Genomic DNA, 57,671 nt, shown 5'->3' on the forward strand with positions numbered 1-57,671 from the left:
CAGTTTGCAGCAGGATGCGATCCTCGGCGGCTATCTGCTCGGCGCGGCGGATGAAAATACCACCCGGCCGATCAAGCACGTGAGCTTCGGCACTGCCGGCGACCAATCCCAAAATGTGATCATGCAGAAGCTGCCGATAGCTCGAATGGTCCTCGTTCCAGATGATCAAATCGACAATAAGCCCTTTCAAGCGCCAGTAGGCATGCGCCTGTACCAACTGCCGCACCAGATCAATGTTGGCTACATCGCTGATCTGGAGCAGCACAATCGGCAGATCACCCGAAATGGCATACCCCCATAGCCCTGATTGATTGCGCTGATTCTTGCTCAATATGGCGCCATCGGCGCGAAGATAAGCATTGGCATAGAGCACCGAACCTGCCAGGCGGCCAAATAATTGAGCATCGGTCTCGGTCGCGTTGAGCTGCCGTAATACAACCAGGCTGTGGGTCCATGCGAGATCAAAGACACGGTCCGACAAACGCGGATCCTGATACTTGTCCACCAGATTCATGACGGCATGCCGAGAGTCGCCCGCTCCGGTAACGATATCGATCGTCACGGATTCTCCCGGTTTTATGGTGATGCGCCGCCGGATGGCTACGATCGGGTCCAGAACCGAGCCGGCGCTCCCGGAAAGCGGCCCCGTTTTTGTCATCGCCTGCGGATTGGATACATTATTCCCGCGTCCAATGAACGCCATCCGGTCCGTCTCATAGGAAACTGCCTCGCTACCGATTCCATGTAGCGTCATTAGATGAAACATCCAGGGTACCGGGTCGCTCTGGGAGCGAGGCCGCCGGCTGCAGAGAATCGCATACCGCTCGGGCAGTATTTCCGTCTGTACGAAGAGATTACCAAATGCCGGCGCTTGAGCGTCGGCTGCCGGCGTCGACAACACCACCTCGGCATAGGAAGTGACCTCAATGGTCCGGTGTGTCCAGGCGCGATTGGTGACACGAACCCGGCGCAACTCGATATCATCTTCCGGCGATACCGTAATCTCGGTGTGAGTGTCGAAATCGAGGTCACGGCGGCGGAATTCGACCCGTCCTTCAGAAAAGAGCACGCCATAACGCTTGGCTTCTTTTGATGTGGGCTGGTGCGTATTCGACCAGAACTCCCCGCTCGCCATGTCGCGCAGGTAACAGAAGTTACCCCAGTTGTCGCACGTGCTGTCTTCCCGCCAACGGGTGACAGCCAGATCCTTCCAGCGGCTGCTGCCACCGCCACTGTTGGTGACCATGACATAATACCGGCCATTCGACAGAAGCTGCACTTCTGGAATGGACGTGTTCGCGCTCGAAAATATGCGCATTGGCATGTCCGGAACCTCCTTGGCTACCCGGATATCGGGGAGTTCGGCGGCCTGTGAACGCAAAGCCGCCGCCTTCGGGATCCTTTCCTGCAGCAGCAGCATCGTTGCCTGAAACGATGGCTCGGATTCGAATCGCCGTTGCATGGGGCGATCCAGCAATACATATGCGAGGGAAAGCAGGCTCATGCCTTGGTGATGAGCCATGAACGAGCGCACCACGGCACGTGCTTCGCCGTGTCGCAGTCGTGACGGTGTGTAGTCAACCGCTTCATAAAAGCCGAATTTCCCGACAAGATCTTCGGAAGCAAGCTGCTGAAGATTGCGGCACGCGGTCTCGGGAGCGATCATCAAGGCGAGCATGGAAGCATAGGGTGCAATGACCAAGTCTTCAGCCAGACCCCGTTTGAGTCCCAGTCCGGGGACGCCGAATGCACGATATTGGTAATTGAATTGAACGTCGACAGCATTGTAGCCCGACTCCGAAATACCCCAGGGCACCCCGCGTTCCTCGCCATATGCGATTTGCCGGTCAACTGCCGCTTTGTAAGTCTGGTCGAGAAGCGTGTTGTCGAATGTGGGCATCACCAGTAATGGCATGAGATACTCAAACATCGAACCGCTCCAGGACAACAAAGCGGACTCTCCTCCGACGGTTGTCAGCATGCGGCCCAGAGCGAACCAGCTTTCCTGGGGCAACTCCTCCTGCGCGATCGCAACGAAATTGCACAGTCTGGCCTCCGAGGCGAGCAGGTCGTAATAGCTTGCATCGAGCCGGCGTTCGCCGGCGTTGTATCCAATGGCAAGTTGCCGTTGCGCATGATTGAACAGGAAACCATATTCCATCCGCGACATTTCACCTGTTAACAGCACAAGGTGTTCGAGCGTATCCAATTGGTGGCGCGCACGCTCATTCCCTTGCGCGGCAAGAAACTTCAGTGAAGGAATTTCCGTCGTATGCGCCGTGTCTGGCATGTCGGTCTTCGGAGCGGGCAACACGACTTGCGATATGAGACTGGTAAATTCGGCAAGTATATCTTCGCATTGCCTGTTCAAAATCTGTGCCCATTCATGAGCTTCGCCAGTACCGGCAGCGGATTGCCCTTCGGCAATCTCATGGACCACTGCCCTGGAGCATACAACCAACTGGTCAAGCTCGACTCTTGCACTTGCGATCGTGAGAGGATGAGTGCCGGTCGCGGCCAAGAGTGCCTGTTTGAACTGCGTCAGCGAACTCGCGGGAGCGCCGGCGGCTTTCTCCAGAATCCGGAGCGTATCGTTCAGTCCCAGAAATATCTGTTCGCCAATAATTGGGGCATCCGCAACTTCCAGCAATCCCGCGCGTAATGTCAGCAGATGGCCCGCGAGGTTACCGCTATCCACTGTGGAGATGTAGCGCGTCAACGGCGCCCGTGTTTCCGTGTCGTACCAGTTGTAGAAATGACCGGCGTGCCGTTCCAGCGCTTCCATCGACTGGAGCGTATTTGCCGTACGATCAATGAGCTGCCCTACTCCGATGTAGCCAAAGTCGTGGGCGGCGATATTGGCCAGCAGCGCCAGGCCCATGTTGGTCGGTGATGTACGATGCGCGATCGTCGCGACAGGATGCTCCTGGAAATTATCTGGCGGAAGCCAATGATCCTTTGGGCCAACGAAAGTCTCGAAGAAAAACCATGTCCGGCGTGCAACCTGACGCAAAAAGTGGATTTGCCCGATGGTCAATTCCGCACTTCGCGGGGGAAACGGCTGACTTATCCACCAGGCAATGGCGGGAGAACCTGCCCATAATAATAACACCGGCAATGCGACGATTAACGCAAGCGGTTCCGTCATCGCGATTCCAATCATCCCGGCAATGGCGGTTGCCGGGCCCACCCACATTGTTCGAAAAGACATCCCGAGACCGGCAGATCCCTTGTCAACAATCACCGGATCGGATTCTCGTTCGACTTCGCGGGAGGGATTCCATTCGAGAAGCCGGCGGTGTGTGACCAGAAGCCTTATATGGGTTCGTACAATCGCATCGAGGCTGAAATAGGCTTCATAGGGAAGGCACACCAGTACAAATAATATTTGCCCGAAATGGCGCCCTGCCGCGCGTACAGTGGTAATCATATGCTGTCGCAGCGGCATCTCGGAAGGCTTATGCAGCAGATCCGAAATAATGGTTATCACGGCAGGGATAGCAAGCACGCCTATGACCGCCAGCGTCCAGAACCATGCGTGGGGAAGCACCCCCCATCCCAGCAGGAGGAGCAGTGTCAAGGCCGCCGGAACGAGACTGCGCCGCAGGTTATCCAGCAACTTCCACCGCGACAACGCCGATAATGGATTCGGATGGTGGTCCGCATCCATTCCCGGAACACGCCACAACAGCCAGGTGGCGAGTTGCCAGTCTCCCCGAATCCATCGGTGGCGGCGGCTCACGTCCGCGCTGTAACGCGAAGGAAATCCCTCATACAACAGGGCGTCACTCAACAAACCCGAGCGGGCATAACAACCCTCGAGAAGATCGTGGCTTAGAATCCGGTTCTCGGGAAGACGGTTGCAAAGTGCTTGCTCGAATGCATCCACATCATAGATACCCTTGCCCACGAACGAGCCTTCATAGAATAAATCCTGATAAACATCGGAGACAATTCGCGTATACGGATCTACCCCGGCTTCGCCACCGAAAAGCCATGCATATCGTGACCGGTTTGTACTCGATAGACTCACCGCGACCCGCGGTTGCAGAATTCCATAGCCCTCGGTCACGAGCTTGCAGGTTCCATCCGCGCAAGTTGTGTCAAGCCGTGCGCGATTCAACGGGTGAGCCATTGAGCCGACAAACTGATACGCCGCCTCTCGTGGCAATTGGGTATCGGTATCGAGCGTGATGACATATTTCACTTCAGACAGTTCGGCTATGTTACCGACGACCAGGGAGAATGCGTCGCTTCCCGCACCACGCAACAAGGCATTCAAATTTGCGAGTTTCCCGCGTTTGCGCTCATGACCCATCCAGATCCGTTCCAGCGGATTCCAGCGGCGGGGGCGATGAAACAGAAAAAACGGACCATTAGTGCCGCCGGCCGGCAAGCCGGCTGCGGCAGCCATGTCATCCTCAGCCACACTGGGATATTTTTTATTCAACTCTTCGATACTTGCGCGTGCAAGCTGCAATAAAGATTCGTCTTCAGGCAGCATTTCCCGGTCCGCATCCCGGAAATCAGTCAACAAACCAAAAAAAAGATTATCGTCGCGGTTGGCCAGAAATCTGACTTCAAGCGCTTCCACGAGATTCGGAACGTCGGAATTGTTCGTCAGCAGGGTCGGAACCACTACCAGGGTACGAAACGCCGCGGGTATTCTCGCGGAAAAATCCATACGGGGCAGCGAATGGGGCGCTACCAGTAATTGAGTCGCCCAATTTACCAGCGCTACGGCCAGTTGACTCGCCGCAAGAAGCGACAGTACCCCCACCGCTCCCAGTAGCCATTTGTTTGCGCCGCCGGCATACGCCTCGAGCAAAAGCCCACCCGTTATACTCGCCGTTATCAAGACGATCGCGCCAACATAAAAGAAAAGCGGATGCCGGCGGCCGGCACGCGAGAGTTTTTCCGGGATTGACAAGCGTACCTGTGCCGCCTGTTCGAGATCGGGCAGGCCTATGTCAATCAGGTAGAAACCAACGTGCGACCTGGCATCGCCGTCATTCTTCGCCGCGCCGTTTCGTGCCAACTGGAGCGCATGGCGCGCCACTTCCACTTCCGGAATGGAACTTGCCTTGGCCAGGCGCTCCACGGCATGCCGATAGTGATCACGGGTGGCAAAATCCATTCCGCCATAGACGCCCTTCGGATCTTCTCGCAACGTCTGTTCGACAACACTGATAGCTTCGACAAACTCGCGCCAATCAATAGCGCCCAGCATGCGCAGGCTATTAATGCTGTTGGAGATCGAAACCTGATCAGCCGCCTGTTGCTGATTTCCAATGTGCACCATTTGCTCAATCGTTTGATTCGACTCGGCAAGCCGCTGTTCAATCCAGTTCAGGGGCAGCGCCAGCGCGGGCCCCTGTCCCTGCAACCGCCGCGCCAGTTCCGAAATGAATGGCGTGGTCATTGGCGGATCGGACCGAGCCATATCCGCAATGACGAGAACCAGACTCTTTGGGTCTTTTTCAGCGATCTTAGTGATCTCGTCAGCCCAGACGCCCGCAAGATTCCGGTCGATCCTGCCGGCCGCCACATGAACCCCCACGCGACGCAGATTTTCAAGGAGTGACAGCCGCAGCATGATTGGGATCGCCCATAATTCCCCCAATTGCAGATCGGCAACAGCCTGGTACGCCATGACAAAGCGCCTGAGGCTCTCCGTATCGACCCTGCCATCTCCATGCGAGATCGCCTGCAGAGCAATGTCATATACACGTGGAAGATTGGCCGATGGCCCGCGCGCGACGAGAGGCAATTCACGGCTGTAACTCTTGGGAAGATGACGCTTGGCGATGCGAATCTGCTCTTCTATCAAATAGAAATTGTCGAAAAGCCATTCGCCCGCCGGTGTAAGCGGCTTATCCGCGGTAACCGCTTCGGTCAATACATTACAAATATTGAACAGCGTACTCTCGTTCTCATCCAGACGCGCCAGGAGCTGATCCGTACCACGCGCCGATGATAATTCGTGAGAAGCCGCAAGAATTCCACCATACAACTCCATCTGATCGGCGCTGAATAGCTCGGACCGCAGAGGTAATTCCTCGCCAAGCCGCACGCCTGGTTTTCCGATTTTACGAAACCTGGCGGTAACGGAGAGTAAAAGCTCGGAAACCGTCATGTCTCTATTGATCCACGGATTTAAGAAACTGAAGCAAGGAGGCTGGATGTGGATTGATTTTGAAGGCCAATAGCGATTCTATTAGCTGAAAAAGTGTCAAAATATGGACCGACCAGACGTTTTTGCAGCCGATTTCCTTTAAACTCGACAGGCTGCCAGCTTTCAATTGAATTTCTCCAGGTTGCCGCGATGGCTATGGGTATTTCGTATGTCGCGGCCTTATTTTGATTCAGGGGTTGTAAAATCTTGGCCGGCGTGTGAGGTGTTGTTGACTGGGAGCAGATGAAAAGAAAAATACTATTCTGGAAATAATTACCAAGGCCTCTCTTGCAAGCCGCAAATCTTCCATAGGGGGATTACCGCCTACCTCCATGGACTTTTATTTCGCCTGCATTTCATTCTTTACCGATTTCACGCCGCTGACACATTTTGCGAACGCATCCCCGATACCCAGCCCGTTACAACACGAAAACGATGATAGGGCTTAGCTCATCCATAGTATGTACGCTATCGCACAAAATGGAGACTCGATAGAGATAGTATGCCGGGGAAGTGCTATTATAATTCGCACGGGAGGCGGTCTAGCGGCAGAAATAAGGAATCGGCATATGCGGAATCTCTTGATTCCATTTTGGGCCGCCCCGGCCGCGCTTAACTTTTACAGTCCACTGTAAGCTAGCAAATGCCCAGTTCCTGCCAACATCAGCCCATCCAGAATCAGCTCCTCGCTGCGCTGCGGACGACTCAGCTCGAACGTTTGGCGTCTCATCTGGAGCTGGTTCATATGCCGCTTGGGGACGTTCTGTGTGAATCTGGCGGCCGTCTTCATTATGTGTACTTTCCAACTTCGGCTATCGTCTCCCTGCATTACATCCTGGAAAACGGAGCCTCTTCCGAGATCGCCGGTGTGGGTAACGAGGGTATGCTCGGTGTTTCACTCTTCATGGGAGGTGAAACCACACCTAGTTGGGCCACCGTACAAACGGCCGGGTATGGCTACCGCATGAAAGCCGGGTTAATGCTGCAGGAGTTCAATCAGGCAACGCCTATTCAGCGCTTGCTGCTGCGTTACACCCAGGCGCTGATGACGCAGATCTCCCAGACCGCGGTATGCAATCGCCATCATACGATCGAGCAACAGTTGTGCCGCTGGTTGTTATTAACGCTAGACCGGTTAGGGTGTCAGGATTTGACCATGACGCAGGAATTGATTGCCAGCATGCTCGGGGTGCGGCGCGAGGGAATTACCGAAGCCGCCGGTAAATTGCAAAACGCCGGAATGATTCGCTATCGTCGCGGCCATATCATGGTACTTGACCGAGCTGGACTGGAAAAACACGTTTGTGAGTGCTATCACGTGGTAAAAAAAGAATTTGACCGTCTATTTTGGGATGTGCGGAAATTCTAGCCCGGATATTCCTGCCAGATCGCGGAAATAAAAGCTCATTGCAAGTAATTTTACGCTTTTTGGGCCAAGCCAATGGCTGAGCCTATCGGCGCGAGGCAAGCCACAGAGGTACTTGAACCACCCATCAGCATCTGCGAAAGCTGACGGCAAGAATCGGGCTTGACTCTACTCAATGCCATTATTCATGGCGGTTACGATAATTCTTCGGGCGCCCCGATAAAATATCCGGGCACATCGCGATTTCACTCTTCTTCCTCTCGCCTCTCGCAGCACATCGTCATTGAATTGCTCCATTCGGCTCCTGAACTTCCTCCGGCATCCATTCTGTTTTTTAATGACGTCACTTGCAATCAAACATGGAATGTGTGCGCTGACGTACCGACCATGACGGTCGATAAAAACTAAAATTCGTTCAGGAAACTCGCGGGAAGCGGTTCCGTATGTATGTCAAATGACTCCCCTCGCATTCTTTGAATCATAAATCCCGCTGGCCATGAGAACTCGTTCCAAAAAAATACTGGTTACCTTCGCCGCGATATTCGCAATCATTGTGATAACCATTTCCCTATTCGACTGGAACATGCTGAAGCCATATATCGAACGGCAAGTCACCGAAAAAACTGGCCGTGAATTCATAATTAGGGGCGATCTCGACGTCAATTTGTTCTTCAACCCGAAAATTAGCGTTGAAGGACTCTCGCTTGCCAATGCCGATTGGGGCACTGGGCAGCCAATGCTCGATATTGAGAAACTCTCATTCCGTATTTATCCGTGGAAACTGTTCTGGGGGGAGATCGTTCTGCCGGAATTATCGATATCGCAGCCGAAGATCCTCCTGGAAAAGAGCCTGGATGGAAAGCGCAACTGGGTTCTGAAAGAGGAGGAAAAGGAAACGGAATTGCCAAAAATCGGCAAGCTCATCGTTGATCAAGGTACGCTCATCTTTCGCGATCCGAAGACCGAGACCGACATCACCGCAAGGATAGCGACTGATTCAGCATCAACCGATGCACGGGAAACACCCATCAATATAGTGGCTGAAGGCAAATTCACGAGTTTGAAATTTACCTTCCAAGTCCACGGGGGGGAAGTGATATCGCTCATGGACAAGAGCCGCGCCTATCCTGTCCAGGGAAATGTCCAGATCGGAACCACGCATGCCACGTTTGACGGTACGATTACCGGACTCCAGGCATTGTCAGCAATGGATTTGAAATTGGAAGTGCGTGGTGACGATCTATCAGCGCTTTATCCGATAACGGGAATTGTGATTTTCCCTTCGCCCCCATACCGAATTTCAGGAAGACTTCAGCACCAAAAAACCGAGTGGTCTCTGAATGGGTTCACCGGAGAGGTGGGCACGAGCGATCTGGGCGGGCATATTCTTTTTGATACCGGAGGCAAACGTCCGATGCTGCGTGGAGAAGTCGTATCGCAACTTCTCGACCTGGAAGATCTGGGCGGATTTATCGGAGCAAGAAAAGGTCCTCAACCGCAAGACAGTCCGGCGGAGAAACAGGAGAAAAAAGCCTCGAAGGCAGCCCAGCGCCACCGTATGCTACCCGATCAGGAGTTCAGCGTCGAGCGACTGCGCGCAATGGACGCTGACATTAAGTTCACTGGGCAATCTATTCGCAACAAAGATTTGCCGGTCAAACATCTGACAACACACACCCGGATCGACAATGGCCTAATGAAGCTTGATGCGGATTTCACGGTCGCGGAAGGTAGTATCAATGCTAACGTAACAGTGAATGCCCGCGACGATCCCCCGGTTGCAGAAACCCGAGTCGATGTCAAAAGATTGCAGTTGCCAAAGCTGCTTCCCAAGATGGAACTCATGCATGACAGTCTGGGCCTGATCGGTGGCAGAGCGAGTATTAAGAGCCAGGGAAAATCCGTAGGCGCGCTTTTGGGGTCGGCCGATGGCCGCTTTGGACTGATAATGTCCGGAGGTCAAATCAGCAATATGATGCTGGAAATCGTAGGGCTCGATGGGGCCGAGATTCTTAAATTCCTGGTGATTGGCGATAAGAATGTGAAAGTACGCTGCGCCGTAGCCGATTTCGAAATAAAAAGGGGCGTAATGGAAAGCAAGGCTTTCGTCATTGACACAACAGATACCAATATTCTTGGGGACGGGCAGATAAGCTTAGCCGAGGAAACCATAAAAATGAAACTGTCTCCCGAGCCTAAAGACTTCAGCATTGTAAGCCTCCGTACGCCCGTTCATATTTCCGGCACCTTCAAGGAACCTACCATTTATCCGGATAAAATGCTGGCTATACGTGTCGGTGCAGCGGTATTGCTGGGTGTTTTCGCTACGCCGGTTGCTTCACTGATTCCGTTGATCGAAACAGGCCCCGGCGAGGATCACAATTGCAGGGCATTGATTGCCTCGGTGAAAAAACCGCTTCCCGGGAAGCAAAATGCTCAGGTTGAGAAGAAAAAATAAGTCCGGATAATCCATTAGGACGCGAGATGACGGCGAGACAGCTTTGCCGGTTGGGAGAAGTCGCCGGGCAAACGGCGAAAATGGCCGCAAACTGACCGCAGCGCTCGCATAGGCTTGAAGAGCCGCCTATTGGATGCCTAATGGATTATCTGGGTTAAGCAGGAATCCATTGGCTCGCTGGTATGTGTGCCAGCGAACGGAATGATAGCGGCAATTGATGGAAATTAAGATGGAAATTAATCGTGAGCGGCTTTGCCGCCGCCATGGAAACAGGCGCATGAATATTTGATCATGACTGTATCGAAAATAGATATCAGGAGGCCACATCATGCCAAGAGGCGATAAATCATCCTACACGGATAAGCAGAAACGGCAGGTGAAACATATTGAAGAAGGATATGAGAAACGCGGCGTTTCTAAAGAAGAGGCGGAGCGGCGTGCCTGGGCAACTGAGAACAAAATATCCGGTGGCGGAAAAAAATCCGGCTCAGGCAGGGATTCCAAGAAATCCTGATGTCTCTTATCTAAGATTCCACTCGCCCTTCCGGGCAGGAGAAAGAATTCGCGATAGAAAGTTAGGTGCTTTTTCCATGTGCTATAGACATAAGAAGAGCCCTGGTTAAGGCGCTGTGGGTATGTCGTGGGCAAACAGGTAAACACAAGATGCTGGCCATCCCAGGCAGCTCCCTATATGGGGAAAGTAGCAAAGCCTGATAGTCTGAGGTAAGCTATGCGTTATTCGATAGCAAAAAATATTGACGACTCGATTGTCATTTTTGCTCTGGCTGTAAATCGGGTATAACGAGTACCACTCATATTTTATTTAGACTGAAACCTATCCCGATCTCATCCTCAATCCGCGGACTAAGAAAGCAGGAGCATGAAGTATGTTCAATTTAGGGTCCAAGGAACCTGTAATAGCGAAGGCGAGGACATTAATCGAGCGTCCTCCGGCCGAGATATTCAGGTATTTGGGCGATGGATTCTTTGAAAATTATCCGAAATGGTCCCCTGAGGTCATTGAACTTGAATGCATCACCGATGGCCCGGTGAAACTGGGAACGATAGCAAGGCAAGTACGTATTGACCAGGGGCGCCGCTCGGAAACAAAATTCACCATCAATGTTTATGAACGGGATAAACGCTTGGGCTTTATCGGTGTTTCAGATCCTTTTCTCTGCATCTACGAGTTGCGGGAGATTAATTCCGGCACGGCTGAATTGATCTTTACTTTTGAATTGAGTGAAATCCAGCTATTTATGCGTCCCTTCGAGAAGCTGATCCGCGTGGTGGTTCAGGAAGGCGCCGAACGCACGGTGAGAAACCTGAAACAATTAACCGAAGCCAGCAAGGCGGTTTCACCAAATCCTCCACGTCCCTAAATTATCCAGGAGAAGAAAATGACCTTTGTGGTTGAAAAAGACCCCGGATTGATTCCTCAAATCCTATCCCAAATACTGGATGGCTCCATTAATGGCATCACGCTGGTGGATCCGGATCAGGAAGATATGCCTATCGTTTATGCGAACAGTCAATTCACGGCCATGACAGGATATTCCCAGGAGGAGATTCTCGGACGCAACTGCCGTTTTCTGCAAGGGAATGATCGGGATCAGGAAGCGCGTTTTGCGATAAAGCAGGCGATCGAAAATTGCCAGCCTGTCGAAGTCACGATTCGCAATTATCGAAAGAATGGAGAACTTTTTTTTAACCATCTGGCGCTCACCCCGCTTCTCGATGGAGAGAAAAGACTTATTTATTATCTCGGCATCCAGTATGACGTAAACCGGAACCGTGAAATGATCTCCAAGCTTAGCATGCGACAGGAAGCGGATACTCGGCGATTACTGGCTTCATTATTGCCAAGGCCCTGATACCAGGGTACGTTATCAAAGTATATGCAGACAAAAAATCAGCGTACGGGTCAAACTCGCATGAGTGCCTTCATATGAATGTGTATAGCCGGGTTATTCAACTACATTAAGAGGTTTTTATGGCTCAGGAAACGTCTGCAAACATTCAACAGCCCCGGTCGGACGACCGGCCTTTATGGGATGTCGCGTTCGCGGTTTACGGATATCCGGCGCTACTGATAGCCCACAGGTTGAAGGTCTTTGCATTGCTTGAAGAGGGAGGCCGGACACTTCCCGAGATCTGCGACATGCTGAGCATTCAGCGCCGCCCGGCCGAGGCTATCCTGACGGCAGCCACGGCGTTGGGTTTTCTTTCACTGCAAAACGGCTGTTATTCTCTTACCGCACGCTCGGAAGACTACCTTCTCGAAAGGAGCCCCTACTATTTCGGTTTCTTCTGGGACATGATGATCGATAATTCCCAGGTATTTTCCTATGCAAGCCTGGAACAGGCGGTACTCACAAATTCTCCTCAGGCCTATGGGGGCGGCGATATCTACAAGTCTCATGACGAGCAGGCGGAGCTTGCGCGGAGATTCACCCGTGGGATGCACAGCATCAGCATGACGTTGGCCACTACGTGGCCAAGTACCCTGGAACTTGACCGTCATCGCATGATGCTCGACATTGGCGGGGGTTCAGGCGCTCACTCGATCGGAGCAGCGTTGAAATTGCCGGGTTTACATGCGCTGGTTCTGGACCTGGATCCGATATGTGAGGTAGCTCAAGAGTTCATTGCCCGGCACAACTTACAGGACCGCATAAAAACCCATGTTGCCGACATGTGGAACGACCCGTTTCCTGAAGCCGATCTCCATTTCTACTCCAACATCTACCACGATTGGCCCGCGGAAAGAGGTCAGTTTCTCACGGAGAAAAGTTTCAAGAGTCTGAAGCCCGGTGGACGTATTATCATCCATGACGTAATCTATAATGACGAAAAAACCGGTCCTTTTGCGCCTGCGGCGTATAGCATGCTCATGATGGGATGGACGGAAGGGGCGTCATACTCAGGCCCCGAATTATCGAAAATGCTGAGGGATGCGGGATTTGATGACATACAGGCCTACCCCGCTTTCGGGCATTACTCTATTGTTACCGGTATCAAGCCTTAAGCTCCCTATACCCTCTGAAATTTCCGTTAACGTACGATCAAATATTGCCATCCGGACCCTCGGGCGGCATTCGTCTCACGAAATTGAAACAGTCCCAGGACTCGACGGTCTAACGGTCTAACATCAAACCTGCTCCAATCAACTCATCATGACTGATTCAATAAAAACTTTGACTTACGGCATAGTAACGGTTCTGCTGTCCCTTGCGATCAGTATCGGGCTGGTTCATGCGGAAGAGGACCATGGCAAGAAGGCCAAGGAACATTTGGAAGAGGCGATTAAGAGTGGAAAGGAAGGTAGTACGAAAGGTATCCTCAGCCACAGCGAAGAAGCCAGAAAGGAATTGATCGAGCAGAACAAGGATCACCCTTACACCAATCTTCAGAAACCCATATACGGCGAGCATCAGAAGGCGGAACACGATAAAGAAGCCTTCGAAGAAATCGAGGAAGCCATTGAGGAAGCTAAAGAAGGCCATACCCAGGAAGCTGTTGAAGCTGTGGAGAGAGCTTCCACTCATCTGCGTGAGAAAGAGCAATCCAAATAAGCAGGCCCCCAAAAAAACAGCTCACCGTGCACGCTCACCCGGATCGCAGCAACTAGGGCCTGTTAACACTTATTTTGCACTCGCGACGGCGACGGATTTCATCCAGTACGAGGCATGAGCCGCGCGGCGGAGCAGGCCTCCGTAAGCGGCGAGTGACGAAAGGCTGGATGAAATCCGTCCCGTCCCTTCGGGTTGCGCACAAAAAACGCGGGTGCAAAATAAGTGTTAACAGGCCCTAGTCGTCCTCTTATTCTAATGTCACTCGGCTTGACTGGATGCCCCTCCGCCCGGTTTGAATCCTAATATTTTCATCGCCGGCAATATCGACTGCCGGGTGGCGTCATAGTCTGCCCAAGGCTCATTACCTTTATCGAGGCGTTCATGAATATTGGAGGCCGACCAGTGGCTGGGGCTCGTAAGCGACTCCAGCTCTTCCCATGCCACAGGCACGGATACACCCAAACCCTCGCGGGCACGAACTGACCAGGCAGACACGGTAGTAGCACCAAAACCGTTGCGCAGGTAATCAATAAAGATCTTTCCAACACGGTTACGCGGTCCGCTTTTTGACACGAAGCGCTGCGGGATCGTTCTGGCAAGATGCTGAACAATCGCTTGAGAAAAATCTTTCACCGTGTCCCAATCGCGCAGCCTCTTGATTGGAACGGCAATATGCAAACCTTTTCCTCCGCTGGTTTTAAGAAATGACCTTAATCCCAACTCGTTAAGAAATACGCGAACTAGCTGTGCTGATTCCTGGATAAGCTTCCACGTCACCCCCTCGCCGGGATCGAGATCGAATGTTATTCGATCGGGCTTGCCGATGGCATTCTTTGTGGCATTCCAGGCGTGAAATTCGATCACGTTCATTTGAGCGGCTGACAGCAGGCCTTCAGCCGTTGAAATTTCAAGCAATGGCTCATGCCCGGGATCCAGCGCTGGATCGAGCTGATTAACCCCCGGCATATTCTCTTTCTCCCAGTGTTTCTGGAAAAATAACTGGCCCGTAATACCGTCCGGCGCGCGCACCAGTGATACCGGTCTTCCCTCAAGATGCTCCAGCATTAAAGGGGCAACCAGCGAATAATAGCGAATGAGTTCCATCTTGGTGAATCCAGTGGATGGATCGATTACGCGCTCGGGATGAGTAACTCGCAAAGAGGGGGGAATTGAAGTCATTATCGCGGGTTTTTCTGTAATGGGATGAACCGGCTTCTCACGTGTAATGGCCGCCGCTTTCTTATCGGTACGCAAACCATGAAAAACCGAGTGACGTATCCGGCCATCCCGCGTCCATTCGCCGAAGGAAACCTCCGCTACGAGCGTCGGCATAACCCAATGGGCCTTCCGATCGATATCGGCGGCTTCGTTGAAAGGACTGTACGTTGACCCGATTTCTTTTAACTTCGCTTTAAGTTCGTGAAGCGTCTTATCGCTAAAGCCCGTACCCACATTGCCGGCATATTGGAGCTTTTTGTCATCATCGTAAAAACCGAGCAGAAGCGAACCTAGTCCTACGCGCGAGCCTTGTGGACTGGTATAGCCTCCGATCACGAATTCCTGCCGTTGCCCACACTTGAGTTTTATCCAGTCAGAGGAACGGCGGGAGACGTACGTCGAGGTCTTGCGTTTACCGATAACGCCTTCCAGTCCCATGTGGCATGCCGACGCAACGATATCACCGGCCGGGGCATCAAAGGTTTCACTGAAGCGCACCGGGTCCGGAGTCGATTTCTCAAAGAATGTTTTCAGAAATGTACGGCGTTCGGTGACGGAAACACCCCTCAAATCGTATCCGTCATAAAACGGAATATCGAACAGATAGTAGACGATGCCCTGCGTCCGCGAGCTATCGAAGGCATTCTGCAAGGCCTGGAAGTCCGGAATGCCGTTTTCGTCCAGCACAACGATTTCACCATCCAGCCACCCCGATCTCAGACCCAGTTTGCCCAATGCCTTTACCAAGTCAGGCAGCTTATGGGACCAGTCGTTACCGTTACGCGTGAGCAACTGAATCTTCTTACCCTCGATCCTGCATAGTATTCGATAACCGTCAAACTTGATTTCGTATACCCAATCGGCCGATTGAGCAGGAAGGCTATCCACAAGCGTTGCAAGCTGGGGTTGCAGGGTTGGAGGAAGAGTGGCTTTAACGGCGTTTTCAGGCAGGCCCGCGGCATATTTCTGTTTTTCCGTCGCACTGGCTGCCGCTGGCTTGGTAGCTTTTTTTAAACGATGAGATTCCAGTCCGGCGACGCTATCGGGCAACTCATCCACAACACTGTACTCTTTGGATGAACGAACATACTCATCCTTCTCTTTGATAAGCAGCCAGGGCTCTTGTTTTCCCTCCTCCTTGCCTTTCATGCGAACCAGCGTCCAGTGACCTTTCAGTTTGTGTCCGCGAAGTTCAAATTTCAGCTTGCCGTCGCTATAGCCCTTGCGGGGATCCTGAAGAGGAACCCAGATTCCCTTGTCCCAAATGATAACCTTACCCGCCCCATACTGTCCGGCTGGAATTCGGCCCTCGAAGCGGTTGTAGGAAACAGGATGATCCTCAACATGAATTGCCATCCGTTTGTCGCTGGAATCATAGCTGGGCCCCTTAGGAACGGCCCAGCTTTTCATTGTTCCATCAAGCTCCAGTCTGAAGTCATAGTGCAACCGGGTTGCCCAGTGTTTCTGCACGACAAACGACAACGCCGCTTCATTTGCCTCGGCGTCTTTACCAGTCTCGTCCGGTTCGGGTGTTACTGAAAAATTACGTTTGTCCCGGTAGGCTTTGAGTGAATTCCGCAGCGCCATACTCATATAGTACGGCGCTTGGGTGCCCCGCCGGTTCGGGTTGATACGTGCATATCCTTCACAGATTTTCTGACTGACGTTTCGTCATGATTATCGTCCTTGGCTCCCCCTTTTCTCAGACTTCGCTGGAGCAGTTCGGTAAGGTCGAGAATTTGCGCCCCGCCAGCGGATGTTTCCGCCTGCTCAGGTTGAACCACAGACTGGATATCGCCGGTTTCCGCCTTTTGACGTACGAGTTTCATGATCTCATCCTTAAAGGAATCCCGATATTCTTCGGGATTCCACGCCAAACTCATATCATTGATCAGTTGCTCGGCCATTTTTAATTCTTTTTCAGTAATAGCTGATGCTTTCATGCCTTCAGCGGGAAGATCCAAATTTTCCCAACTGCGAATTTCATTACCCCAGCGCAGCAAATTCAATACCAGCACCGGACCTGATGGGATGAGCGCAGCCAAATGCTGCTTGGTTTGAATGACCACACGCGCAATACCAATACGCTGAGTCTTGTGAAGGGCTTCACGTAAAAGCGCGTAGACTTTGGCGCCCTTATTGATCGGCGCTACAAAATAGGGGCGTTCCAGGTATAGAAATGGGACATCCGTATGAGAGACAAATGTTTCGATCTCGATTGTTTGCGTAGCCTTTGGATAAGCTGCCGATATCTCCTCCTGGCTCAGAATGACATATTGGCCATCTTCATATTCGATTCCCTTGACGATATTTTCCTTGTCGACCTCTTTACCTGTTCTTTTATTAATACGCTTATAACCCACCGGATCCATGCTGCGTTTATCCAGCCAATCGAAATCAAGCCCCTCCTCCGACGTTGCGGAATGAAGCGCTACGGGTATATGCACCAGTCCGAAGCTGATAGCGCCTTTCCATAAGGTCCGATTACCTGAGGTAGTCATGATTTATGCCAGAAAAAATAATTCAAAATTATGCCGTTTCGTAATTTGGAATTAACTTTTATAGGCAGAGCTTTCCGGAGAATCGCGAAGCATCCGCCATCGCCGGTATACAACCGGTGCTGGCTACTCACTCTATACCCGGAAGTGTATTCTTCCCTACATTCCTTTCATTGTATGTGCGATTGCACACGGACCGGCTATCATGGATCTATATTCGATTAACCGTCAGTGGCGATTCATTCCTTGAATACCACCGGCGAGCCCCTTGTATCATGCTTTAAAACAATCAAGAATGGTTGACGGAGAGAGTCTCACCCGTCATTTGATCAAACACACACTCATGAGAAATACAAACTGATATGGATTATTTTTCCCTAATACAATGGCCTGCAATGGTGATCAACATACTGTCTGTCTGGATGCTGACTTCTCAATCCAAAGGTAAACGCCACGCTGGATTTTTACTTTCTCTCCTTAGTAATCTCTTATGGGTTATCTGGGGGTGGCATGTACAAGCTTTTGCAGTTCTGGGTCTTCAGATTGCACTGGCCACCCTCAATATCCATGGCGTGCGTAAAACGGAAAGTAATGCGTAGTCAGTGGGCAGCCTACCCATGAAGTAACGTCCGGGCAGTCTTCAGAAGCGCGCCGATGGCAAATTTGAAGCTCGTTCCATAGATTATGTGGCACGAGCCTGGATGTATAAAGGGAAAAAACGGGGGGTTTGCCGAACGGATCTTCGATCGATCCATGAAAGCTAAACCTGGAATATGTGATGTCGATGGATACCGTTTTTGCTGGAAAATGTTCTGAAATCTCGGGCGATTACCGAGTCGCTTCTGCATTCCCTAGCCTATATGGATAGCCGCTCTTATTGGCTGGAAAAGCATATGGACCGGCCAGATGCTTTCCAGCTGATTTCCTTTAAGTCCGGCAGGGTTAGGCTCTTTCAAATATAAAACAGGTTTCCCCCCAATTTCTGGTAGTTTTGAACTTCACTTTGAAGCCTGCCTGTTCCAACAGCTTTACCGCTTCCTCCTGCTCTTCAGGAGTTCCCAGTTCAACGATCACAGATCTGACATTCGGGTTTCTGAGGGTATTCCCCGCACCTTTAATAATGGGGATCTCGATACCGTCGACATCTATCTTGATATAGTTGGGACAGGGCAGCCCCCACTTGTCGCATAAATCGTCCAGCGTTACACCGAACATGCCCTGGATATGGCTGGCCGGTCGTTTCATGGTCTTCAAGTCTTCTTTCCCGAACTGCGAACGGTTCCCACCTGCGCTGAATTTCGGAATATACAACTTGGAGAACTCGCTGACCCCTGATATGGCAACGCCATACGCGGTAATATTCTTCTCAAGTTTATTGAGATATATATTCTTGTTGAGCAGATAATAATTGATGCATTGGGGCTCAAAGGCATACACCTGGATGGCGTCGCCAAACTTCTTCGCGGGATATAACGAGTATTGCCCGATATTCGCGCCCAAATCAAAAAAAACCGAATTGGGTTCAAAGGTATCAAGCCAATCCAGCGTATCCGGCTCCTTCATGGAATATGTTTTTGCTCGTTGAAGCGTCCGCACATTGTCCACCGCGATACGTATGGACTGGCCTTTGACGTTGACTTTCGTATAGCCGCCACTCATACCATAAAGTGCCGCAAGAAATCCTGACAGAATATTCATGAAAAATGGGCCCTTGTTGGTAACCGTGAAGTCATAAGTGAAAGGTGGATTAATGCTGGAAAAATAGCTGGTTTATTCCTTCCAGCCTAAATCCGGGAGTTGGACCGGGTGGAGTATGCGGGTTCTTTCGGTGCCGGGAGCAAGGCGCAACGACGCGGAATGATCATTCCATTCCAAGGGATTGGAGCACGGCCATGTGCCGTAAGAACCGAGTAGTTCGTCCGCTAGCAAGCTCACCCTAACGATAAAAGTAAAGTGGTGCACAAAATCTCTATGGATCATAACACTAATTTAAAAAATGAACGGTCAGCTACCAGATTTAGGTTTAATCCAAATATTTTTGATGTGACCCCGCAGCAAGGCCAGGGGATCTCCCAACTAGCGCGTCAAATCCTGGTAAAAACTTCTGAATCCTTTGGCATAGCGATGGTAACGCAGTGCGACGAGCTCACGCAGCGCACCAGGCAGCCGGCGCCAGCGCGCGTCGGGCAGCGCGGCAATCGCGCGCAAAAAATTGAGTGTCCCTTCAAGACGCTGAATATTGTGTCCGCTCTCGGGAAAACGATTGCCCAATTCCAGTAAGTGCTCCAACGCTTTTTCATAGCGGAGAACCTGCGGGCCATGAACCGCGGCACAGGTCCTGCCCCGATTCTGGCCCGGGCGCGGGATGCCAATCTGATTTGCACCATGTTGACGATAAGCGATCAGTGGTGTGGGCAGAGCAGCCAAATTTGACGTGGCGCCCATCAGCATAGCGATCCAGGCGTCATGCACCCATATGTCAGGTATCGGCAGCAAAAGATCCCGGTAACGGGAGCGAAAAGCCATGGTCGCGCCGGTTACCACGTAACGTCTGAGCAGCACCGAGAACGCATCGCCGGCCTCGAACCGTATCTGCTCCCACGGACGGAATCGCACCGCCTCCCATAGACGCAATCCCAATGGATGCAGATTCTGGTCGACCACATCCGCATCCGTAAATACCACGCCCACCCCTGGATCATCCATGAAACGCTTTTCTATGAGCGCAATCTTGTTGGGGTACCAGACATCGTCCTGATCACATAGAAAAATAATGTCGCCGTCGCAGGCACTTATGGCAACTTCAAAATTACGCGTCGAGCCAAGGCGCTCGCTGTTAATCAGCAACCGTACGGGAAAAGATGCATGCCGGGCAAAATCCAGTACGATAGCGCGTGTCGCATCAACCGAGGCGTCATCGGATATCACCAGTTCGTCCGGCAGCCGGGTCTGGCGAATGATGCTGTCGAGCTGCTCCGCGAGATAGCGCTCACCATTGTACGTAGCTAAAGCGATAGACAACGATAGCCGTGTATTCATCTCATTGGCAAACCATCAACGGCATTTCTTCAAGATGCCTTGCCTTAGGAGCAATTACACGCGCCCATTGTGAAACCGGGACTCCCGGCCACGTCATGAGGTCATCCAACGGCGAGATTCACGGCACGTTCGTCCGGACAAGACTGATCCTGGCTGGCTGGTGGCCGCCCTTGCCCTTCCAGCAACGCCACATAGCGGGATAGCACGTCCGGGTCTCCCACATCGATCATTTCCTTCACAAAGCGCTGGTGGTGCGCTTCAATGTAAAAATTGTCGCAGCCGTGGCTAAGAAATCCTTCGATCTGCCGGTAAACGTCATCCCGGCAGCGCAGTTCCGTCTCGGGCAGATATTCCGCCAGCGCGGAGCGTCCCGCATGCAGGTAATCCCCCGCCAGCACCGGTTTCTTGGCTTTGACCGCTTCAAATACCACCGAGGTGGCCAGGTCGATGATGACGTCCGCCCAGTTCATGAGGTAGATGGAGTGGATGTCACCGGCCACGCTCACGTTCGGCAAACGCCGCAGAGAGGCATCCCTGGTCAGGGATTGCTGCCAGCCACCGCGGGTGTGCGGTTTGATGATCAGCTCTACGCCCGGGAAGCCGGCCACGATGCGCACCACTTCACCCACTTCTTCCCAGAATGTGGAAAAGTTGCTCTTTCTCAGGAAGATGACGACTTTGAGCCGGCTGTCGGAGCGGGTCAGCGGCGAGGGCGGCATCAGGGTGGCCAGCTTGGCGAGCCATTCGTCGCAGTAGCGCGGCGAGCCCAGGACGGCCAGCTTCTGGTTGTCCATGAAGGGCCGAAAACGCACCGAGCACAGTTCGTTCGGCACTACCACTTTGTCGAATATCCCCGCATTGGCAAAGGTGGTATCAGGCTCCAGGCGCAGTTCTCGCCGCCGGATCAACTGGCTCGCATGCGGGCTGTCTCCATGCGGCAGCGATACGGTGCCAAGTCCCATGGCGCGCGCTGTCGAGAGGACTATCTTGACCCATTCCAGGCAGATGGAGGAGTTTCTTTCGATCCAGTCAAATACCACCACACCTCCCTGTGCGTCCCCAAAGCTGCGGGTTAGCAGGCGTTGGGCGGTACTGTGCCATACCAGTGCGCGTTGCTTGGCGTCATATGATTTCGCCAGTGCCGCCATGATCGGGCCTATGAAAGGGCGCCGCAAGCTGCGGATCAGTAGCAGCGTCTGCAGAAACCAGCGGGCAAATTCAACCGGCGGCAACAGGTCTCTGATGTGGGCCATGCGCACGCCATTGAGCTTGCGCAGAAATTCAATGCGGTAGTCATTGCGAAACCGCGACTTGCCTATCAGCACAATATCGCACGTATGCCCCGAATCAATCCACTTGTAGATCACCGGGGTAATATGATCAATGTCGTTATAATGACGGAGAAAAAACAGGGCTTTCATGTTCCGCTATTTTAGTAGAGGGTTCTCTTTCTCGGGAGATGCATCCGTTCCCGTTTACAGAGCATGCGGTACGCAATGGAATTTGATATCGATCACTTCAACTGTTCATAGAGGAGATTCAGTATTCGCCCCGAGGTATTGGATTTCTCCGGCTCACCGTCCTTATTAAGCACCTTGACTTCGCTGCCTGCTTCCGCCTCGCTAAGCTGGATACGGTATTGATCCGGCTTGTCGCTGGCATCGTCGCGCCAGAAGAGAAGTTTCGAAAGCATACCGCCGCCAGTACGATTATCCGCATCAGGGTTGATATAGCGCACGAAATAAATACCTTGGGAACGATCACGATCCTCGACAGTAAAGCCGATACGGTCAAGCGCCAATCCAACGCGGCGCCAGGAGCGGTCAAATGGCTCGTTCAAGGTAAGTATCCCACCCTTTTCACGGTCGATGCGGGCGCGCTCCTGGACAGTGCCGGAATTAGCCAACGCTGTTCTGGCGCGTTCTTCCTCAACGCCAAAGCGCATCATCAGACGGGCAAGCATCTCGGCTTCCAGCTCGGGATCGGGCGGACGGGGCTGCCATACTGTGCGGACATTGCCCTCCATCACTTCGTCCATGCCACGATGACTGATATAAATTTCGGTGGTGCCCCCTTCCCCCCGTTCCAGACGGGTACGAAACTTGTCACGCTCGGCGGTCGAATATAATGTATCCAGAATTTTGGAAAGAGCGTTGCGAATAAGATCATCCGGAATCTTGGCGCGATTCTCCGCCCAGTCGGTTTCCATCACGCCGGTTGCCGGCATTTCTATCTTGATGAGAAAACCCAATTCGTGCCAGAACTCCTTTACAACGGGCCATATTGCTTCCGGTTCCCCCCTTACCACCAGCCAGCGCTGAGTCCCGGAACGTTCCATGCGCACCACGTTTTCATCCGGAGAGGCAGGTAAAACAGAAGTGCCACCACCACCAGCAGCAGGCTGCTTGTTGCGCTCTTTGTTATAAGCGGAGAAGGTCGCGCTTCCCGATGGATTGATATCGGGCACAACATAACGCTCATCCGTACCGGGCGCGGTCAAATCAGGCGGCACTTCCAGTGGCGGAAGCTTACCCGCCGATTTGTAATTGATTTTTTTTGCTTCCGGCAGTATATGACAGCCTGCCATCATTGCCGCCAGGCATAACGCAACCGCTATCCGCCATCTTATGTGTAACACTCAACTCCTCTGGATCGCAAATTTCACCCGCACATTTATAGGACTATCCCAGCCTGATCCATCGCTTCTCTGACAATCTGATGATATTGATCCGACAGTGACGTCAAAGGCAGACGCAGGCCGGGACCTATCAACCCCATTTGAGCGACTGCCCACTTTACCGGGATCGGATTGGCTTCAATAAATAAATCCTGGTGCAGCCTCAACAGCTTGGCGTTGACGGCACGGGCCGCGGCAAGATCCCCCGCTAGCGCCGCGATGCACATTTCATGCATCAGCTTTGGCGCAACATTGGCAGTGACCGAAATCACGCCGTGACTGCCAAGTAACAGCAACGCCAGGGCGCTTGCATCATCTCCGCTATAAACCGAAAAATCCCGCGGAACCCTGCACAACAGATCAAAGCCACGCCCCATGTCACCGGTCGCATCCTTGATGCCGATAATATTGGGAATCTCGGCGAGCCGCAGCACGGTATCATTGGCCAGATCCGCCACCGTCCTGCCGGGCACATTGTACAGAATCTGCGGAATATCCACCGCTTCCGCCACTGCCCGGAAGTGCCGGTATAAACCTTCCTGAGTGGGTTTATTATAATAAGGAACCACAGACAAGCTCGCGTCCGCACCCGCATCTTTCGCGTAGACCGACAGATCGATCGCTTCCCGCGTGGAATTCGCACCCGTACCGGCAATCACCGGCATGCGCCCGGCAGCACGCTCCACCGCGATGCTAATGAGGAGTCGATGTTCATCGAAATCGACTGTTGGAGACTCGCCCGTAGTGCCAACCACCACGATGCCGTCGGTTCCTTCCCGCACATGATAATCAATCAGGGCGCGGAAACGCTCCAGATCCAGTCCGCCGTCTTCGTGCATCGGCGTAACAATAGCGACCAGACTACCTCTCATTTCCACACTACGCATGACATCTATCCGGCAAAAAAGCGATATTTTACCTGAATCTCGCAACTCCCAAGAATATTCGCGATATCATGCCGCGCATCGCTATCGGACGAATCCGAAAAGGACAATCCGCAGCGGGATGCGGACTTCGCATGGGGGATGTAACGTAGTCGCGGCATCCCCTGCGCTGTCCAATCCCGCGCTTCTATATGAAATATGATCAGTCAACTGCCCGATTCAGGATCATGCCTTCGAGAAAACCATCGCTCCGTTTCGGCAATCTACGGTGATGACGTCGTTGGCGCCAAAGCGGCCCTCCAGTATTTCTTTTGCCAACGGGTTCTCGATCTGTGCCTGAATCGCGCGCTTCAACGGACGAGCGCCAAAAACCGGGTCGAAACCAGCCTGGGCAAGTTCCGCCAACGCGGCATCCGATACGTTCAGGTTCATCTGGAGCTTTGCCAGCCGCGCTTCGAGGTATTGCAACTGTATTCGCGCGATGGATTGAATGTGCTTCTCATCCAGCGCATGGAATACCACCACCTCATCGATACGATTGATGAATTCAGGACGAAAATAGGTTTTCACTTCGCCCATCACCGCCAGCTTGATGACTTGGTAATCGTCGCCCGCCATTTGCTGGATCATTTGCGAACCGAGATTGGAGGTCATGACAACCACCGTATTTTTAAAATCCACAGTGCGTCCCTGGCCATCAGTCATGCGCCCGTCATCGAGAACCTGCAACAGGACATTGAATACATCGGGATGCGCCTTCTCGACTTCATCCAGCAGAATCACCGAATAAGGTTTTCTGCGCACCACTTCGGTAAGGTAGCCCCCCTCCTCGTAACCCACATAACCGGGTGGCGCCCCGATCAATCGCGCAACCGAATGCTTTTCCATAAACTCGGACATGTCGATGCGAATCAAATGATCTTCGGAATCGAACAAAAACCCCGCCAGTGCCTTGCACAACTCCGTTTTACCCACGCCGGTGGGTCCAAGAAATAAAAAAGAACCATAAGGCCGGTTGGGATCCGAAAGCCCGGCTCGCGAGCGGCGGATGGCATCAGATACCAGGCGAACCGCTTCATCCTGGCCCACCACCCGTTCATGCAGTTTTTGCTCCATATGCAGAAGTTTTTCACGCTCGCCCTGCATCATTTTAGAAACGGGGATGCCGGTCGCGCGGGAAACCACCTCAGCGATTTCTTCCGCACCCACCTGAGTGCGAAGCAACCTTGGCTTATTTTCCACACCGCTTTGCCCAGGCGTTCCGCTCTGGCGCTCCTGGTTGTTGAGTTGCGATTGCAATTGGGCTTCCAATTGTGGAATACGGCCGTACTGCAGTTCCGAAACTTTTTGCCAATCTCCTTTTCGCGTAGCCGCTTCTATCTCCAGCTTGACCTTTTCCATCTCCTCCTTGATATGCTGAGAACCCTGCACTTGCGATTTTTCCGCCTTCCAGATTTCTTCCAGATCGGCGTACTCGCGCTCCAGCTTCATTATTTCATCTTCCAGTAAATTCATGCGCCTCTGCGAGGCTTCATCCTTTTCCTTCCTGACCGCTTCGCGCTCGATCTTGAGCTGGATAAGACGCCGGTCGAGCCTGTCCATCGACTCCGGTTTCGAGTCGATTTCCATACGAATTCTTGCCGCCGCCTCATCGATCAGATCGATGGCTTTATCCGGCAGGAAGCGATCGGTGATGTAGCGGTGAGAGAGTTCAGCCGCAGCCACAATGGCCGGATCAGTAATATCGACACCATGATGCAGCTCGTATCTTTCCTGCAATCCGCGCAAGATAGCAATGGTCGCTTCCACTGTCGGCTCATCCACCAGCACTTTCTGGAAACGCCGTTCCAGCGCGGCATCCTTTTCGACATATTTACGATATTCGTCCAGTGTGGTGGCGCCCACGCAATGCAGCTCGCCGCGGGCCAGCGCGGGTTTGAGCATATTTCCCGCATCGATGGCGCCTTCCGCCTTACCCGCGCCCACCATGGTATGAAGCTCGTCAATAAAAACAATGACACTGCCTCCAGCCTGGGCAATCTCCTTCAAAACAGATTTCAGGCGTTCCTCGAATTCGCCACGGTACTTGGCTCCAGCCAGTAATGCAGCCATATCCAGCGAGAGCACCCGCTTGTCCTTCAAAGTTTCCGGTACTTCACCATTGATGATGCGCTGCGCCAGGCCTTCAACAATGGCGGTCTTGCCCACACCCGGCTCGCCAATCAGAACCGGATTATTCTTGGTGCGCCGCTGCAATACCTGAATGGTACGGCGGATTTCATCATCACGCCCGATGACCGGATCAAGTTTGCCCGCGCGTGCGCGCTCGGTAAGATCAAGCGTATATTTCTTCAAGGCCTCACGGCTGCCCTCGGCTTCCGCGCTGCCTACGTTCTCGCCTCCTCTCACCGCGCTGATCGCTTGTTCCAGCGCTGCTCGATTGGCGCCGTGCTGTCTTAACAAATTTCCCGTTTCACCTTTGTCCTGACATACCGCCAGCAAAAACATTTCCGATGCGATGAACTGATCACTCCGTTTCTGCGCTTCCTTGTCGGCAAGATTGAGCAGGTTGCCAAGCTCGCGTGAGGAATTGATTTCTCCTCCAGTGCCCTCCACCTTGGGTAAACGTTCTATCGCTTTTTTTAATGCCTCGCGCAGGGGCGGAACGTTTGTACCAGCCCGTTGCAATAGTGAAGTCGTCGCGCCGTCCTCCTGCTGCAAGAGCGCAAGCAACAGATGTTGCGGTTCAATATAGGGATTATCCTGGCCCACCGCGATACTCTGTGCATCGGCGAGCGCCTGCTGAAATTTGGTGGTTAACTTGTCGAAACGCATGAGATTTCCTCGGTCAATTAGGGATGACAGCTATATTTGGGAGCTGAGCCCCAATTTCAAGATAGTACACTGGAGCAATCCCTGCTTTCCCGGATTCAACCTAAATCCGGTAGTTGGACGGGGTGAAATGCGCTGTTTTTGGGGTACAGGGCAAGGCGCGGCGACGCGGAATGGTTGTTCCATTCCAAGGAGTTGCAACGCGGCCATGTGCCGCAAAAACGGTGCAGTCCACCTCGTAGCGGACTCACCCAACAGGTGAGAATCAAATGGCACAAAACTCTCTACGAATCATAGTTCTAGACTAAAAAATGAGCGGTCAACTACCGGATTTAGGTTCAACGCTGAGGCTCTTCCGGATAAGGATACAGGATGTTGAGCGCCACGCTTTTGCCTGCGGTTTCCACGATACGTACATGCTCGCGCTTCAGTTGGCGGGCATGATGCAAGCCGCAGGAGTAGGCGATCATATCGATTTCCTTATTCATGTTTCTGGCGTAATTGGCCACACGCAAGTATTTTTCTTCCACCACGAGGCCGCGCTGCAAACGCCTGTTATGGGTAGTGACGCCAGTGGGGCAGGTATTGGTATGGCAACGCATAGCCTGGATGCAGCCCAGTGAAAACATGAAACCACGGGCGTTATTGATGAAATCCGCCCCTGCGCATAGCGCCCATGCTGCCCGCGCGGCAGTCACCAGCTTGCCTGCCGCGATCACGCGTACGCGGTTCTTCAAGCCCGATTGCAGTAATGCATCCACCACTCGCGGCAATGCTTCGGCAATGGGCAAGCTCATGTGGTCGAACAGGGTCTGGGGCGCGGCACCACTGCCACCTTCGCCGCCATCAATGGAAAGAAAATCCGGGGCATATTCAAGACCTCGGCGGTTCACCGCGTCACATAATTCATTGATAAAGTGCCAACCGCCAATGGCAGCCTTAACGCCCACCGGACGCCCGGTGAGTTCGCGAATATAAGCAACCTTGTCGAGCAGTTCATCCACATTACTGATATCCATATGACGATTGGGACTGATGGAATCATGGTGGACGGGAATGCCCCGAATAGTAGCGATTTCATCGGTCACCTTGACGCCCAGCAGCATCCCGCCCTTGCCGGGTTTCGCGCCCTGGGAGAGCTTTATTTCAAATGCCTTGACTACCCTGGCGAGTTCCTTCGCCCGTGCCGGCGAAAAACTGCCGTCGTGATTACGAATACCGTACTTGGCGGTACCGATTTGCATAACGATGTCGCAGCCCCCCTCCAGATGATAAGGCGCGAGCCCACCTTCCCCTGTATTCAGCCAGCATCCCGCCTCCGCCGCACCGAGCGACAGCGCGCGCACGGCGGGTGCCGAGATTGCGCCATAGCTCATGCCGCTGATGTTGATTATGGATTTGGCATGGAAAGGATGTTCGCAATAGGCGTCCCCGATTGTAAGCGACGGAGTCGGCAGCCGCTCACGCTCCAGTACCGGAAAAGCGACATTGACGAAAATGATCGAGCCGGGCTCGCGCAGATCGTTGGTAGAACCGAACCCCACGATACCGCCCTCGTTCTTTGCATTCTTGTACACCCACGTCCGGGTAGCGCGATTAAAAGGCATCTCATCCCTGTCACCGGAAAAGAAGTATTGGCGGAAATATTCCCCCTGCTTCTCGAAGAGAAATCGCAGATGCCCAATGACGGGATAGTTCCGCAGGATGGAGTGCTTCTTCTGGGTTATATCCCGGATAAACCAGAACACGGTGATCCCGATCAGGATCAAACCAAGGATCGTGCCAAAACCGTAAGAAACTACCTTGAGTACCTCAGACATAACGCCCTCCACCATCGCATTCGGCTAAAATACTCCATTCCCGCAAACATAATAAGAAGGTCTCAGAATAATTTCATGGATTTGGAAACAGCGATCAAAAATAACGTCAACCAGGCACTAATCGAAGACATCGGTACGGGTGACCTCACGGCGCTTCTGATTCCCGCCGAGGAGATTGCCACTGCCAGCGTTATCAGCCGAGAAAACGCGGTATTATGCGGTACAAAATGGTTTGAAGCATGTTTCTGGCATCTGGCGCCGGAAATCGAATTGTGTTGGTTGGCACAGGACGGCATGGCGATTAATGCCGGACAAGAACTGTGCCGGATAACCGGAAATGCCCGCATACTGCTTACGGCGGAGCGCCCCGCGCTGAATTTTCTGCAATTACTATCGGCGGTCGCAACACAAACGCGATATTACATGGAGGCGGTGTCGGGAACCGGAGCAAAGATCGTGGACACTCGCAAGACCCTGCCCGGACTGCGGCTGGCACAAAAATACGCGGTCAGATGCGGCGGCGGTACGAACCATCGTTTGGGTTTATACGATGGCATACTCATCAAGGAGAATCATATTATCGCGGCGGGCAGCATCGACCGGACCCTGCGTGCAGCGGAAAAAGTTGCTCCTCCGGGGGTACTCATCCAGATTGAAGTGGAAACGCTGGATGACTTGCGCAACGCCCTCGATGCCGGGGCAAAAATGATTCTTCTGGATAATTTTGATCTCGACGGATTGCGCGAGGCGGTTGCACTGAACGCACAATTGACTAATAAGAAAACAGTACTGGAAGCATCGGGGGGAATCACGCTGGAAAACGTTCGTGCCGTAGCGGAAACCGGGGTGGATCGGATCTCGGTCGGCAGCCTTACCAAGGATATCAACGCAGTAGATTTATCGATGCGATTTTCCACCCGTTTTGCAGGGCAATGAAATGGACTCTTCCTTCTGTTGACTATTTAATCAAAATCACAGTCCGGCACACTTTGATACTGTACTGTTGAGAGGGAGGGATCCATTTCATTGCCCCACTTCTTACTCCAAATCACCCCCAGGGTTATACCTCTTCTCATTCATGGTTTATAATCCGGGGCATCTCATCCGATATCGAGTCAGTACCTCACCGCAATCAGCCTCACCGGATTAATACAAGCTGGGGTCCAATCTGGGGATTCCGTAAGGTTCTCAGGGTACAGACCGAACATCCGCATTATCCCAAAGGAGGCCGGATGCATCTGAAAATAACGTTCGACGCTATTGGAACAGGCACCTTCCTGCTGTTCTTCCGTACTCCCCCATGACCTGGTCCAGTTACCTTCCACTCTGGCCGTTATCTGTCAGCCCCGCGCTCTGGCTTGCGCTTTCGCTGGTGGTGGCCGTGCTTGTGGGCGAAGCACTGGTGCGCTACGCGAAATTGCCGCGCATCGTCGGCTATATCGGTATTGGACTACTGCTGGGTCCCGGCGGACTTGGCCTGATCCCACAGCTGCCGGATGTCGAATGGCGGCTGGTGGTTGATCTGGCGCTCGGTATTCTGCTGTTCGAACTGGGAAGCAAAGTGAATCTGCGCTGGCTTAAAGCCAATCCCTGGATTGCCGCTACCAGTCTGCTGGAAGCGATTGCCACCTTTTTTGCTGTGTTTATACTGCTGTCGTGGTTCGATATTCCCGGCATCACTGCGGCGGTTGTCGCCACCATTGCAATTGCCACTTCGCCCGCCATCGTAGTACGCACCGTGACCGAATCACGCGCCCAAGGTCAAGTGACTGACCGGCTTCTGCTCATGACCGCGCTCAATTGTATCTATGCCGTCATCTTTCATAAGCTGGCCGTTGCTTTCATGCATGGCGAAACTGGCACGGGCTTTGTTCACTCCGTGTTGCCCCCGCTCTATCTCATCAGTGGATCGGCCCTGCTGGCATGGCTGTTCGGTATTACGTTTGAACGCATCCATCATTACGTAGGACAACATGAGGAAACTTTTTCCTTTATCTTGTTCGGCATGATTGCATTCGCGACTATCATGGCGTCAACGCTCAAGCTCAGCCCCATCCTCGTGTTGCTCGCGGCCGGTCTGATTACACGCTACCAGCGCCAGCGCCCACGAACTTTTCCGCCTCACTTTGGTTCCGCCGGTGCCGTCCTGGTGGTACTGATGTTTATTGCCAATGGTTTGGCGGCTGACCTTGGGGGCCTGAGCTCGGGCCTGCTGCTGGTCTTGTTGCTCATTATCGTACGCTCGGCCGCAAAATTGTTGTCCGTACTCATACTGGGGCATTACAGTGGTATTGGCCTGCGCCAAACCATGGCTTTGGGTATCGCGCTTACACCCATGTCCAGTGTTGCGCTTCTACTGACGCTGGATACAAGCGCCATGTTTCCTGCCTTCGGCTCAGGGATGGGGCTGGTGTTAATGAGTTGCATCGTCATACTCGAGCTCTCGGGGCCCATTCTGGTGCAAAAAGCGCTCCAGTCAGCCGGGGAAACACCGGAGAAGAAAATATGAGCCTGATGTCCTTTGCACCGTCCCGGCCCTTAAGTATCGGTGTGGAACTGGAACTGCAGTTGCTCAGTTGCAATGATTACAACCTGGTTTCCTCGGCCCCCGATATGCTGCGCCGGATTGAAAGAACTCCGCATCCCGGAGATGTCAAACCGGAAATGACCCGCAGCATGATTGAAATCAATACTTCGGTGCAGCAGGAATATGGTGCGTTGGTCGAAGAGTTGCGTGCATTGCGTAACGTGGTATCGGATGCGGGGCGCTTTCTCAATGTAGCGGTCGCCGGCGGTGGCACCCACCCGTTCCAGCACTGGAGCGAGCAGAAGATTTTTGATGCGCCTCGCTTTCACCATCTATCCGAACTATACGGCTATCTGGCCAAGCAATTCACCATATTTGGCCAGCATGTCCATATCGGGTGCACCGGCCCGGATGAGGCGCTCCATCTCATGCATATGCTCTCGCGCTATATACCGCACTTTATCGCGCTATCAGCCAGCTCTCCGTTCGTGCAAGGCCATGACACAGGATTTGCCTCGGCGCGCCTTAATTCAGTATTTTCCTTCCCATTGAGCGGCCGTGCGCCCTTCGTACTGCGCTGGGATGATTTCGAACAATTCTTCGAAAAAATGACCACGACCGGCGTAGTCGAGTCGATGAAGGATTTTTATTGGGATATTCGTCCGAAACCGGAGTTCGGCACCATTGAAGTAAGAGTATGCGATACCCCGCTCACCGTTGAAATCGCCGCCGCCATTGCCTGCTATATCCAGGCAATGGCGCGTTACATTATGGTGGAACAACGCGTTGCCCCGGAGGAAGACGATTATCTGGTTTATACGTTCAATCGTTTCCAGGCCTGCCGTTTTGGACTTGAAGGGATTTTTATCGATCCGCGCACCCATGAACAACGCAGCATTCGCGATGATATAGCCGATATGCTGACACGCATCACCGGCCACGCCGCGGAATTACGGTCGATGGAAGCCATGGAACGTATCCGTGAACTACTTATTACGGGCAACGGCACAAGCTGGTTGCGCCAGACTTATGCGCGTGAACACAATCTCGGCGATGTCATGCAGCTGCAGGCCGATTTGTGGATGAGCAACTGAGGATACGTAGCCGCCTCACATGACACGCCCGCTACGTATCGGCCTGTCGCCGCGTATCCTGCATCATCCACCCGCGGAACTAGGTTTCCGCAATAAAACCCTACAGTATCTTGAACAGACTGTTGCCCACTGGATCATGCGCCGCGGTGCGCTGGTTTTCATGCTGCCTGCCATAGAATCGGGGGGCGTGGAACGCTCCAGTGTGCGTGTGAGCGACTATGTCAAGGAAATAGATGGCCTGGTGATGCAAGGCGGCGCGGATGTCAGCCCCATTTCTTATGGTGAAACCCCCGCGCGGCCGGAGTGGTCAGGCGACCGGGTGCGGGATCTTTACGAAATAGAGCTATTCTGGGAATGTGTGGTACAGCGCAAACCCATACTGGGGATATGCCGCGGGCTGCAGCTTATCAATGTTGCGCTGGGCGGAAGCCTCTATCAGGATATTGTCACTGAACGCCCCAATGCCATTTCACATGTAGACCCTGTGCTATACGACCAGCACCGGCATGCCATTCATATCGAGGAGAATTCCAGGCTGGCCGGACTGTACAAAGACACGGAAACACACCTTGTCAACAGCATTCACCATCAGGCAATCAAACGGCTGGGACGGGACTCGCTGGTTGAGGCGGTATCCGACAGCGATGGCATTATCGAAGCCATCCGCATGCGCGGGGAATCCTATGTCGTCGCATTTCAATGGCACCCCGAGTTTCACGCCGGCGCCAGCGAACTCCTTGACTCAGGCCCCATATTGGATGATTTCCTTGGCGCCGCTAAAAAACAACGCGTATGAACCGAGATTTCCCAACTTCAAGGCGGTGATGCGCCTGTTTCGCAAGTTCGACCAGGCGACGAACGACCGGATGATGAATGCCCTCTACGGCCTGTGCCAGACAAACCCACGACCTGCCCCGTATCGTTGATATCTCAGGCTACGCTGTACACCCGCCTAAAGTACCACGGTCTCTCATACCCATCCCTTGGGATCGGTGATAAAAGCATGAGTGTTTCCAGTGGTGAAAGACAGGCCGTCCTGCTTCTTCTCCAGGGCAGAAACCTGCGCTTCGGTCAGCACTTCCCCTCTCATACGACGCTCTGCAGCCGCCAACGCTTCTTGAATGATTCAGGCTGCAGGATTCACAAAATGACCACCAATACATCATATCTCCTTGACAGGATTCACAAAATGACCACCAATACATCATATTCCTCTGACAGGAGGCGTGGTAATTTAAACCTACGCTGATCAGTCGATAGCAAGCAGCGAAACGCTCTCGGGTGTGAGAATTACTTGTTTATCTTGGAAGGAAGAACTTGGAAGCTCATGGCTCTGCAACTCACCATCCATACGATTGACGTCAGGCAGGGAGAAAGTGCGCTCGTTGTCGCGGCAGACGTGGCAGCCGGGCGGCACCGGACAATATTGATCGATGGCGGGCTGCTCGGGTATGCGGAGACAGTCCGCAACTTTATCGATCCCATCCTCAGAGGTTACGGTTACCCCCTCGATCATATTCTCGTCAGCCACTACGACAAAGACCACTCAGGGGGAGTCATAGGGCTTTTGAATGCGGACAACATGCGAGTCGTAAGCCAGGCCATTTCGAACGCGGTGGCAAATGCGGCGCAATGGGCCGCGGTGGGCACTCGTCCCCAGCAAATCGCCTGCGGAGCTGTGGCCGCAGCGGCAACGATCTTCGGAGCTTGCGGCCTGAACGTGAACCAGATCCTGACAATGTGCCAGGTTGTTTTTCCCCGGGCCGTCGGGAAGACGGACGACGAGGCCGCCGAGATTGGATTTGACTATGCCTTGGAGCATACCAGCAAGCTTCAGAACTTTCAAAGCTTTCCCACCCTTCAAGTCGGCGGAACCGGGAGACGCAAAAATATCGCAAAAATATCCTCGGTCGCTGCGGCGATTGCCATTGCGTCGGGAAACAATCCCGCTACTGCAGCCTTCGGCGCCATCTTCCTCTTAATTGCCAAAACACTTCCTAACCAGCTACGGTTCGATACCGAGGACCGATACTGTAACGTCCACCTTATCGATATCGGGCAGCCAATCTGGCCATCGCAATCTGCCGAGATATACGCCGACGCAGCGATCGGGCAATACATAACGAAGACGAATCGGATGATGGCGCCTGGCGCAAACCGGACCCGGACGATGCCGGCCAGGGGACGAGATTCTCTGGAACAACGGTGGCGGTCCGACTCCCGCCCCTCCCATTCTCCCGCGATATTCTGCCCGGCGATCAACTCCTGGGTTTGGCAAGGGATCGGCAATAACCCTGTTCAGACCGTCTGGAAGCGCAAGGGCTGGAGGCTGAACGTCTAAACTTGAGTCGTAATAATCGTCAGTGACAGTTCCTTTCTTTATGCGGCTTAGGTAACTGTATTGTTTTATAAAGGTTTACAAAAAATTGCCTCATCCTTACGTGCAATATTGCAGGTAAATGAATTTTTTAACGAAGGTATAAGGGAAAACATAGTATGAACCAGATAGTACTGATTGCGTTGCGCAGACCTTACACCTTCGTGGTCCTGTCAATCCTGATCGTCATTTTTGGAATCAGGGCGATACGGCACTCGCCAACAGACGTCTTTCCCACTATCAAGATTCCCGTGATCTCCGTGGTCTGGGCTTACGCCGGCATGTTGCCGACGGATGTGTCGGGTCGGATCACTTTTTTCTTCGAACGCTTCTTGACCTCGACGGTGGAAGGTATCTCGGACATCGTCAGCCAGTGTTACTACGGCATCAGTATCACGAATATTTTTCTACAGCCCCACACCAACCTCCCTGGCGCAGAAGCGGAAGTCACAGCCATCGCCCAGACGATTGTCAAGGCGCTGCCGCCGGATATTTCGCCGCCCATGATCATGCGGCTGGAAGCCTCTCAGGTAGCGGTAGCCAGCCTGCAGGTTACCTCGGACGAGATGACACCGGCAGACCTTTACAATCTTTCTTATAACCAGCTAAGGCCCCTGATTGTCGTGATCCCCGGGGCGATTGTTCCGCATCCTTACGGTGGAAAGCCCAAGCAGCTTCTGGTATCCCTCGATCAAGACAAGATGCTGGCTCGCAATATATCGCCAACCGATGTCCATGCGGCTTTCGATCGCCAGAATATCGTGCTGCCTGCGGGCGATATGAAGATAAAGCAGACCGACTGGATGGTCCAGACAAACGCGATGCCGCCGGAAATTCCGGAATTCAACGATATTCCGATTAAGAGGGAAGGAAATTCGTTCGTTTTCCTGCGCGACGTCGCCGATGTCCAGCTGGCAGGGCCGCCGCAAACAAACTCCGTCATTGTGGATGGTAAACAGGCCGTCATTATTGTCGTCATGAAAAGCGGCGAGGCGTCGACCCTGGACGTGGTCGACGGCATCAGGGCCACCCTTCCGCGCATCAAGGAGATCGTGCCGTCCCATGTGGACGTTAGAATCATCACCGATGCGTCGGTCTTCGTGCGGGAATCCATCAACGAGGTGACGCATGAGATGGCGATCGCCGGCATCCTTGTGGGTTTGATCGTCATGCTCATGCTCGGCTCGTGGCGTCCCATGGTGGTCGTTACGACTTCCATTCCGTTGTGTATTCTAACCTCCCTCATCTTCCTGCAAGTGCTGGGAGAGTCGATGAATGTCATGACGCTGGGCGGGTTGGCGCTGGCGGTAGGAATTCTTGTCGACGATGCGACGGTGATGATCGAGAACATCGATACCCACCTGGAAATGGGCAAGGAACTTGATGAGGCAATCATTGATGCGGCAAACCAGATCGTTATTCCGACGCTGCTCGCCACATTATGCATATGCATTGTCTGGCTGCCGCTATTCACGCTTTCCGGCGTATCGGGCTATCTGTTCAAGCCGATGGCGCTGGCGGTGATATTCGCCATGCTGGCGTCCTTCATCCTGTCGCGTACGCTCGTGCCGACCATGGCGAAATACCTTATCAAGCATCCTCACGCGGAAGGACACGGAGAAGGACATGCGGAAGGGCACGGAAAGGAAGCCGGCCATGGCGAGGAAAAGCCGGCGGGGAAGGCTGCCGGCTTCAAGGAGAAGTTAAATTATCATATGGGGATTTTCTCCCGTTTCCAGGAGGCATTCGAGGCTCGCTTTCTTCAATTCTGCGCCTGGTATGGCGGGCTGCTCGAACGAACCATTGAAAATCGCCGCCGGTTCGTAACGATCATGCTGGCTTTCGCGCTCCTCTCCCTTGTCCTGTTCTACTTCAACGGCCGCGATTTTTTCCCCGAGGTCAGGTCGGGGACCATCCAGATGCATATGCGGGCGCCTCTCGGCACACGGATAGAAGCCGTAAACCGCATTACAACGCTGGTTTCGGAGGATATCTCGCGCATGCTTCCCGGGCAGGTTGAAGGCATCATCAGCAATTGCGGCTTACCCGTCGGGCCGCATAACCTGGCCTTTATTCCGACGCCCACGATCGGCACGCAGGACTGCGACCTGACGATCACCCTGTTCGACGACAAATCAGCCGTGTGGGATATCCGGAAAATTATCCATAAAGGTCTGAAGGAGCGCTATCCGGGGAGCGAATTCACCTTTCAGCCAGCCGATCTGATAGCGAAAATCCTGAATTTCGGTGCCCCCTCTCCGATTACTGTTCAGGTTAACGGGATGGATATCTACGCAAACTACGAATACGCGCGCAAATTGCAAGGCAAGCTGCGTAAAATCGCCGGCTCCTCCGACGTGGTGATCCAGCAAACCATGCGCACGCCCACCTTGTTTGTTGAAGGCCAAAGGACATATGGACTCGGTGTCGACAGGAGCGAATCCGATATTGCCCTGAATATGCTGATAACGACCAATGGAACCCAGCAGATCGACCAGAAATACTGGCTGGACCTGAAGACAGGCATGTCATACCAGATCAACATCTATCAGCCTCAACCTTTTGTCTCAAGCACCAATGAATTGAACAGGATTCCTGTCAAGCGAGAGGGCGAAGCCGGCCTGGATCAGGATTATCAGCTCCTGGGCAACCTGACGCAGAAAACGCCGGTAGGCACGCCCGGCCTGGTCACCCACAGGGGCATCATGCCGTTGGTTGAAGTGTATGTATCCGCGGAAGGGCGGGGGCTGGGCGACGTGCTGGATGACGTCAAGAAAATCGTCGCGGAGATGGACGGAGAAGTACCCCGCGGCTCCGACGTCCAAATCGCCGGCCAGGCCGCGAATATGGTTACTACTTATGGCGAACTGCTTATCGGTCTCGTAGCGGCTGTCGTGCTGATCTATCTCTTGCTTGTCGTCAATTTTCAATCATGGCTGGTTCCCTTCATCATCATTACAGCCCTGCCCGGCGCTTTGGCAGGCATTGCCTGGGCCCTGTTCCTGACCCAGACGAATATTTCCGTTCCGGCCCTGACAGGCGCCATCATGGCCATGGGGACGGCTACGGCAAATTCCATACTGGTCGTGGCCTATGCGCTGGAGCGTATCGAAGCGCACGGCGACCCGCTGCTGGCCGCCATCGAGTCCGGCAAAGCCCGCATTCGACCTGTTCTGATGACTGCGGCGGCCATGATCATGGGCATGCTTCCGATGGCTTTGGGAGGCTCCACCAATGCGCCGCTCGGCCGTGCAGTCATTGGCGGCTTGATGTTTGCAACGGTATATACCCTGTTCTTTGTCCCGGCCGTGTATGCCATCATGTATTACGCACGAAGCGCTCCTAAAGACAAGGAAAGCGTTCCTGGCGACAAAGAGATTGTTCCTCAACTCGGAAATTCCTGATATGAAAAAATCAAGTCAAAAAGGTATTGTGATTCTTGCGGTAGTTCTTGGTGTTGTCTATCTGGGTTACCGAGTCATGGAATCCCGTAATCATATGGATTCTTTAACAGAAAAGGCGATGCAGAATGATGTTCGGACTGTGGCTATCGTCAAGGCCGAGCACCTGCCTGCTCAAGAAACCATCCAGCTTCCGGGTACGATCCAGGCATGGTTCCAGGCGCCGATCTACGCCCAGGTATCCGGGTATGTAAAGATGTGGCATTCGGATTGGGGGGCGAGAGTCAAGAAAGGAGATGTCCTTGCCGAAATCAACGCGCCGGCGCTCGATGCCCAATACCGGCAAGCCAAGGCGGATCTGGCGACGGAAGTGGCCCTTAATGACCTCGCCATACTTACTGCGGACCGGTGGATAGCCTTGCGCAAAAACCAGGCGGTATCCGAGCAGGCGATTTCGGTAAAGGTGGCCGAAGCAAAAGCCCAACAGGCAAGGGTCAATGCCGCCATGCAGAATGTCCGCAACTTTGAAGCATTGATCGGGTTTAAAACAATTATTGCGCCGTATGACGGCGTAGTCATCAACCGCGCCATCAATGTGGGAGACTTCATCAATAAGGAAGGCACGATCAGTACACCGCAAGGGGAGGTCCGTAATCTTTTTACTGTCGCGGACATCACCCGGCTGCGTTTGTTTGTCAGTGTGCCCGAGCGGTTCGGCGCCCTGATGCATGACGGCCTGAAAGCCAATCTCACCGTGCCCCAATTTCCCGGTCGAAAATTTGAAGCCGAGTTTTTGACTACTGCCCGCGGCTTCGATGTGAGTACACGTACGGTGGTCACCCAATTCGTGATTGAAAACGAAGAGAAGGATCTGTGGCCGGGTTCCTATGCATCAGTCAATCTGACCGTGGATGTTGAAAATAGACACCTCTCCATTCCATCCAGCGCACTGGTATTTGATGAGATGGGGACGCGAGTGGCCGTGGTGCAAGACGACAACACTGTTCACTTCAAGCCGATCAAAATACAAAGAATCCTCGACGCTACTGTCGAATTAAGCGAGGGCATCTCAACAGAGGACCGGATTATAAACAATCCCAGCGCTGCCATACTTGAAGGTGACAAGGTGACCATTGTTGCGCCTGCACCGGGATACGACATGATCAACGAGCCAAAAGAGCCGGCGCCGGAGTCATCGAAACCAGCCTCACATTCGGAAATGCCGGATCCGAGGGTAAAACAAGCGTTAAACGGATCACATGCACCATGACACTAATCATGATTGACTTGCGGCGTAAAAAAGGAACCCACATTTCACATTTCTGTCGTCTCGGGGTAAGGTTTGGCAGTTTTTTACTTCTGGCCAGTCTGGCGGCTTGCGCCAGCATTCCCTTTCCCGCATTCGATCTGTCACCCGAGTATAAAGCGCCTGAATTTGTGGTTCCGGATTCCTGGGAGGGAACGAGTGATTTCGTTAAGGCGAATCCGTCGGATGATGCGCTCCGGCCAGACTGGTGGACACTCTATAACGATCCAATTCTAAACGGTCTTATAGAGCAGGGGATTGCAGCCAATCCAGACTTGCAGGCAACAGCTGAACGGTTCGTTCAAGCGCGCAACGCAATGATGAAGGCACGGTCTCGATATTTTCCGCAACTCGGCTTTGGGTTCGGTGGCAGCAATAACAGGCAATCCGATCATACCCTCTTTCGTGCGCCTGGAGAACCTGACAGCGATACTCAAGTCATGATGGATGGAATTGCAACCTGGGAACCGGATTTCTGGTCGAAACTTCGGAATGCGGCACAGGCCAAAATTTATCGTGCTGAAGAACGTGCGGCCGATTATGGGCTCGCACGCCTTATTCTTCAGGCGGAAATTGCATCGAATTATTTTGCACTGCGTGGATTGGATGCGCAAATTGCGATTTACAGACAGTCGATTGGTCTTTATAACTACTCACTGGATGTTGTAGTGACTCAGTTTGAAGGCGCAATCGCCTCCAATCTCGACGTGGCACGGGCCCAATCGCTGCTGTTTGCTACCGAGTCAAAATTGGCCCTGATGCACGGTGATCGCAAGGTGGCGGAGCAGTCCATTGCAATTCTCCTTAATCTCGCTCCGGCCAGCTTTAAGATCGAGCCGGTAGATGAACTCCTTACCGCGCATTTTAGCCTTCCACAGACAATTCCATCTACTTTACTTGAGCGTCGGCCCGATATTGCCGCAATGGAGCGCCGGATGGCACAGGCCAACCGCACCATTGGAATTGCACGTGCCGCTTTCTTTCCGGATGTGGCCTTCCGGCTCGGAGGAGGACTTGAGGATTCCGGACTCAATCTGCTCAGCCTGGCTAACAGCTTCTGGGCCTATGGTTCCTCTTTTTCCATTCCGATTTTCCAGGGCGGATATCGCCGGGCTCAATTGCAGCAAACCTGGTCGGTCTATCGCGAGACAGAAAATATATATCGTTCGACAGTGTTGAATGCCTTTCGTGAGGTTGAAAATAACCTGACCCAGACCTATTGGATGGATATTGCCGCCAAACGGCAGGACGCTGCTGTCGGAGCCGCACGTACCACACAAAACCTTACCATGGACCTCTATAAGGGCGGTTTGGCCACCAGCCTTGAACTCATTTATGCCCAGCTCGGCACGCTGACGGCGAGCATCGATTCTGTACAGATCAAGACTAATCTGCTGAAAGCATCGGTGGCGCTTATTCGTGCGCTTGGAGGAGGCTGGAACCGCGACCAATTGCCCGCTGACAATCAAATTCAACCCTTTGGCATATTGCAATATTCTGGTCTTGATAAGCCAACGCCAGTCGGCGGAATTGACGTCAATGCGGATCCTGTCGATAGAAACAACAAAAACAATAATTTGATGAAGCCCCTGGTTCCATGGGTTCCATTGGTGGATCCTGGCGCCAGTAACAACAAAAACAATAATTTGACGAAGCCCCTGATTCCCAATGTGGATCCTGGCAGCCTGTCGGACCTCTCATCAATTTTGCCTGTAACCCGGCATTAGCAGGTAAATTTGATCGTGAGATATGTTAAGTGGAATAGATGCTGGACTATTAACGCATGCGGCATCATCGTGACCATCAAGCAGTACCGAAAGGGTCGTCTCATGAGACCGACCCACCGGCCATCCTGGCTAAACGTGCGTAAATTTCCGCTTCTTGAGATGTCCCCCCAATTCGAAGCCGGGCAACGCCCGGTTGTAATCCTGATGCAGATGACGATTGAGCGCCAGCACTACACAACGGCACTCGCGCTACAGGGGCGCCGAACAGACCTAGGCTTTGCGTGGTGCGCGTACTCGCGTATTCGCCGTATTCCATGGCGAAACATACAGTTCGCCCTGATGGCTGGCGGAGCAGAGTACGCGCCTGATCATGCTTGAATCGCGCGCAGCGGCTTCCAGTACCAGCGCATCCAGCGTATCGTTGACGAACGCGCACACTGCGGCCGATTGAGTGGTCGTCAGCAATCCCGCCTTGTGAGCACGCCGCTTAGAAAATCAAATTCCAGCGCCTGCTGTCCGATCTTCGCATGCAGCACCTTAAGATCCGGACGCCTCCTTCCTGCTCGCCACCGTCAAACACTTCCGCGACCCAATCCAGCAGTTGCCGCTTCCATTCCGTCACCTGGTTCGGGTGAACCTCATGTTGCTGTGCAATCTCGCTCAGGGTTTTATCCCTGCGCAGCGCCGCCAGCGCCACTTTCGCCTTGAAACTCCCTAGCAGTCTGTCGGACTTGAAGAATCGAAGCGAAAATGTGACTGGGTGAGAATAGATTTTGACGATTTTGAAGGCCAATAGTTGTTCTATTGGTCGAAAAAGCGGCGGAATATAGACCTGCCAGACACTTTTGCAGCCGATTTCCTTTAAGTCCGACAGGCTGCTAGTGATTTCTCCTGCTTCTTTTAGTCATGCTATTGCTCCTATAGCCGCCTTCCGGCCGAGATTGTCAGAAGCAGCCCGCCTGTAGTTTCGAACTGTTCAATTTTGGAAGAAACATCATGAAGTAAGACTCCCACTTATCCAACTGTCGGAATTTCCGGGGCCGCTTCTATGTCTAAGCCTGGATTGTCGATAAAGGTTTGCAAAAGAATCGCCCCCTCCTTGCGAGCAATATTGTAGGTAAGTGAATTTTTTTACCGAAGGTATAAGGGAAAACATATGAACCAGATAGTACTTATCGCGTTACGCAGACCTTACACCTTCGTGGTTCTTTCAATCCTGATCGTTATATTTGGAATCAAAGCGATACGGCACTCACCCATAGATATTTTTCCCACCATCAAAATTCCCGTGATCGCTGTAGTCTGGGCTTACGCCGGCATGTTGCCGCTGGATGTGTCGGGCCGTATCACTTTTTACTTCGAACGCATGTTGACCTCGACGGTGGAAGGTATCTCGGACATCGTCAGCCAGGCTTACTATGGCATCAGTATCACCAATATTTTCCTTCAGCCCCAAACCAACCTCGCTGGCGCAGAAGCAGAAGTCACAGCGATAAGCCAGACGATTGTCAAAGCGTTGCCGCCGGATATTTCGCCGCCGATGATCATGCGCCTGGAAGCATCTTCGGTACCGGTTGTCATGCTGCAGTTTACCTCGGACAAGATGACGCCGGCAGCACTCTATAATCTTGCTTACACGCAAATCAGACCCCTGATTGTCGTGATCCCGGGGGCGATTGTTCCGCATCCTTACGGTGGAAAACCCATACAGCTTCTGGTATCCCTCGATAAAAACAAGTTACTGGATCACAATCTGTCGCCAACCGATATCCATGCGGCTTTCGATCGCCAGAATACGGTGCTGCCCGCGGGCGATATGAAGATCAAGCCTACCGACTGGATGGTCCAGACAAACGCGATGCCGCCGGATATCGATGAATTCAACAATATTCCGATAAAGAAGGAAGGGAATTCCTTCATCTTTTTGCGTGACGTCGCCGATGTTCAGCTCGCGGGTCCACCGCAAACAAACTCTATAATTGTGGATGGTAAACAGGCCGTCACTATTGTCGTCATGAAAAGTGGTGACGTGTCGACCCTGGACGTGGTCGCCGACGTCAAGGCGGCCCTTCCGCTTATTAAGGAAATCGTGCCGCCCCATGTGGAGGTTGAAGTCCTCAACGATGCATCGATCTTCGTGAGGGAATCCATCGACGAAGTGATGCATGAGATACTGATCGCGGGCCTGCTTGTCGGTTTGATCGCCATGCTCTTGCTCGGCTCGTGGCGTCCCATGATAGTCATTACGACTTCAATTCCCTTGTGTATTTTAACCTCCGTCATCTGCCTGCAAGCGCTGGGCGAGTCGTTGAATGTCATGACGCTGGGCGGATTGGCGCTGGCGGTAGGAATTCTTGTCGACAACGCGACAGTGATGACCGAGAACATCGATACCCACCTGAAAATGGGTAAGGAACTCGATGAAGCAATCATCGATGCGGCAAACCAGATCGTTATTCCGACGCTGCTCTCTACATTATGCATATCCATTGTCTGGTTGCCGCTGTTCACGCTTTCCGGCGTATCGGGCTTTTTGTTCAAGCCAATGGCGCTGGCGGTGATATTTGCCATGCTGGCATCCTTCATCCTGTCATTTACGCTCGTGCCGACCCTGGCGAAATATATTCTGGTGCGTCCTCGCGCGGAAAAACGCAAAAAGAATGGCGGCCAGAATGAAAAGCCGGAGGGGAAGTTTGCAAGGTTTCAGCAGAATCAGGCAGAAAAGCACAAAAACGATGGTGACCAGAGCGAGGAAAAGCCAGCGGGGAGGTTTGCAAGTTTTCTGCAGAGGTTGAAGCATCATTTGGGGATTTTCTCCCGTTTTCAGGAGGGATTCGAGGTTCGCTTTCTTAAATTCTGTGCCTGGTATGGCGAGCTGCTCGAATACTCAATTGCAAATCGCCGCCGGCTCGCAACGATCATGCTGTCTTTCGCGCTTGTCTCTTTTATCCTGTTCTACTTCAACGGCCGCGATTTTTTCCCCGAGGTCAGGTCAGGGACCATCCAAATGCATATGCGGGCGCCTCTCGGCACACGGATGGAAGCCACAAACCGCATCACCACGCTTGTTGCGGATGATATCAAACGAATGCTCCCCGGGCAGGTTGAAGGCATCATCAGTAATTGCGGCATACCCGTCGGGCCGCATAATATGGCGTTTATTCCGACGCCCACGATCGGGTCGCAGGACTGCGATCTGACGATCACCCTGTTCAACGACAAATCAGCCGTATGGGATCTTCGGAAAATTCTCCATAAAGGTCTGAAAGAGCGCTATCCGGGGAGCGAATTCACCTTTCAGCCAGCCGATCTGATAGCGAAAATCTTGAATTTCGGTTCCCCTTCTCCGATTGATGTTCAGGTTAAGGGGATGGATATCTACGCAAACTACGAATTCGCGCGCAAATTGCAAAGCAAGCTTCGTAAAATCCCGGGTTCTTCCGATGTGGTGATCCAGCAAACCATGCGCACGCCAACCCTGTTGGTTGAAGGCCAAAGGACATATGGACTCGATGTTGACAGGAACGAATCGGATATTGCCCTGAATATGCTGATAACGACTAACGGAACCCAGCAGATCGACCAGAAATACTGGCTGGATCTGAAGACCGGTATTTCATACCAGATCAACATCTATAATCCTCAACATCAAGTCGCAAGTATCAATGACTTGAACACCATTCCTGTCAAGACGGTGGGGGAGGCAGGCCTGGATGAGGATTATCAACTCCTGGGCAATCTGACGAAGAAATCGCCGGTAGGCACGCCCGGCCTGGTCACCCACAGGGGTGTCATGCCGTTGATTGAAGTGTATGTGTCCGCCGAAGGGCGGGCGCTTGGCGGCGTGCTGGAGGACGTCAAGAAAATTGTCGACGAGATGAAGGATGAGCTTCCCCGCGGCTCCACTGTTAAAATCAGCGGCCAGGCCGAGACTATGGTCAGCACCTATGGCGAACTGCTTATCGGCCTCGTAGCGGCTGTGGTGCTGATCTATCTCATGCTTGTCATCAATTTTCAATCATGGCTGGTTCCCTTCATCATCATTACAGCCCTGCCCGGCGCTTTGGCAGGCATTGCCTGGGCCCTGTTCCTGACCCAGACGAATATTTCCGTTCCGGCCCTGACAGGCGCCATCATGGCCATGGGAACGGCTACGGCAAATTCCATACTGGTCGTGGCCTATGCGCTGGAGCGCATCGAAGCGCATGGCGACCGGCTGCTAGCCGCCGTTGAGGCCGGCAAAGCCCGGATTCGTCCTGTTCTCATGACCGCGGCAGCCATGATCATGGGCATGCTTCCGATGGCGCTGGGAGGATCCACCAATGCGCCGCTGGGTCGTGCGGTTATTGGCGGCTTGATGTTTGCAACGGTGTATACGCTATTTTTTGTCCCCTGTATGTATGCCATTATGTATTACGCACGAAGCGTTCCTAAACATGGAAAGAATTCCTCAACGTGGAAAGCGTTCCGGCAAGGAAAGCGTTCCCGGCGACAAGGAAATCGTTCCTCAACTCGGAAATTCCTGATATGAAAAAATCAACTAAACTACCACCTACTGAAAGTAGGTAGGTTAGCGCAGCTTGGAAGCAGACGATTAAAGTCGTCTAATCGCACCAAGCTAAACGTGTAGTGGTCTAATTTGCACAGACACCTTGATAGGTGGATTATTCACTTATGGAGGAGTTTATGATGACGAAACGAAGGGTACGCAGGGAATTTGATACCCGCTTCAAATTGGAAGTTGTGCGCATGGTGAGGGATCAGGGATTGCCGTTAGTGACGTGCCGCAGTATGGATGGGGAGACGGTCGTTCGACGCTGGGTGAAGCAATTTGAGACTGAACTGAGCGGGCAGCCGGGCATTGGCAAACCGCTCACAGTCGAGCAGCAGCGCATCCGGCAACGGGAAACCGAAAATTGGCAGTTACGGATGGATAACGATCTATTAAAAAAAGCCTCAGCGTTCTTTGCCCCCGAACTGAAATGACCTGCCGGCTGGTTTGTCCAGTTTTCGGGGAAACGTCATACAATAGGGCATGACCGATAACCACATGACCGACAAAAGGAGAGAAGATGGAAACGCCATTTAGGTTGGTGCCTGACAGGATTTCTAATGACACGGTAGAGATGTCAAAATGAGGTATTTGGCAGCAATGTTAATAGCAGTCTTTTCCACAAGCTCAAGTGCGGAATGGGTACAGTTTGCACTTGGCACTACCGGACCTGCTTATTACGATAAAGATAGGATAAAGGACTTGGGAAACGGTGTTATTTCCGTATGGGAAAAATTTGTGGTAACAGATGATGTTTTAAAAAAATCAATTGAAATGGACCCTTCTTTTAAGAACTACACTTACACCGTAACCAGGGGAAATATAAATTGTAATGAACATAAGTTTGCCAGGACGGCTATGTATGCCTATAGCACAAACAGAACTCCTTTTTTTTCATATTCTTATACAGAGAAAGATATTGAATACATAGATATAGTACCGCGGAGTATGTCGGAAGAATTAATGACACTTTTATGTCCCAAGAAATGAAAGGCCCAGGTTAAACGGGATAGAACAAGCTAAGGCTGAACGTGAAATGAGGGGCTTTCATGAATTTGTTAAGGCCGCCCATCTTGAAGAGCGTCCGGTACCGATAGATCAGGAGGAACTAAGAAGCCTCTGGTTCAATTATCCTAAATCCGGTAGTTGATCGCTCACTTAATAGATCAGTGTTATGATTAATAACAATATTTCTTATTACTTGACTCTCACCTTTTGGGTGAGGCCACTACGGGGTCACACCTTCCTGCGGAGGGCACTGCTCCGCCCTGCGCGGTCGCACCATTCCGCGTCATTGCGCCTTGCCCCGCACCCCAAAAACCGCACACTTCACCCCGTCCAACTACCGGATTTAGGATTATAGGGCGATTAAACTTCGCATCCCCGCCTCATTCCAGCCTGAAGCTAGACACCATGAACATTCGCGACCCAACTCTATTTCCTGATCTTGAAGGGGCTTTGTCTCAAATTACCGCACTTTTGCCGATCGACGAACGGTGATGAAGAACTGGGGACAATCTGACCTCATAGATCAATAAATATAGGTCAACGCCTCTGTCGTCGTCAAGCCCAGTACCGTTTGGCTACAAACGCGCTCGCCAAGGCACCCCGATTATGCGGCGGCCGACCACACACCGCACCAGGCCGATTCGACGAATTCTTCGATCCGCACCCATTCCAGCGTATGAATCACCTTCTCCAGCTTTGGTGTCAGCGAACTCACTTCCAATCTCAATTCAGGTATCAACTCATGCTGAACCACTCGCCACCGTTGTATGATTCCGTTTCGTTGCGTAGTATTCATGTGGGCGTATAGATGAAGTATTCAGAAACTCCATCTTGCCAGCAATGGCCGCCCATCTACTCCATTCGCCAGTTAATTCCGCTCAAGCGGGGAGTTTTGCAAGAAACTCGGATGTAAATCAAAACGAGGAGAAACAATTGACTCTGAAAACCCTTCTTTGGATCTTGTTGATATTTGCGCTTGTGGCAATAATTCGGACTTCGAGTCGTAACGCCAAGTGGGGTTATGGTCCGAGTATAGGGATCGGATTGGTGATGCTAATCGTGCTGATTCTGGTTCTGTTGGGATACATATAGTGGCGTAAGAGAACAGATTGCTGTCAACGGACATTCGATCGAGATCGCGAAACAGCAGAATCAGCAAGGTCAGACTCAATAGATTTTGCATCGATGTCCCTTTGGATTGTTGTTCAACTAATCGCGTAAGCTCCCCCCTGGGAGACAAGCAAAAAGTAGAGCCCGCTACCGTTCTCAGGAGAAAAAGATTATTAAGATCATTTCGTGTAGCTACCAGAAACATGCGGATAAAATTCTGGATATATTTAACGATGTAATTCTTAATTCAACGGCACTCTACGAGTATAAGCCGCGTACACATGAAGGTATGATTTCTTGGTTCAGAGCAAAACAAGAGGAAAATTTTCCAGTAATAGGTCTAGAGGACGAGAGAAGAAGCCTGTTAGGGTTCGGAAGCTACGGAACCTTTCGAGCGTGGTCAGTATATAAATATTCCGTGGAGTATTCTGTCTACATATGTAAGGATCAGCGGGGAAAAGGTTTGGGCCGGCTCATAATGAGTAACATAATCCAAAATGCAAGGGCTCAGGGTTATCATGTGCTCATTGGGGGAATCGACGAGTCAAACATGGCCAGTATTTGTATGCATACCAAACTCAGGAGTGGTCCCAATTGTTTGAACAGCCACCTGAGTATTTTAAGTGGAATCTCTGCTGATTTTCACGCTGCCAGTTTAACCGTCGGCAACATCACGGCATAAGCTTCATCAGGTGTTTTCTTTTCCAGGCTCGAATGTAGCCTGGATTGATTGTACCAATCCAGGTATTGCATGATCGATGCTCTGGCTTCGGTGACTGAGTCATAGGCGTGCAGATACACCCACTCTTACTTCACCGATTTCCACAGACGCTCAACCAACACATTATCTCTCCAGGCCCCGCGCCCATCCATGCTGGGTTTGCAGCACCGGCGAAATCCTGTTATGCCATCCCCCATCAACTCCCCTAATCGTCTGCGAGAGGGGCTCACGCCCTGAGTTGATCCGTCAAGGCCCTGAGGTCTCCATCACGCCACTCCTGATGGAGATAGGCCGGCGTTAGCCAGCCACTCAATGGGAAAGATCGGCATAGCTGTGATCGAAGCGGCTCGACGCGCCACCCACCTTTCCTTAAGCAACGCAAAGCTCAATAAGCGGTGGATCGGTACATCCAAGCAGCCGCATCACACCGACCACCGTTTCTCGATCTTCGCGCACCATTCATTGCCACGTGCTCGATCTGCAACGAGTCCTGCAAGAGCGATCTCCATCAACAGAAATTGCCACGCCCAGCGGTTTCGCCAATGGCTTTCATGGGATATCGTCCTGTGGCTGCAAGGGCATGCACTAGATCAGTTTTTTTTCATAAGCAGGCTTCATCGCTTCGGTGAGAATCTCATTCTACTGGGTAGCCCAGCACCCGCTCCAATTCGCGGATGCGCTTCTTCAGATTTCGGACCTCGGCCACTACGGCATCATCGCTGCGCGCTGCTTCCTGTCCCCCTTCAGCCATGAGCTTTTTCCAGCGAGATAATAAATTGGGAGCAACACCATATTTTCGCGCTACATATGAGACACTCATTCCCGGCAACCGGGATTCTTCAACAGCTTTCAATTTCTCACCCAGGCTCCAGCGCCTGCGGCGCTCAACCTTGGGAATCACTTCAATGCGATCAAAACCAGGGGCACTATGCCTAGTACTAGGACTAGGTATATGCCTATCTCTTATTATCAGTGCATTCATGTCGGTTCAATTGAGGGCTACTACACAGCCAGCCCCGGAGCAATGTCGGCGGATCTGGTCGCGTGGGCCGAGACGGTTCAGGATCAGCGCCCACTTCCAGAGCTTGCAAATATTGGCCAGCAACTATTCGTCGTTCCTGTTCTCGTCCTTCGTCATAATGATTTCCTCTAAATCACCGGTTCATCCCCGCGCATGCGGGGAACACGCCTCTTTCCGGTGTGCCGATGGTCGCATTTTGCATGTGCGCAAGGCTACACGTCCGGAGCCAGAACTGGCCGCTATCTCCAGATGCCATCTTCACCTTCTTTCAGGCATGATCCATTAGCATCCAGTCCGTATGCACACTCTATTATTCCGCCAGCAATAATTTTTTCATAATTTTCCCTTTCTCTTTCATTAATCGGCACCGAAGGACGACCACACGCGGCTATCAGCATAACTGACAGAGCAATAGTAACTGCATTAATAATACGCTTCATAAAATTACTCCGTATAAACTTTAAAATAACCTTATTTCCAGAGTGGAATTGTCTATTGTTTTTTATATAGAATAAAGACTGTTTTTTGGATAACATTGCTCTATCAATGGAGCAATTAGAATGGAATATTTGAATGACATGGCCCTGTTCGTGGAAGTTGTCAAGGCTAGGGGCTTCCGCGGTGCTGCCGATACTATCGGAATGCCGAACTCAACCCTGTCCCGACGGATCAGTGCGTTGGAGAAGGCACTTGGGCTGCGCCTTTTGCATCGCACAACACGCAAGATTGAACTAACCGAGGCTGGTCAGATTTATTACGAGCGCTGCAAGCGCATCGTCGATGAAGCCAGGCTTGCGCATGAACAACTCGGCAAAATGCTCGCACAGCCTAGCGGGATGCTACGCGCTTCACTACCTGTGGATTTTGCCGTGGCCTACTTGGCGCCTTTGGTCGCTGAATTTGCAAACCTCTATCCCGGTATCACATTCGATTTCGATCTCACGTCACGGCGGGTCGATCTGGTGAGCGAGCCTTTCGATGTGGCGATCCGCCTGGGGGAACCGGAGAATTCGCAGCTGATTGCGCGTCCACTGGCCGTGCTCCCTACATACCTTTACGCTTCACCCCGTTATCTCGACCGCTCGGGAGAACCTGTCGAGCCTGCCGATCTGGAGCGCCATGAATGCCTGGGCATCCTGAAGACTGGTACGTGGACACTCCACGATGGGACGCAGACCATCAAAGTTTCTATTAGTGGCCGGTTCACGCTCAACAGTGTCGGCATGATTCGCCGCTTGGGAGCACTCGATATGGGCATTATCATGATGCTGGAGGAAATTGTCACCGATGATCTTGCCAGCGGGCGGTTGCGTCGCGTACTGCCCCAATGGCATGGCACTCCGGTATCAGTCTACGCTGTCACTGAGACCCGATTGCTGCCTGCAAAGACACAGCGCTTCATCGAATTCTTAAAGGAGCACCTGCCACAAGGATTAACAAGATGCTGAGATTTCCCCTGAGACCTTCGGCTGGTCGCTAGCCCAAGATCGTTTTCATTCATATCAGATTGTAAGTAATCAAGGTGAAGATAGTTTGTGCTCGTCAAAAGGGCATGATCAATTTCAACCAGGCTGTGTAACCCTGGAAACGATTCTTGACGTGCATTTCATGCTGCCACTGTGCGATAAATATTGTTCCGTTTGGGCTGTTATAGATTGCGCTCGGTCCAATCGCAAACACTTCACCTTTGCGCCCCGCGGACCAAGGGCCAAGCGTCGACGAGATTGCTTGCCCATCGAGTTTATCGTTTGTCGTCTGCTTTAGGTAATAGCCTGAAAGGCCGACGCCCCATAAACCAAAACGCTTGCCAGCAAGAAAGTCAATGTGGAGTTCGTCACCGGACGCGTAGTCCATTTTCGGTTCGCCGAGGGCCGGACGAAACTCATTATTCTTGCTCTTGATGTTATACATGAACTTACTGGAAATCTCCCATCCCTCTTCGGAGAGCCAGGTGACTGCTAAGAGTGGTTCGATGCTCCAGTAATTGGTGCCGATGCTCTTGTGCGGATCGCCGGCCTTGTACTGGCCGGTAGGTATACGAATATCCAATGCAGCTACCCAATGCCAGTTACCCAAATGCCAGGCCAGACTGGCCGGACTGATGGTTATGTCGCCTAGGCCGACGACTGAGGACGCATGGTCTCCGAGGTTCATTCTTCGGTGCGCTATCGGCACGATGATGTGCACACCGTAGTTCCCTCCCAGGATACGCATTTCGCTGATGTGAAGAAGGCGAAATGCGTTGAACCAGGCACTGACTGATGTATCAGGCACCTTGTCACCGTCGCCATTGTGCAGGGAGCCGCCGTAGTGACCTAAATAGTTGAGGAAATAGTTGCCTGGTGGTGGCGCGGCCCCTGCCAGCCAGTTTTCGGCACCGTTCGGATACTGGTCGCCGCCCTCCTTGGCAATTGCGTTCCCCGCAGCTAGCTCCAGCAGAGCTAGCACAAAGCAGAACAGCTTAATGTTCATACTTCCTTCTTGATCTCAGCTCTCATATTCTTCATGATGATTTCTTCGAATTTGGAGAATGGAATCATCCATTGCTTTTTATATAGAATAAAGGCCATTCTTTGGATAACATTGCTCTATATTTGGAGCAATTAGTGCCAGCGCATTCGCGACATTGCCCTAAGGCGTCCCAGGTTCGGCTATCTGCGGGGGCTGGTGACGCTCAAGCGTGAAGGCTGGCAGGTGGGACAAGAAGCGCGTGTATCGGTATACCGCCAGAAGGGCCTGCAACTGCGCATGAAGGTCAAACGCCGCAAGCGCATCGCACTGTTGCGTGACAGGCCCTGAGTTGATCCGTCAAGGCCGCGAATGTTCAGGGATTCTCCCTTTCACGCTTTTGCTAATTTTGATTCCGTGTTCTCTGTGCCGAGTATTGCGAGTAACGGCGAATTTCGTGGCGGAACGTAGGTTATGCGCCTTGAAAAAGGCTTCCAGCACAGACTTGCGGGCTTTCTTTGCATGCATTTGCATTGGCCAACGTGTCACGAAATCGCAAAATAAGATCGTATCTCGATGATCGAACCACTCAAGCGCTTGCGGATAGTATTGCTTAAGCGTGTCGCCCAGGCGATTGGTAAACCGGGTCTTGTCGTCTGTCAGAGCACGGCGCTGCTCAACCATAGCGGTCAATGTACACATCGCAACACTTTGCGGCTTCAGCGGTTTAAATCGTTCTGGATGACGCATTATCAGATCCAGCACGAGTTCGGCATCGGTCGGATCATTTTTGGCCCGACTGGGTTTAAAAGTTTCTCGATATTTTGCCAGCGTCGACGGATTGATTGGAAATAAGACAAAAAAGTCATATTTCTGTAAGGCATAGGCGATCGGGCCTTTCGCGAGTTCGACCGCTATGGCAATGGTTCCACCAAAACGTTCATACACCGCGTGCGCCCATTGCTCGATACGCCCCACATGGTGAGGGATAACAGCAAATTCCTTTTTATCGTTGTTCGAGGCCTGCAAGCAGACATCATGTTTGGTGTCTGCCCAATCGATGCCGATAAAGGCTGTGAAAGATGTGCTTGTTAAAGAACTCATCCCATTCTCCCGAAGCGAAAAATTAATGGAGGAGACGTGCATGCTTGAGTTCTGCGAAGGCAATATAGTGAGTCGATCGAACGGCATGCCCTGAGTATTCGTTGACGAACGCAAGCGCACCCGCGGATTCGAAGCTAAGCCCCAAAACATCGAATGTTATGTGGGGGTATTCGTAATCCGCGAATGCATGTCCCGCCTTCACTGACAGATATCTGTCAGCCGTTTCAGTATCACAGAAAACGAGACGGAGTAACTATATTGTGGAGGATACCAGATCGCAACAGCAGCAAAGGATTGGCCCGCCTGTTCTCCCTCACCACCCCATCCATTCCCAACCCTTGTCCATGAGGGCAAGGACTATCCCCCACTCCCGTCGCCCCAAGGCGAAGAAGATTCGAGCGAGAGGATGTTCTTTTTCACCCATCGCAAGGAGTCAGCCATGAATACCCGTTCAAAGAAGGATTTGTAGCCCAAGTCACAGATTCGATCGTCGTCATGATGAAGGACGGCATGACCAGCCACATTAGCTAGGGCCTGTTAACACTTATTTCGCACCCGCGTTGCTACACAAAAAACGCGGAGGCAAGGCGCGAAACGCAGGCCATAGTAGGCCTATGGCCAAGCTTCGTAACGCGGCATCCGCGTTTTTTGTGTGCAACCCGAAGGGGCGGGACGTCGCGGGTGCGAAATAAGTGTTAACAGGCCCTAGGTACGAACAGGGCACGGCATCCCCTGCAATCACCAGACCGGCACCCCTTATCGGGGCCTCAACGTCCTGGTGTTGTGGGCAGAGGCCATGATGCGGAGGTATTCCAGCGACCGCTGGCTGACCTGCAAACAGGCAACGAACATGGGTGGCCAGGTGCGCGCAAGGGCGAAAAAAGCGTGCAGCGCGTTTTTTTCAAGACACTTGAACGCAAGCCGGGGAATGACGGCAACGACGTTGAAAAAGCGAAGTCCCTACGCATGATTAGCGAAGTAATCCGATTGGCGTGTGAACTTCAAATCGTTGCACCAGCGCGGCCAGCATCTTATCCACCAGCCATAGCCGCCAGCGCCACCTTGGCTTTGAACACTGCCGAGTGCGTTCGTCTTACTCTTTTTGTCATTTTCTACTTCATATCAAAGCTCAGCAGATTCTCCACTTATACGTTTGTTCAAATTTCCGGGGGCCAGCTCTTTGTTCTTTTTAAGGTTGCGGAAGGCTCCTAGTACTTTGGTCCATGTCGAAGGAGTTTGCATATTTTTAGATGTGCAGATAGATAAGTTTATTAAGTATTTGAATATATGTATTTTTTATTATGGCATGTTATTTGCTTATAGGCATATGAAGCAAACCATAACGAGTTGCCATTGTATACATAGCAACATTCAAATAAATAGACATAAGAAGAGGGGATTCAAGATGTTGAACAGAGCGATCAGGTTTTATGCGGGAGCGGTGGCTTTTGCCTTTGGCGCTGCCATGGTGTCGTCTGCCAGCATGGCGGCCGCGACGCTTAGCGCTTCGGTGGGTGGCGTGCCTGTTGGTGCAGGCGTATATGAAAGTTTTGATAGTCTCGCAACCACGGGCGGTCTCAGCGCCAGAGGCATCGCGGTAACGTTCAGCGGTACGGGCGCCGGCACGGCCACCCTTCCGCATGTTCCGGGACGGTATGTTGCACCCTTCATTTCGAGTGGCAATGGCGCATCATTTGGCAATCCCCAGGCTAATGGCCTCGACCAGACCCAATATCTGACTACCGGCATCGGACAGGTCACCCTGCAGTTGGATAAATATCACCAGTATTTTGGCTTGCTGTGGGGTTCGGTTGACGATTACAACACGCTGTCCTTCTATGATGGCACTACCTTGCTTTTTAATTTCACCGGTCTTGATGTTGATAGCATGGCCAATGGCAATCAAGGGGCTGCTGGCACGCACTATGTAAACATCAATTCCGACACCCCCTTTAATAGAGTGGTTGCCTCAAGCACAAGGTACGGATTCGAGTTCGATAATGTGGCGCTGGCCGTAAATCCCCCCGATCCGATGAGTATCTCGCCGGTTCCGGAACCGGAAACTTATGCCATGTTGTTGGCCGGACTTGCCATGGTAGGTGGAATGGCTCGTCGCAGGGCCACATAATTAAGACGATCTTACAGATTGAAGGCAGGCTGCTCTCGGATCTTGTCCAGGAACTCCAGTCCATTCCGTTTGCTGGAAAGGCTTATTGTCAGAACTCTTCACGGGATGTTTTACCTTTTACTTTCCTCTCTAGCGCCGGCGTTTTTTTCTTGTTGTACGTGAGTTTGAAGTGATAAACCTTCATAAGAGGTAAGCGTAATGGCTGACCTATCGACGTTTGAACGTTACTATAAACTGGCTGATGACCTGATTGAGCGCTCTACAAAAGAGCAGCTTGCCGAATGCACCCGGTTACTTGCCTTGAATCTTGCTCATCATCAGGCATTGTACGGAGAAATACCGCAGGATCAAATGTTAACCATTCTTGAGGGTGCCGAGCCTAGTGAAGCGCAACTCAAACTATTAATTGACGGAATGAAGAATCTTATCGGCGTATTAGCCAATAATATTAACGGATTGGATGGACAGAAGCATTAACTTGAATCCGGCGGTTGATCGCCCATGTATCAGATTAGCCCTAGGATTAATGACAAATGTTTTGTGCTATTTGACTCTTACCTTTCGGTTGAGCCCGCTACAGGACAAATTGCACGGTTGTTACGACGCATGGCAGCGTGGCTCGCAACAACTTACTCCTGTACCTCCGCCCCGTCCGACTGCCGGATTCGGGTTTTGATTGGTGTCGATACTGGATTTACTCAGGGATTCCCGAGGTCTGCTCGACAATAAATGCCTTGACCGCATCCGCATCGGCATTCATCACCACGTACCGCTGCGGCAAGTTTTCCAGGTTCTCATATCCCGCCGGGCGCGCCGGTTCATGCCCAATTGCCTCGACAATGCTCTCGGAAAACTTGACCGGCAGCGCGGTTTCCAGGCAAATCAGCGGCACACCCTCTTCGCGATGTTCCAACCCCACTTTCAAACCGTCAGCCGTATGGGGATCCACCAGTACGCCGTATCGCTCCTGGATTTTGCGTATTGTGGCGATACGTGCTGCATGATTACTGGTTCCCGATACAAAGCCAAAGTCCTTTACTTTTTCCCATAAGAGTGTACCGGCGAGGTCGAAGGCACCCCCTTTATCCACCGAACGCCAGAGTTCTTTCACCTTGGCCGTATCCCGTCCGGTCAGGTCAAAAATGAAACGCTCGAAATTGGAAGCCTTGGAAATATCCATCGAGGGGCTGCTGGTATGCATCGTTTCCGCCGTGGCGCGTGGACGGTAGCAGCCGGTCTGGAAAAATTCATCCAGTACCTCATTTTCATTGGTGGCAAGTATCAATTTTCTGATCGGCAACCCCATCATGCGCGCCACATGGCCCGCACAAATATTGCCAAAATTACCTGATGGCACCGCAAACGAAACCTGTTCCGTGTTTGAACGGGTGGCGGCAAAATAACCCTTGAAGTAATACACGATCTGCGCTGCAATCCGCGCCCAGTTTATCGAGTTGACCGTGCCGATATGGTATTTCTGCTTGAACGCATAGTCATTGCTGACCGCCTTGACAATATCCTGACAATCGTCAAATACGCCACGAATGGCGATATTGAAAATATTTGGATCTTGCAAGGAAAACATTTGCGCAGTCTGGAAATGACTCATCTTCCCTTGCGGCGACAACATGAATACACGGATGCCGCGCTTGCCGCGCATGGCATATTCCGCGCTGGGCCCGGTGTCGCCGGAAGTGGCGCCAAGGATGTTGAGATCTTCACCTGTTTTAGTCAGCACATCCTCGAACAGATTGCCCAGCAATTGCATGGCGATATCCTTGAATGCCAGCGTAGGCCCATTGGACAACCCCAGAATGTGCAATCCCGGCTCCAGCGTTTTAAGCGGAGCAATTTCCTCGCTCTGGAATAACTCAGTGGTGTAAGTACGCACAATGATGCTGCGCAAGTCAGGGGCGGGGATATCATCCGCGAAACGGGAAATTATCTCAAATGCAAGCTCCTGATAACTCAGGCCGCGCAATTCTTCCAATCCGGCCGGGCTGATTTCTGGATAGGTTTCGGGCATTGCCAGCCCTCCGTCGGGCGCCAGGCCGGCCAAGAGAATTTTGGAAAATTTTTTTGGCGGCATGCCGCCGCGAGTTGAAATGTAACGCATTTTTCACCACAAAAAGAAAAGAACAAAGAATGTTTTCCGCGCTAATATTCTTTGTTCATGCTTGGAAGCAAATTCCGGAGGTACCCGTATATTATTTACTATTCAACTCTTCGAGCCGGATGCGTGTCACTTTACCGGTCATCAATGGAAGTTTCTGGATTTTGGCGATTGCAGCATTTATATTTTTTTCTATCGCCAAATGGGTAAGCATGATGATATCCACCTGATCTTCTCCCTCGCTGGGCTCCTTCTGCACCATTGCGTCAATGGAAATGCCCAGATCGGCAAGGACGCGGGTGATATCGGCCAATGCCCCCGGTTTATCCATCACTCGCAATCGAAGATAGTATGAGGTTTCCACTTCCTCCATCGCCAGGATGGGTGTGTCCGACAGCAGGTCGGGCTGAAAAGCGAGATGAGGAACGCGGTGTTTTGGATCGGCGGTGTGCATGCGGGTAACATCCACCAGGTCCGCCACGACGGAACTGG

The 57,671-nt window shown here is 52.3% G+C and carries 41 protein-coding genes and 5 pseudogenes (2 of these 46 cut by a window edge); 25 read left to right on the forward strand and 21 right to left on the reverse strand.

The features are described from left to right. Positions 1–6,136 carry the 5' portion of a glycoside hydrolase family 94 protein gene (locus BLR00_RS12500; protein ID WP_074633124.1) on the reverse strand. Its footprint begins 2,561 nt before the window's first position, so 6,136 of the gene's 8,697 nt are visible here — the first part of the coding sequence; its start codon is at positions 6,134–6,136; its stop codon lies off the left edge, out of view. 682 nt (positions 6,137–6,818) lie between these two features. Here BLR00_RS12500 and BLR00_RS12505 point away from each other — a divergent pair. The 7 genes from BLR00_RS12505 (at position 6,819) to smbP (ending at position 13,574) form a co-directional block, all read left to right on the forward strand. Next, entirely contained in the window at positions 6,819–7,544 is a 726-nt protein-coding gene (locus BLR00_RS12505) for a Crp/Fnr family transcriptional regulator (RefSeq protein WP_074633127.1), read from the forward strand. Positions 7,545–8,037: 493 nt separating this feature from the next. Next, positions 8,038–9,999, forward strand: a complete 1,962-nt coding sequence (locus tag BLR00_RS12510; protein WP_074633130.1) for an AsmA family protein — start codon at positions 8,038–8,040, stop codon at positions 9,997–9,999. Between the two features lie 328 nt (positions 10,000–10,327). After that, positions 10,328–10,513, forward strand: coding sequence for a hypothetical protein (locus BLR00_RS12515; protein ID WP_074633132.1), 186 nt, complete (start codon positions 10,328–10,330; stop codon positions 10,511–10,513). 373 nt (positions 10,514–10,886) lie between these two features. Continuing rightward, positions 10,887–11,381, forward strand: a complete 495-nt coding sequence (locus tag BLR00_RS12520) for an SRPBCC family protein (RefSeq protein WP_074633134.1) — start codon at positions 10,887–10,889, stop codon at positions 11,379–11,381. Positions 11,382–11,399: 18 nt separating this feature from the next. Further along, a complete protein-coding gene (locus BLR00_RS12525) occupies positions 11,400–11,873 on the forward strand; it encodes a PAS domain-containing protein (RefSeq protein ID WP_074633137.1) in 474 nt (157 codons plus the stop codon). Positions 11,874–11,992: 119 nt separating this feature from the next. Continuing rightward, entirely contained in the window at positions 11,993–13,027 is a 1,035-nt protein-coding gene (locus tag BLR00_RS12530; protein ID WP_074633139.1) for a methyltransferase, read from the forward strand. 148 nt (positions 13,028–13,175) lie between these two features. Then, on the forward strand, positions 13,176–13,574 hold the full coding sequence (smbP, locus tag BLR00_RS12535; RefSeq protein WP_074633142.1) for a small metal-binding protein SmbP: 399 nt from the start codon (positions 13,176–13,178) through the stop codon (positions 13,572–13,574). A 258-nt stretch (positions 13,575–13,832) separates the two neighbouring features. On the opposite strand, the gene ligD is transcribed toward smbP, so the two are convergent. The 9 genes from ligD to BLR00_RS12585 all read right to left on the reverse strand — a co-directional run bounded on the left by ligD (position 13,833) and on the right by BLR00_RS12585 (position 28,542). Beyond that, a complete protein-coding gene (gene ligD / locus BLR00_RS12540; protein ID WP_256324145.1) occupies positions 13,833–16,385 on the reverse strand; it encodes a DNA ligase D in 2,553 nt (850 codons plus the stop codon). Further along, positions 16,382–17,293: a non-homologous end joining protein Ku gene (ku, locus tag BLR00_RS12545; protein ID WP_074633145.1), complete on the reverse strand. Its 912-nt coding sequence runs from the start codon at positions 17,291–17,293 to the stop codon at positions 16,382–16,384. The genes ligD and ku overlap by 4 nt, the downstream gene beginning before the upstream one ends. A gap of 939 nt (positions 17,294–18,232) precedes the next feature. Beyond that, positions 18,233–18,988 carry an FkbM family methyltransferase gene (locus tag BLR00_RS12555; RefSeq protein ID WP_074633150.1) on the reverse strand — a complete coding sequence of 252 codons (756 nt, stop codon included), beginning with the start codon at positions 18,986–18,988 and terminating at the stop codon, positions 18,233–18,235. A 378-nt stretch (positions 18,989–19,366) separates the two neighbouring features. Then, positions 19,367–20,329, reverse strand: coding sequence for a glycosyltransferase family 2 protein (locus BLR00_RS12560; protein WP_074633153.1), 963 nt, complete (start codon positions 20,327–20,329; stop codon positions 19,367–19,369). A gap of 101 nt (positions 20,330–20,430) precedes the next feature. Beyond that, positions 20,431–21,750 carry a hypothetical protein gene (locus tag BLR00_RS12565; protein WP_074633156.1) on the reverse strand — a complete coding sequence of 440 codons (1,320 nt, stop codon included), beginning with the start codon at positions 21,748–21,750 and terminating at the stop codon, positions 20,431–20,433. Positions 21,751–21,842: 92 nt separating this feature from the next. After that, on the reverse strand, positions 21,843–22,916 hold the full coding sequence (gene bamC / locus BLR00_RS12570; protein WP_074634305.1) for an outer membrane protein assembly factor BamC: 1,074 nt from the start codon (positions 22,914–22,916) through the stop codon (positions 21,843–21,845). Between the two features lie 86 nt (positions 22,917–23,002). Then, on the reverse strand, positions 23,003–23,893 hold the full coding sequence (dapA, locus tag BLR00_RS12575) for a 4-hydroxy-tetrahydrodipicolinate synthase (protein WP_081346761.1): 891 nt from the start codon (positions 23,891–23,893) through the stop codon (positions 23,003–23,005). Between the two features lie 222 nt (positions 23,894–24,115). Beyond that, positions 24,116–26,725: an ATP-dependent chaperone ClpB gene (gene clpB, locus BLR00_RS12580; protein ID WP_074633158.1), complete on the reverse strand. Its 2,610-nt coding sequence runs from the start codon at positions 26,723–26,725 to the stop codon at positions 24,116–24,118. A gap of 335 nt (positions 26,726–27,060) precedes the next feature. Then, positions 27,061–28,542, reverse strand: coding sequence for an FMN-binding glutamate synthase family protein (locus tag BLR00_RS12585; RefSeq protein ID WP_074634307.1), 1,482 nt, complete (start codon positions 28,540–28,542; stop codon positions 27,061–27,063). A 75-nt stretch (positions 28,543–28,617) separates the two neighbouring features. Here BLR00_RS12585 and nadC point away from each other — a divergent pair, with 75 nt between their 5' ends. The 8 genes from nadC to BLR00_RS12625 all read left to right on the forward strand — a co-directional run bounded on the left by nadC (position 28,618) and on the right by BLR00_RS12625 (position 40,974). Then, positions 28,618–29,478: a carboxylating nicotinate-nucleotide diphosphorylase gene (nadC, locus tag BLR00_RS12590; protein WP_074633161.1), complete on the forward strand. Its 861-nt coding sequence runs from the start codon at positions 28,618–28,620 to the stop codon at positions 29,476–29,478. A 364-nt stretch (positions 29,479–29,842) separates the two neighbouring features. Next, positions 29,843–31,051: a cation:proton antiporter gene (locus BLR00_RS12595; protein ID WP_074633163.1), complete on the forward strand. Its 1,209-nt coding sequence runs from the start codon at positions 29,843–29,845 to the stop codon at positions 31,049–31,051. Then, on the forward strand, positions 31,048–32,163 hold the full coding sequence (locus BLR00_RS12600; protein WP_074633166.1) for a YbdK family carboxylate-amine ligase: 1,116 nt from the start codon (positions 31,048–31,050) through the stop codon (positions 32,161–32,163). The genes BLR00_RS12595 and BLR00_RS12600 overlap by 4 nt, the downstream gene beginning before the upstream one ends. A 19-nt stretch (positions 32,164–32,182) precedes the next feature. Continuing rightward, positions 32,183–32,959, forward strand: coding sequence for a gamma-glutamyl-gamma-aminobutyrate hydrolase family protein (locus BLR00_RS12605; protein WP_074633169.1), 777 nt, complete (start codon positions 32,183–32,185; stop codon positions 32,957–32,959). Between the two features lie 531 nt (positions 32,960–33,490). Then, a complete protein-coding gene (locus tag BLR00_RS12610) occupies positions 33,491–34,504 on the forward strand; it encodes a ComEC/Rec2 family competence protein (RefSeq protein ID WP_256324146.1) in 1,014 nt (337 codons plus the stop codon). Between the two features lie 155 nt (positions 34,505–34,659). Further along, positions 34,660–37,944, forward strand: coding sequence for an efflux RND transporter permease subunit (locus BLR00_RS12615; RefSeq protein WP_074633172.1), 3,285 nt, complete (start codon positions 34,660–34,662; stop codon positions 37,942–37,944). A 1-nt stretch (position 37,945) separates the two neighbouring features. Next, a complete protein-coding gene (locus tag BLR00_RS12620) occupies positions 37,946–39,211 on the forward strand; it encodes an efflux RND transporter periplasmic adaptor subunit (RefSeq protein ID WP_074633174.1) in 1,266 nt (421 codons plus the stop codon). Next, entirely contained in the window at positions 39,208–40,974 is a 1,767-nt protein-coding gene (locus tag BLR00_RS12625; protein WP_074633177.1) for an efflux transporter outer membrane subunit, read from the forward strand. Before BLR00_RS12620 ends, BLR00_RS12625 begins: the two co-directional genes overlap by 4 nt. 270 nt (positions 40,975–41,244) lie before the next feature. On the opposite strand, the gene BLR00_RS12630 is transcribed toward BLR00_RS12625, so the two are convergent. Together BLR00_RS12630 and BLR00_RS16475 are read right to left on the reverse strand one after the other, a co-directional pair. Next, positions 41,245–41,439: a hypothetical protein gene (locus BLR00_RS12630; RefSeq protein WP_074633180.1), complete on the reverse strand. Its 195-nt coding sequence runs from the start codon at positions 41,437–41,439 to the stop codon at positions 41,245–41,247. Between the two features lie 26 nt (positions 41,440–41,465). Next, positions 41,466–41,695 (reverse strand): annotated as a pseudogene (locus BLR00_RS16475) (transposase); the annotation flags it as partial. A 435-nt stretch (positions 41,696–42,130) separates the two neighbouring features. Here BLR00_RS16475 and BLR00_RS16055 point away from each other — a divergent pair. From BLR00_RS16055 to BLR00_RS12655, 3 genes are all read left to right on the forward strand, one after another. Further along, on the forward strand, positions 42,131–45,505 hold the full coding sequence (locus tag BLR00_RS16055; protein ID WP_081346763.1) for an efflux RND transporter permease subunit: 3,375 nt from the start codon (positions 42,131–42,133) through the stop codon (positions 45,503–45,505). Between the two features lie 155 nt (positions 45,506–45,660). After that, on the forward strand, positions 45,661–45,960 hold the full coding sequence (locus BLR00_RS12650) for a transposase (RefSeq protein ID WP_107797695.1): 300 nt from the start codon (positions 45,661–45,663) through the stop codon (positions 45,958–45,960). Between the two features lie 148 nt (positions 45,961–46,108). Then, the gene (locus BLR00_RS12655) at positions 46,109–46,516 is read left to right on the forward strand and encodes a surface-adhesin E family protein (RefSeq protein ID WP_074633186.1); all 408 of its coding nucleotides are present in this window, start codon (positions 46,109–46,111) and stop codon (positions 46,514–46,516) included. A gap of 556 nt (positions 46,517–47,072) precedes the next feature. Here the strand turns inward: BLR00_RS12655 and BLR00_RS16060 are convergent. After that, positions 47,073–47,330 (reverse strand): annotated as a pseudogene (locus BLR00_RS16060) (IS1182-like element ISCARN109 family transposase); the annotation flags it as partial. Between the two features lie 44 nt (positions 47,331–47,374). Between BLR00_RS16060 and BLR00_RS17075 the strand changes: the two are divergent. Beyond that, positions 47,375–47,626, forward strand: coding sequence for a DUF3309 family protein (locus BLR00_RS17075; RefSeq protein WP_256324205.1), 252 nt, complete (start codon positions 47,375–47,377; stop codon positions 47,624–47,626). Positions 47,627–47,882: 256 nt separating this feature from the next. Further along, positions 47,883–48,326 (forward strand): GNAT family N-acetyltransferase, encoded by a 444-nt coding sequence (locus BLR00_RS17230; RefSeq protein ID WP_371130406.1) that lies wholly within the window; start codon positions 47,883–47,885, stop codon positions 48,324–48,326. Here the strand turns inward: BLR00_RS17230 and BLR00_RS12675 are convergent. Next, positions 48,287–48,520 (reverse strand): annotated as a pseudogene (locus BLR00_RS12675) (integrase core domain-containing protein); the annotation flags it as partial. The gene BLR00_RS17230 and the pseudogene BLR00_RS12675 sit on opposite strands and share 40 nt — an antisense overlap. A 371-nt stretch (positions 48,521–48,891) precedes the next feature. Continuing rightward, positions 48,892–49,347, reverse strand: a pseudogene (locus BLR00_RS12680) (transposase); the annotation flags it as partial. On the opposite strand from BLR00_RS12680, the gene BLR00_RS16755 reads away from it, so the two are divergent. Then, a complete protein-coding gene (locus BLR00_RS16755) occupies positions 49,318–49,518 on the forward strand; it encodes a hypothetical protein (protein ID WP_176759918.1) in 201 nt (66 codons plus the stop codon). The pseudogene BLR00_RS12680 and the gene BLR00_RS16755 overlap by 30 nt on opposite strands. Positions 49,519–49,625: 107 nt before the next feature. On the opposite strand, the gene BLR00_RS12685 is transcribed toward BLR00_RS16755, so the two are convergent. After that, entirely contained in the window at positions 49,626–49,826 is a 201-nt protein-coding gene (locus tag BLR00_RS12685) for a hypothetical protein (RefSeq protein ID WP_074633195.1), read from the reverse strand. 120 nt (positions 49,827–49,946) lie between these two features. On the opposite strand from BLR00_RS12685, the gene BLR00_RS12690 reads away from it, so the two are divergent. Further along, positions 49,947–50,834, forward strand: a complete 888-nt coding sequence (locus tag BLR00_RS12690) for a LysR family transcriptional regulator (RefSeq protein WP_074633198.1) — start codon at positions 49,947–49,949, stop codon at positions 50,832–50,834. Positions 50,835–50,928: 94 nt separating this feature from the next. Here the strand turns inward: BLR00_RS12690 and BLR00_RS12695 are convergent, their stop codons facing one another. Together BLR00_RS12695 and BLR00_RS12700 are read right to left on the reverse strand one after the other, a co-directional pair. Continuing rightward, entirely contained in the window at positions 50,929–51,858 is a 930-nt protein-coding gene (locus BLR00_RS12695; protein ID WP_074633200.1) for a SphA family protein, read from the reverse strand. Between the two features lie 336 nt (positions 51,859–52,194). Beyond that, positions 52,195–52,938 carry an IS110 family transposase gene (locus BLR00_RS12700; RefSeq protein WP_074633203.1) on the reverse strand — a complete coding sequence of 248 codons (744 nt, stop codon included), beginning with the start codon at positions 52,936–52,938 and terminating at the stop codon, positions 52,195–52,197. A gap of 778 nt (positions 52,939–53,716) precedes the next feature. Here BLR00_RS12700 and BLR00_RS17235 point away from each other — a divergent pair. Beyond that, the gene (locus BLR00_RS17235; protein ID WP_074633205.1) at positions 53,717–53,908 is read left to right on the forward strand and encodes an ArdC-like ssDNA-binding domain-containing protein; all 192 of its coding nucleotides are present in this window, start codon (positions 53,717–53,719) and stop codon (positions 53,906–53,908) included. A gap of 24 nt (positions 53,909–53,932) precedes the next feature. Here BLR00_RS17235 and BLR00_RS17240 read toward each other — a convergent pair. Beyond that, positions 53,933–54,047 (reverse strand): annotated as a pseudogene (locus tag BLR00_RS17240) (IS3 family transposase); the annotation flags it as partial. A gap of 296 nt (positions 54,048–54,343) precedes the next feature. On the opposite strand from BLR00_RS17240, the gene BLR00_RS16845 reads away from it, so the two are divergent. After that, a complete protein-coding gene (locus BLR00_RS16845) occupies positions 54,344–55,066 on the forward strand; it encodes an Npun_F0296 family exosortase-dependent surface protein (RefSeq protein WP_074633212.1) in 723 nt (240 codons plus the stop codon). Positions 55,067–55,264: 198 nt separating this feature from the next. Then, positions 55,265–55,543, forward strand: coding sequence for a hypothetical protein (locus BLR00_RS12720; RefSeq protein ID WP_074633215.1), 279 nt, complete (start codon positions 55,265–55,267; stop codon positions 55,541–55,543). A gap of 217 nt (positions 55,544–55,760) precedes the next feature. Here BLR00_RS12720 and thrC read toward each other — a convergent pair whose 3' ends face one another. Beyond that, positions 55,761–57,182 (reverse strand): threonine synthase, encoded by a 1,422-nt coding sequence (gene thrC / locus BLR00_RS12725; RefSeq protein ID WP_074633216.1) that lies wholly within the window; start codon positions 57,180–57,182, stop codon positions 55,761–55,763. Positions 57,183–57,273: 91 nt separating this feature from the next. Further along, a protein-coding gene (locus BLR00_RS12730; protein WP_074634310.1) for a homoserine dehydrogenase crosses the window boundary here: on the reverse strand, positions 57,274–57,671 show its 3' portion. The gene runs 919 nt beyond the window's last position; the window shows 398 of its 1,317 coding nt (coding positions 920–1,317); its start codon lies off the right edge, out of view; it ends in the stop codon at positions 57,274–57,276.

This window comes from Nitrosospira multiformis, assembly GCF_900103165.1.
Lineage (GTDB): Bacteria > Pseudomonadota > Gammaproteobacteria > Burkholderiales > Nitrosomonadaceae > Nitrosospira > Nitrosospira multiformis_D.

Bases quoted from the DNA above. Each gene is read 5' to 3' on its own strand.
- BLR00_RS12505 (WP_074633127.1), top strand. From the start codon at position 6,819: ATGCCCAGTTCCTGCCAACATCAGCCCATCCAGAATCAGCTCCTCGCT.
- BLR00_RS12510 (WP_074633130.1), top strand. From the start codon at position 8,038: ATGAGAACTCGTTCCAAAAAAATACTGGTTACCTTCGCCGCGATATTC.
- BLR00_RS12515 (WP_074633132.1), top strand. From the start codon at position 10,328: ATGCCAAGAGGCGATAAATCATCCTACACGGATAAGCAGAAACGGCAG.
- BLR00_RS12520 (WP_074633134.1), top strand. From the start codon at position 10,887: ATGTTCAATTTAGGGTCCAAGGAACCTGTAATAGCGAAGGCGAGGACA.
- BLR00_RS12525 (WP_074633137.1), top strand. From the start codon at position 11,400: ATGACCTTTGTGGTTGAAAAAGACCCCGGATTGATTCCTCAAATCCTA.
- BLR00_RS12530 (WP_074633139.1), top strand. From the start codon at position 11,993: ATGGCTCAGGAAACGTCTGCAAACATTCAACAGCCCCGGTCGGACGAC.
- smbP (WP_074633142.1), top strand. From the start codon at position 13,176: ATGACTGATTCAATAAAAACTTTGACTTACGGCATAGTAACGGTTCTG.
- ligD (WP_256324145.1), bottom strand. From the start codon at position 16,385: ATGAGTATGGCGCTGCGGAATTCACTCAAAGCCTACCGGGACAAACGT.
- ku (WP_074633145.1), bottom strand. From the start codon at position 17,293: ATGACTACCTCAGGTAATCGGACCTTATGGAAAGGCGCTATCAGCTTC.
- BLR00_RS12555 (WP_074633150.1), bottom strand. From the start codon at position 18,988: ATGAATATTCTGTCAGGATTTCTTGCGGCACTTTATGGTATGAGTGGC.
- BLR00_RS12560 (WP_074633153.1), bottom strand. From the start codon at position 20,329: ATGAATACACGGCTATCGTTGTCTATCGCTTTAGCTACGTACAATGGT.
- BLR00_RS12565 (WP_074633156.1), bottom strand. From the start codon at position 21,750: ATGAAAGCCCTGTTTTTTCTCCGTCATTATAACGACATTGATCATATT.
- bamC (WP_074634305.1), bottom strand. From the start codon at position 22,916: ATGGCAGGCTGTCATATACTGCCGGAAGCAAAAAAAATCAATTACAAA.
- dapA (WP_081346761.1), bottom strand. From the start codon at position 23,893: ATGCGTAGTGTGGAAATGAGAGGTAGTCTGGTCGCTATTGTTACGCCG.
- clpB (WP_074633158.1), bottom strand. From the start codon at position 26,725: ATGCGTTTCGACAAGTTAACCACCAAATTTCAGCAGGCGCTCGCCGAT.
- BLR00_RS12585 (WP_074634307.1), bottom strand. From the start codon at position 28,542: ATGTCTGAGGTACTCAAGGTAGTTTCTTACGGTTTTGGCACGATCCTT.
- nadC (WP_074633161.1), top strand. From the start codon at position 28,618: ATGGATTTGGAAACAGCGATCAAAAATAACGTCAACCAGGCACTAATC.
- BLR00_RS12595 (WP_074633163.1), top strand. From the start codon at position 29,843: ATGACCTGGTCCAGTTACCTTCCACTCTGGCCGTTATCTGTCAGCCCC.
- BLR00_RS12600 (WP_074633166.1), top strand. From the start codon at position 31,048: ATGAGCCTGATGTCCTTTGCACCGTCCCGGCCCTTAAGTATCGGTGTG.
- BLR00_RS12605 (WP_074633169.1), top strand. From the start codon at position 32,183: ATGACACGCCCGCTACGTATCGGCCTGTCGCCGCGTATCCTGCATCAT.
- BLR00_RS12610 (WP_256324146.1), top strand. From the start codon at position 33,491: ATGGCTCTGCAACTCACCATCCATACGATTGACGTCAGGCAGGGAGAA.
- BLR00_RS12615 (WP_074633172.1), top strand. From the start codon at position 34,660: ATGAACCAGATAGTACTGATTGCGTTGCGCAGACCTTACACCTTCGTG.
- BLR00_RS12620 (WP_074633174.1), top strand. From the start codon at position 37,946: ATGAAAAAATCAAGTCAAAAAGGTATTGTGATTCTTGCGGTAGTTCTT.
- BLR00_RS12625 (WP_074633177.1), top strand. From the start codon at position 39,208: ATGACACTAATCATGATTGACTTGCGGCGTAAAAAAGGAACCCACATT.
- BLR00_RS16055 (WP_081346763.1), top strand. From the start codon at position 42,131: ATGAACCAGATAGTACTTATCGCGTTACGCAGACCTTACACCTTCGTG.
- BLR00_RS12650 (WP_107797695.1), top strand. From the start codon at position 45,661: ATGATGACGAAACGAAGGGTACGCAGGGAATTTGATACCCGCTTCAAA.
- BLR00_RS12655 (WP_074633186.1), top strand. From the start codon at position 46,109: ATGAGGTATTTGGCAGCAATGTTAATAGCAGTCTTTTCCACAAGCTCA.
- BLR00_RS17075 (WP_256324205.1), top strand. From the start codon at position 47,375: ATGGCCGCCCATCTACTCCATTCGCCAGTTAATTCCGCTCAAGCGGGG.
- BLR00_RS16755 (WP_176759918.1), top strand. From the start codon at position 49,318: ATGCCTATCTCTTATTATCAGTGCATTCATGTCGGTTCAATTGAGGGC.
- BLR00_RS12685 (WP_074633195.1), bottom strand. From the start codon at position 49,826: ATGAAGCGTATTATTAATGCAGTTACTATTGCTCTGTCAGTTATGCTG.
- BLR00_RS12690 (WP_074633198.1), top strand. From the start codon at position 49,947: ATGGAATATTTGAATGACATGGCCCTGTTCGTGGAAGTTGTCAAGGCT.
- BLR00_RS12695 (WP_074633200.1), bottom strand. From the start codon at position 51,858: ATGAACATTAAGCTGTTCTGCTTTGTGCTAGCTCTGCTGGAGCTAGCT.
- BLR00_RS12700 (WP_074633203.1), bottom strand. From the start codon at position 52,938: ATGAGTTCTTTAACAAGCACATCTTTCACAGCCTTTATCGGCATCGAT.
- BLR00_RS16845 (WP_074633212.1), top strand. From the start codon at position 54,344: ATGTTGAACAGAGCGATCAGGTTTTATGCGGGAGCGGTGGCTTTTGCC.
- BLR00_RS12720 (WP_074633215.1), top strand. From the start codon at position 55,265: ATGGCTGACCTATCGACGTTTGAACGTTACTATAAACTGGCTGATGAC.
- thrC (WP_074633216.1), bottom strand. From the start codon at position 57,182: ATGCGTTACATTTCAACTCGCGGCGGCATGCCGCCAAAAAAATTTTCC.